Source organism: Candidatus Salinivivens marinus, from assembly GCF_965655845.1.
Lineage (GTDB): Bacteria > Pseudomonadota > Alphaproteobacteria > Rhodobacterales > Rhodobacteraceae > Salinivivens > Salinivivens marinus.
Window position 1 is genome coordinate 1 of the sequence record NZ_CBFHHX010000010.1, and the last position, 57671, is coordinate 57671.

The following is a 57671-nucleotide window of genomic DNA, read 5'->3' on the forward strand; positions in this document are numbered from 1 at the left end:
GCCCGTCAAAGACAAGTACAATGGGCATCATCAGTACGGTGCTCCCAACCAACATACCAAGTGCATTCATTAAGGGCGGTTGTCCAGTTAAGGCAGTCTTCCCCCATACGCCGGCAAATGAATAGGAAAGGGTCGCACCAAGAATGGCTAGCTGAGCAAGGTTACTAGGGTTGAAGTCGGTCAGTGCACTCGGACCCATGATATAAGCTACCCCCGCAAGACCTAATGCTGCGCCAGTAATTTTCTTTGCTGTCAAAGGCTCATCAACTAGCAGTATCCCTGCAACAACAGCTGCAAACATCGCTGTAGTTCCGTTCAAAATGGAAGCTAACCCACTTTCAATCTGTGTCTGACCCCAGAAAATTAGCGAAAATGGGATGGCATTATTGAGTGCGCCCATAACCAGATAGGCACCCCAGACACTTGGGGATCGTGGAAATGCAATTCCATTAAGCAATACAATCACCGCCAAGATAGGCACTGCCCAGACTACCCTATGCAGGGTAATGGTGAGTGGAGGAACTTCGCTTAGAGCCACTTCACCAAAGAAGAACGATCCACCCCATACCGCTGCTAACAAAAGCAACATGATAGCAGATTTGAAGTCAAATTTTAGCACAGCGGCTATGCTCATATTATGTTGTACGGTTTCAGTGCTTTTGGTATTGTTTCATCTCAACTAAACTAAGCACAACGGTCTTCTCTTTGCTTATAAGGATAAAAAATTACATTGGTCAAATTATTTTGGCAGGTATCTCAATTTGGAGCTCAGTGGGTCTACAGCAAATGCTTGGTTAGTCTGCATAGCTGACCCTTAGGCATACTTTAGCTAATGACCGAAGAGGTAGGAGAGCAGCTATGGCAAGTGAGTTACCGTGGACCACTTTAACAAAACCACTTTCCCCAAAAGGTGCCTGCCGCAGTCGCTCATAATGAGCGAACTAATATTGCAGTAGACACAATAATTAGAGCACCGTTAAAGCCCCAATTGTCGCAAAGCTGCAATGAGCGCTATGCCGCAAAACATTGCTAAATTTGGTCTGTGAGTTAGAGCTGATATGACCAACACTATACTTCCTGTAATCCATTCTAAAGCTGATCCATAAATCATCATTAGGGTGACCAGCGAAACGATCAAACAACCTGGCAAAGCTTCAAGACCGCGGGCCCAAGCCCCATGTTTAGGGAGGTGCGATGCTAGAATGAAACCTGATATTCTTATTAAAAAGCTTATGAAGCCAAGGCCAAGTACCGTTATCCAAATCTCGTTAGTCATTTTTCAAACCTGCTGCCATCGCACCAAAAATGGCACCGACGATTAACCCCCAACTTGCATATTCTGACAGCCACACCCCAAAAAAGATGACAGTACCCAACGCTATAAACCACGGAAATACGTCAACATACCCACGCCACATACCTGGTAAGATAGCCACAAAGATCGCAATGATGGCGAAATCTAATCCAATCAATTCAGGATCAGGTACTCCACTAGACAGAAACGTACCAATTGTTGTTACCACTATCCAGACCAAGTATAGAGATGCACCTCCACCAAAAAAATACCAATAACTATCCGTCATTAACCGGGATTTTGCTGTTTGCATTAGGGCTACAGACGCATCGGTTGCCAAAAAAGTTCCAAGGCCAATATGCCACCAAGAACGATCGCGCATAACACTTTCCATCGAGGCAGTAATGAGCAGTATCCTCATATTCAATGCAGCACCAGCAATAATAGCTGCAGCTGGACCAACTCCGAGTACCAATTGGTCCATAGCAACAAGCTGAGACGAACCTCCAAATACTAATACGCTCATACTAATTGTCTGGAAATTATTAAATCCAGACTGACTTGCTAAAAGTCCGAACGCTAATCCATATGTCGCTGCTGCAAGCGACATAGGCAACATATCACGCATCCCATATAAGATTTCTATTCTTACAGTTCTAGAAGCGCGCATATTTATAAACTTTGTGAAGAAGATGTTTGTTGTTTTTTACGGCTAAGATAAATTTCACCCCTCGTAAAGAATAAAAACCTTTTAATTCCAGACATTTTCATTGAAATTGATCAGGTACGTACGTTGCTTGAACAAAAAGGGCTTTAATGAGTAAAAGAATTCGTACTTTGGCTATAGTTGGGGCCGGTGGAATGGGTGGGCTGTTTGGCGCAATCCTTTCTGAAGGCGGTCTTGAGGTAACTCTGATCGACACTAATCGTGAGCAGATAGAAGCTATCCGTGCCAACGGTCTACGTATTTCTGGATTTGGTGGGGAGAGGGCCCATATGCTGCGGACAGAGCATGACGTGACCATGGTTAAGCAGGCCGATATCGTACTAGTGCAATGTAAAGGAACAGCTACGCGTGAGGCTGCCCGCTCAATGACACATCTAGCCGATAGTGGTTCAATTTTTATCAGTTTCCAGAATGGACTGGGTAATGAGGATATTCTCACTGAAATACTGGGATCAGAGAATGTGTTTGGTGGATTGACAACAATGGCTGGGGCCTGCATCGGTCCAGGGCATTATCAAGATTTTGGCAGAGCGCCTTGCTTTATTGGTGAGTGGGCAGGAGGTATAACAGTGCGTGCAGATGAGATAGCGGCCGTTTTTACTAAAGCCGGGTTAGAGACATCTGCAAGCGCCGACATAAAGGTCGACATCTGGAGAAAATTACTTGGAAATATGGCAATGAGTGCTGCTGCTGGAGTGACAAATTTAACCAGTGCCGAAGTACTAATGATTGATCCACTTCGAGATGTTTGTTTTTCTGCTCTAGATGAAGCGATTTCTATCGCCCATTCTCAGAAAATTGAATTGGATCGTAGTGAAGTTTTGAAAGGTCTTGAAATTATGACTGCCACTGGTGGCAGTGGTGAAAACAAGCCTTCTCTTTGTCTTGATATTTTAGCGCGTCGCCCGAGCGAAGTTGAGTTTATTTATGGCACAGCGTTGAAGCTTGCAGATGCTGCCGGTCTTGCTGTCCCGACATTGAGGAGCTTTTATGCACTAGTTAAAGGGATCGAGACCCATTATGTCGGTTCTGCTGATAACACCATAAAGGCATAAATATTATCTCAACAGAAGCAAAATTTTTCTTTGAAAGTAAAGAAATCGTAACATTGAAACTGTGGACTATAACTGAGTAGTTGGTGAACTGCTTACTATCCGCAAAAGAAGATAAAATGGAGAAAAAATTGAAATTAGGGGTTATTTGTGACGGCATAAGCCGTGATCTAGAGCATTCTATCAACGTAATGAATGAATTTGATCTTGAGTACGCAGAACTCCAGTATGTAAACGATAAAGAAGTAGGTGACCATTCAAAAGCTGAAATTGGCGACATTTATCGATTGCTTAGGGATAATGGAAAACCGGTTTCATGTTTATCGAGACATATCTTTGCAGGCATGACAATTGCTAACAAGCCAGGCGATGACTTGCATACGAGGCACATGGATGCTTTGCGACGGGTTATTGATATGGCAAAGGTTGTAGAAAGCCCTCTTGTTCGTATTATGACAAATAAAAAAGAGCAAATTTTGTGGGGTAAAAATGGTGCCGAAAAGTGGAATGTCGCGCACGGGGCTTGGGACAAAACCCTTGAATTAATACATCCAGCGTGTGAAGTCGCAAGGGATGCAGATGTGACGCTTGTTGTCGAAACTGGAAATGGCACGATGGTTAATTCTAATTGGACAGCTCGCAAATTGATCGATGATCTTGATGCTAAAGATATACTAAAAATTTTATGGGATCCCGCGAATAATTGTTGGTGCCATGAAGAAGCCTATCCAAGTGGTTATGAAATTGCCTCGGATGGATATCTCGGTCATATTCATATAAAAGATGTCCAGGTAGATACCCCATCAGCAATGCTTGAAGTTAGGCCTCTTGGAAAAGGTCAGCTGGCTGATCAATTTGAGCCGATTGCAAGAGCTTTGAATGAGGATGGATATGATGGCGTGGTAAGCTTTGAAAGCGTCTTCCATCCTGGCAATGGAAATTTTGAAGAAGGTTTTCGAGTGTGTGTAAACGAATTTAAGAGACTTTTTGAATAAGTATTTATACGAACTGGATAAAAGTTTTATCTGCTTTAGCCAAAGTGCTCTTAAACTATTACAGATGAGTAAAAGATTGGACTGCGTTAGTGACCACTTAGCCAGTTTTTGAGATAAAGTTTAAGAATCAACTCCTTTTTCAATCTTCACAAATGCGCTTTCGGGAATTAATTTTACCGTCACTGATACATGGAGGATACACATGGCGCGTCGGGCAGGCTCATCAAGATCAAGAGACATGGCACAAAAAGGCGTACCACCATCGCCTTATATTCGTCGCACAATTCCCCATTTTGACGTGCTTGATGAGGAGCAGATTCTTCGGCTGGAAGGCCAGGTCGATTGGATATTGCAGGACGTCGGTATAGCCTTTCGTGATGACTCAACCGCGCTCGAATTGTGGAGACGTGAAGGCGCTACAATTGAAGACGACACCGTGCGCGCGCCCGCCGACTGGATTCGGGCGTTGTGCGCCAAGGCGCCCCACGAATTCACCCAGCTCGCCCGCAACCGCGAACGTTCGGTTGTAATTGGTGGTAACAACCAGGTTTTTGCGCCGATTTATGGCGCACCCTTCGTACGCGACATGGAAGGTGGGCGGCGCTATGGCGATATTGAGGCCTTCGAGGACCTGGTGCGCCTGAGTTACTTGCACCCAAATCTACATCATGGCGGGTTTGTCACCTGCGAACCCTGTGACGTCCCAGTCAGCAAACGTCATCTCGACATGCTCTTTGCTCACATGACACTCTCGGACAAACCTCACCTTGGGGCCATAACTGAGATGAGCAGGGCTCAAGACAGTGTCGATATGGCCGAGATCATCTTTGGCGCCGATGTTATGGACGAGAACTGTGTTATCATGGGCAATGTGAACACCAACTCACCCTTGCTCGTAGACAAGGTGGTAACTGAATCTGCACGCGTTTACTCATCGCGCGGGCAGGGTCTGATTGTTGTGCCGTTTATACTGAGCGGAGCGATGGGGCCGGTCTCGACTGCTGCTTCAGTTGCACAGGCCATGGCTGAAGCGATGATGGTTTGCGCCTATGTGCAGCTTTTGCGTCCTGGGGCTCCTTTCGTGTTGGGCAATTTCCTGTCGTCGATGTCGCTCAAATCCGGCGCGCCGACCTTCGGGATGCCAGAGCCTGTGATCTCAAATTACGCCATCGGTCAGCTCGCACGGCGTGCGGGCCTGCCGCTTCGCTGTGGTGGCTCGCTTACAGCGTCCAAGGTTGAAGATGCGCAAGCAGCCTATGAAAGCGCCGATTCAATGCACTCGACCATGTTGGCAGGTGCAAATTTCGTTTTGCATTCGGCGGGGTGGCTCGAAGGTGGCCTGTGCACCGGCTTCGAAAAGCTGATCATGGATGCAGATCGTCTGGGTAGTTATCAGAAGTTGCTAAGCTTAGGGCTTGATATCTCCGATGATGCGTTGGCGCGAGATGCCTACCAGGAAGTCGGGGCAGGTGGCCATTTCCTTGGCTGTGGTCACACGATGCGCAACTATCAGAGTGCCTTCTACGAAACCGCGCTGAGCGACAGCGAGAATGTTGAAAGCTGGGAAGAGGCCGGATCGCAGGACATGCGTCGACGCGCGAATGTCCGCGTGAAAAAGATGCTATCTGATTATGAGGCCCCGCCTATCGATGACGGCCTGAAGGCCGAACTCGAAGCCTTTGTTGCTAGGCGCAAAGAGGCGTTGCCAGATGCCTGGTATTAAGATCACTGGTCTTAAGGTGACACCGTTCAATTGTGTGACATTTGCTCCAATGCATTTCCTGCAGCCTCAATTGAGGCGTCAATATCAGCCTGGGTGTGCTCAGTACAGCTTAAATTATGAAGGATTTTATTGCCTGAAAAGAAGATCCCTTGATCTCTCATTTTTTGCGAAAACTCCGCATACTTTGCCAAATCAACAGTCTCACAAAAGTCCCGATAGTTTGTAATTTCATCAAGATTAGTAAAGACTGGGTGAAACATTGAGCCAACATTTTGAACTCTCATGTTCTGTCCTGTATCTGCTGCAGCTTGGTTTAAACGCTTGGTTATTTGATCTCCAATTTCAGATATCTTTTTAAATCCAGCGTAATTATCACGGCTCATTTCCTCAAGCATGGTTTTTGTAGCAAACAGACCTAAACGCGGAGCATTGTGACTTCCATAATGCAGTACTTTACCATATTCGATACTTTCCATGATATGATTGGGACCCGCGATTGCTGCGATCGGAAATCCTTGACCCAATGCTTTTCCATAGGTGACAATATCAGGCTGTAATCCATATAGTTCGGCCACACCGCCAGCGGCTACTCGAAAACCCGTGACTGTTTCATCTAGGTAGAACAAGACATCAAACTCTCTGCAAAGAAATTGTACCGCCTCTAGATAGCCCGGTTTAGGTGGAATAACGCCCATATTTGACATCACACCCTCCATAACAACACAGGCAATTTCATTTCCATGGGAGCGCAATACTCTTTCCAAAGCTTCCACATCGTTCCAGACGCATACCAGAGTATCTTCCCAGGAGCCTGGTGTTAATCCAGAGCTGTCAGGAATACGCACGGGATCATTTGGGTGCCCAAGCGAAGTGACGTACTGCGGGTTAGAACTTACCAGTAGGCCATCATACCATCCGTGGTAATGGCCCTCAAACTTGAGAATTTTCCGCTTCCCAGTGATGCCTCGTGCCATTCTAACTCCGGTCATGCAAGCTTCTGTGCCAGTATTTGCGAAGCGAACTTTATCAACATGGGGCAACATGCTTACCATCAGTTCAGCGGTTTCTACTTCGACCTCCAGGGCTGTTGCGAAATGGGTGCCCCCGGCTACCTCTCGCTGAATTACTTCTACAATTTTTGGATGTGCATGGCCCATTGGAAGACACCCGAATGACAGTTGCCAATCGATGTATTCATTTCCATCGACATCCCAGACTCTAGCCCCCTTTCCTTCGCGAATGTAGGGCGGAAAAGGTTTATAGTTCATAGGCCCCCGTGAAGCAGAACTACAACCTTCTACTAAGACGTTCATTGCGCGCTCAAATAAAACCTTGGATTGTTTGTGTTGCATATTATGTCCCATCAAATTTGCGCTTATCTCAAAGCATACAGAAGATTGTTCGCCTGATCTTGTGCTGTTTCCGTCGAAAGGGTCTCAATGTTTTTACCAAGAAGCTTGCGAAGTGCTTTCTGTGTTTCAACTGTAAAAACAACAGTCCCATCTTTTGTCATCTCGTCAATGCCATCCCACTTTAAAGATGCTTCGTTAACCGCAATGGCTTGTTCCAAAGACCATTCATCCGGAAGATCGATTGTAATGTGCGATTTATTCACCCGCACGGGATACCCCCCCACAAGTGCACCGATACCCGGCAAATGGATTAATCTTTCTGTTTCCCCAGCGAGCGCATGCAGTGCAGCAAGACCAGATGATGCTGTTACACGGTTAAAATGTAAGTCATAAGGAAAGGGGAAAACCTCGCGGAGGACATCTTCGGCGATCTGCGTAACATCTTTGCCTGCTAAAGTCGCTTTAAGTAAATAAGGTGGTAACTTATCTGGCTTTTCATCATTTAAAACATAATACTCAAATGCATGCTGTGCTACCAGTTTAACTTCAACATCCTTTGGTGAACAATTCAGTTCCCGACCAACTCCCATTTGAATTTTAGCAATTGGTTCCTGAACATTCCCAATTCCACAATCTGGGCCAAATCCAGTACGATTTAGCATTGCGTTTATCACATCTGGAAAAGAAGCCCCAATCCAAATGGCGTTGATACCAGATTCTGCAATTCGGTTTCTGAATTTTTGCATAAGTGATAAGTGCAGTGCTGTGTAACCGGCAAATGGTACATCAATTTCATCTGGTGCTAATTTCCACCATGGTAATAGTGAAGGTGCCGAAAAAATAAAATCTGGCTTTATCTCCCGCAGTCGCATAGCAAAATCATTGCTGTGAACATCTAGTTTTTCTGCAATTATACGTGGGAAAAAACCTTCGATCCCAGCACCCAGCACAGCGTTGTTGGCTCTTTTTTTTGCTTTTTCAAAGTCTCTGCTTGCAACCACAATAGTGTCGAAAATGTCAGTCCTTGCGACTGCTTCTAACAGATGGGTTGCGAGTTCGCCCATCGATATTAAAAGCAAGGCTGGTTTATTCATAATGTGCACCTAAAAAACTACGTGATTGTGTTGTAGAAATTTATACATAGCGCCTTCTGTGCTGTATACTTGTTTAGTGATTGAACCGGTTTGAATAATTCATTTGCTGAAGTTATGCGGCAACTTTATAGGCCAACTGTCAAGTACTCTCTACCAAGCAATATCAGATTGTTTGGATTGGCAACACTACTGCCCTAAACATTTGCAAGCATTCAGTTTCGAAGAGGTATCGTTGAAGATTTGGATATAAAAGTAGAAGTTAAACAACGTTTATATGAATATTAGTCGTGCCAAAAATAAACTGACTAAATAGCGCTATGCTACTCCGAAATTGATTGTAGTATAGTTGAGCAACCCACAAGTTCTTTCTTTTCTGGCCAGGAGTAAGCCCCAATCTTAGAGGTGTGTTTACCATAGGTGACGAGACCCTCTACTATTTTTACGGCAGAAACGGTTCCATCAAAAACTGGAACCCCTACAGCGTCTTGCACCCGCAAATCGAGCGGACCCATTCCAGCACACCCAAGGCAAATTGCCTCTGCACCGTCATTTTTTACAGCCAGTTTTGCCTCATCAATCATCTCTGTAACGGCTCTCTCTGGATCCTGTTCTATTTCTAAGACCGAAAGATTAGTCGCTCGTATTGATGCACATTTTGAAGTTAGGCCAAGTTGTTTTACCAAGTCTTCCAAAAGTGGTTTAATTCTTGGAATTACAGTAACTACAGAGAATTTGTGACCGACAAAACATGCCATATGCATAGATGCTTCACCGATTCCAACCACGGGTTTTTCGGTGACTTCTCTACATGCTGAAACACCTGGATCTCCATAGCAGGCGATGACAAATGCATCATAATCTTCTTTAAATTTTGCAACCGTTTCTACGGTTGCCATAGCCGATAAATATTCCTCGAAATGTCCCTCAATAGAACGTGGACCCCAGTCAGGACTTATTGCTGTAATCTCTGTGCCTCGCGCACAGTATTTTTCAGCCATTTCTCCTATGCTTTTTGTCATTTCTAAAGTTGTGTTTGGGTTTATAACAAGTATTTTCATTGGATCCTCACATACGGTCTCATAGACCGTTCTATTTTGTTGTTTTTGTTAAAAGTTTGTAATCCTCAGGCTGTCGGTGCAAATCAAAATTAAAAATATTTTCTTTTATCAACCGGCATTCATCAAGATTGATTTCAGCAAGCACAAGTTCATCTTTTGTCGTTTTCGCTTCTGCAACAATTTCTCCGCGTGGAGATATAATGCAGCTCCCACCAATTAATTCACAGTTATCTTCTAAACCAGCCTTAGCCGAGGCTATAACCCAAAGACCATTGGCATAAGCGCCCGCTTGCATACAAAGATGATTGTGAAATTCTTGGAGATGATCATGCTCAGGAGCCAATGGATAATGCTTGGGGGTGTTATAACCCAATGTCACAACCTCACATCCCTGAAGGGCTAGTAACCTATACGTTTCTGGCCAGCGTCGATCATTACAAATGCACATTCCGAGCTTGCCGAGACTAGTATCGAAAGTTGGGAATCCTAGGTTTCCCTTTTTAAAATATCGTTTTTCGAGGTGTTGGAATGGACGCTGTGGTTCATACTCTCTATGGCCCGGTAAATGGATCTTTCTATATTTTCCAATTATTTTTTTAGAGGGTTCTACATAGACGGAAGTGTTGAAAGGTGTTCCATTATCATTTTCTGCAAATCCAAAAGATATTATAATGTTGTCTTCTTTGATTAACTCAAATATTTCAGCCATAAGTGAGAATGGAACTTCCGTTTCATAGAATTCATCCAGCTTAGCTTGATCAGTTATATAGTACCTTGGAAAGAAAGTTGTTAAGCAGAGCTCTGGAAATACTACTAGCTTGGCTTCGTTTGCTTTTGCTGCGACTAAAAGATTAAGCATTCTGGAAATAACAGACTCTTTACTGTCTTCTGGATTGATAGGGCCAAGTTGAGCCGCAGCGGCTATGTATTTAGATCTATTTTTCATGTTTCTGAAAGTAGTTCATTTGTCACAATTTTGTTGTAGATATCTCTATCGGTAACACCCTCGCTACCTATAATCAAAATTTGTGAGTCTTTGTTTATTTTCAATTGCTGCTTCAATCTAGAGGTATTTGAGGTTAAAATGAGGCCAGCCAATCCGGCAGTTGCTGACTCTCCAGCCTCTATTGCATAGTGCGATCTTTTACAAAATTTTAAACAACGCATTGCTCTCGCGGCATCTAAATCAGATATGCTCATTGAGGCTTCTATGGTTTTGCTAAGGATCTCCCAAGCTATTACTGAAACGGTTCCACAAGCCAATCCTGCCATATAAGTATCAAGGCTACCCTCACATGCGACAGGTTCTTGATGCTTAATTGATTGCACCCAACAATCTGCATTTTCTGGATCTACCAAAATTATCCTGGGCGAATAATAGAGGTTACGGAAAAGGCTTGCAGTTACTCCCGCTGCCAAGCTGCCCACACCTGTTTGCAAAAATACGTGTGTTGGCCTAACACTTTGCTTAATTACAGCCTCGTAGATCATAACTTCATAGCCATTCATTACATGTTTCGGGATTGTGGAATATCCGGCGTATGATGTATCAGAAATTACGTGCCAGTCATTTTCCTTTGCTTTCTCCTGAGCTATTTTCACACTTTCGTCATAATTTTTCCCAGCCCTTACGACTTGGGCCCCGTATTTCTTTAAGGCGTTTTCTCTATTTTTGCTCACTTTCTCATGAATAAATATTACGCATTTACAGCCAAACATCTTAGCTCCCCAGGCTACAGATTTTCCATGGTTTCCATCTGTTGCCGAAGTGACCGTTATACCGGCTATCATCTTTTTGATTTTTGGACTTTTATTATCACTAATATGATTTTTTCCAACTAGCATTTCTAAGCATTTATGTACCGCATAGGCTCCACCCAAAGCCTTGAAGCTCTTTAGGCCAAACCGCTCTGCCTCGTTTTTGTAAAAAACAGATTTGACCCCCAATGCATCTGCTACATTAACAAGATTAATTAGCGATGTTGGCTGATAACCTGGCCACTTAGAAATAGTTTCGTAAGCAGAAGTAAATCCTGAGTCAGGTAGAATTTTTTTTATAAGTGCCTGAGCCTCGTTAAACGGCACTCGCTGAGAATTAAAGTATATTGGTCTTTTGCTAGTCTGATTTTTGAAATAATGGCAATTCATTTTATTTTGATTAAAATTTTTCCTGATATTTTACGGCTGTCGAGTGATTGATAAGCTAAGTCAAAGTCTTCGATTGCAAAAATATGTTCAATAAATAACTTTAGTTTTTTATTCTTAATCATTTCTTGGATAGTAATCTGAGACTGAAGCCACTCGTCTGATCGATGATCGATATGGCCGATATGCAGCCTTGAGAAAGTTAAAGACCTACGAACTAGTTGGGACCAAAGGTTATCATAAGGTTTACCACTGGCTTCTCCATAACTTACAACGTGACCTAAGTTTTGCATTAAATCGAAGCTGTCATTTAAAATATCTGCACCGGTGGAGTCGATTAACAGTCTTATAGGGGATTTTCCAAATTTTTGCTGAATTTCTTCCGTAAATTGCTGCTTGGTCCGGTCCAAAACAAGGTCAGCTCCACACTCTAATGGTCTTTTCTCCTTTCCAGTTGTTCCGACAGTGCCAACTACCGTTGCTCCGGAGAGCTTTGCAAGCTGGGTTAAGTTCAAGCCAACGCCGCCACCTATGGCATGAATGAGTAAAATATCATTGGCCTCTACCTTGCCAATAGTATGCAATAAGTGAAATGCCGTTGTTGTTTGGACGTAATACGCAGCACCGTCTTCAAGAGAAACTTCGTCAATCAATTTTGTGACGCTAGTCTCTGGTATACTTAAAAACTCTGAAAAGGCACCAGCGTTTTCGGAGAAGCCTGCCACTCTGTCGCCAACTGAAAAATTTTGAACTTCTGAGCCACATTTTGCAACAATGCCTGAAAACTCTATTCCTGCTTGAAGTGGGTAACCTTTGGGGTGGGGATAAGAGCCATTGCACATCATCAGATCAGCATAATTCAACCCTCCATAATGTACTTCAACTAAAATTTCATGGTTGTTTAAATCAGGCTTGGGTAAATTAATTTCCAAACTTCTGTGGAAATCATCATCAATTTTATTTATTTGAATTCCTTTCATCCGAGCGACCCCTTCTGTCTATTGACTCATAGTCAAAATCTGCTCCACATTATGGTAACACTATACTTTTATTAAAAGGAAGAAGAAGTTGTATTCAATTGGTATTGATGTCGGTGGTACGTTTACTGATTTTTTCTGTTTCGATAATTCTAATCAAAAAACTTTTGTCTATAAAACAGCATCAACGCCGGATGATCCATCCAAAGCGGTCTGTTCCGGTCTGGAGGCGCTCTTAGCAAAGTACTCGATCAAAGCAAAAGACGTGTCCACCATTTTTCATGGAACCACCGTTGGAACTAATTCCATACTTGAGGGCAAAGGCGCAAAAGTTGGTTTAATAACTAACTCTGGTTTTAGAGATATTTTGCACATTGGCAGACATCAAAGGCCGCAACATTATTCGATTGGACAGGAAATCCCTTGGCAAGACAGAGCCTTGATAGAGCGTAAGTTTAGAAAGACCGTAAACTGCCGTCTAGATAGCTCTGGTAATGAAATTACACCGTTAGATGAAAAAAGTATTTTGGCTCATTTAGAGTTTTTTAAGGATAATAATGTAAATTCTATTCTCATAGCTTTTTTGTTTTCTTATCGAAATAATGCACATGAAAATCGTGTTTTAGAAATTGTTCGAGACCAAATTCCAAGTGCTTTTGTTACGACTTCATCCAGTGTCTCTCCGCAATTTCGTGAGTTTGAACGTTTTACTACTGGTGCCGTTGCAGCTTTCATTGGGCCAAAAGTTACGCAATATATTGATAATTTATCATTTAATTTAAAGAATATTTGCCAGAACGCTGAGTTGAGAATTATGACTTCCAGTGGCGGACTGGCTACACCAGAAATGATAATGAGGCACCCAGAACTTACCTTGCTTTCGGGATTAGTTGCTGGGGCAAATGCTGGCTTATGGCTCGCATCTAAGAAAAAAATGAAAAACCTAATCACTTTAGATATAGGCGGGACTAGTGCTGACATTTCAATTATTAATGATGGCCAATTGAATGAGGTCAGCTCACGTAATGCAAGTATCTCAGGTTACCCTGTACAGCTACCAATGATTGATATTCACACGATTGGCGCAGGGGGAGGTTCGATTGCTAGAGTAGATGCTGGTGGTGGTTTTAAGGTTGGTCCTGAGAGTGCTGGAGCTTTTCCTGGTCCGGCATGCTATAATTTAGGTGGATCAAAACCAACAGTAACAGATGCAAATTTAGTGTTGGGTAGGCTGCTAGGTGACAGAATTCTTGATGGAAGAATGACGCTGGATTCACAAATGGCAGAAACGAGCCTGAAAGAAGTTTCCTCAAACCTTGGAAGTACTATAAATCAAACGGCACTTGGCACAATTTCAGTTCTCAATAATAACATGGCTTCAGCCATAAGATCGAGAACCATACAAAAAGGTATCGATCCAAGAGATTTTAGCTTATGCGCGTTCGGTGGAGGAGGGCCTTTACAAGCAGTCGGTGTGGCTGAAATTTTGGGTATAAATGAAGTTATTGTACCGCAGAATCCCGGAATAATGTGTGCTTTTGGATTGTTAATTTCCCAGGTTGAATACCATTCTGTCAAAACGTTGCTTATGACAAAGACACAATTTAATTTATCCACCCTTAATGAAACCTTATCTGAAATGAAAAGTGATCTGACTTCAATTTTTGAACGGGATAAGGCTGATACAAAATTAATACAATTTGAGGCGTTTACTGACCTAAGATATGTGGGTCAGGGGTATGAGCTAAAAGTACCCCTTAATTCTGATGTGCTTAAGCCAGAAAACTTGGAGCAGGTATGGGATGCCTTCCACAAACAGCATAAGCAAGAATATGGTCACAATTTCTTATCTGCAGATATAGAAATGGTATCGGTAAAGTTGAAGGCACAAATTAAAAAGGAAAATTCGAGCAATAAATTTTCTTTTGAAAATAGCAGTGATGAAACTGTTAGTCGTTTGAATTTACCTAATACTAAAGTAGAATTTAGCATTGATGGTAAACCCCAAAGTTTTGAAACTGAAATTATAGACAGGAAGACTTTGACAGGCGGTGCCCAAAAAGCTGGTCCAAACGTTATTTATCAAGAGGACAGTACAACAGTTGTACCCCCTGGATGGACAATGTCTGTTGATGATGACCTAACTCTAAGATTAAGAAAATTGGATAATAACAATGATTGATAAAAATATAGATCCTTTTTTAGCATCTGTGATCCATGGGGCGCTTGAAGACATAGCGTTGGAAATGGGCCAGAAGCTTATGCGTATGAGCTACTCAAGTATCATTAGAGAAAGCGAAGACTTTGGGACTGCATTAACGGACCAAACTGGGCGTCAGCTTTGTGAGTGTACCATGAGTACTCCGCTACAATCTGGCCCAATTCCAGGATATGTGATGGGTGTGCTCGAGGAATTAAAAGGACGTGGTGATGAAATTAAGCCAGGGGACATTTTTATGCACAACGACCCTTACAATGGTGCTTCACACGGTCCAGATGTTGGGTTTCTTGTTCCCGTATTCGCTAATAATGACCTTGTTGGTTTTTCGGTCACGACTGCCCACCATCTCGACGTTGGGGCTTTGACACCTGGAAGTTGTGGAATTGTCGATGCTGTCGATGCATATGCTGAAGGCCTCCAGTTCAAAGCAGTCAGAGTCTATGAAAATAACAAAAAAGTTGAGCCAGTGTGGCAAATTTTAAGGTCAAACATAAGGATGCCGGACCTAGTAGTTGGAGATATGGAGGCACAAGTTTCCGCAGCAAGAATTGGCGCGGAGAGATTTAATGAACTTATTCAAAAATATGGGCTTGAGACCATAACTGCTGCGTATGAGAACCTTCTAGATTATTCAGAGACGCTGATGCGCAAAGCGATCGAAGAGGTTCCCGATGGGACTTATTATGCAGAAACATTCATAGATGGATTTCTAGATAGTGAGGATGCAAATTTAAAAGACATTAAAATAGCCGCGTCAATTAATGTAAAAGGGTCGAACTTGAAAGTTGACTTGGCAGGCACTTCCAAGCAGATTGATAATAAGCCTATAAATATGCCCTTTGTTGGCACAGTAGATTGTGCAATATGGTTGACGCTTCGTTCTATTCTGCTTGATAGTAACGAGTTCGGCGCAATACCTCAAAATAGTGGTCTTACGAGACCCATTGAAATAACAGCGCCGCTCGGCAGTCTTGCAAATCCAATTTTTCCTGCACCAGTAATAGCAAGATTTTGCCCCGGTAATGCTGTGGCTGACACAGTAATGAAGGCGATGTCAAAAGCCGTTCCAGAAAAAGTCAGCGCGGGTATTGGAAATTTAAGGGTGGTTGCCTTTTCCGGTGGAAGCGCAGGCTCCCAATGGGTTCACATGGAAATAATGGAGGGGTCTTACGGTGGGCGATATGGGCAAGATGGTATGGATGCAGTAGACACGCTATATGCGAATACAAGAAATAACCCAATCGAGGATATTGAAAGTCATTTGCCATTGAGAGTCTTAAAATATGAGTTGCGAGAAGCTGATGCAGGTCATGGTAAGTGGCGTGGTGGTTTAGGCACAGTAAGACTTTTTGAATTTCTGGATGATGGAGCAATTTCCATTGAGGGAGATGGACACAAGTACAAGCCTTGGGGCTTTGATGGTGGCGCCAGTGGGTCTACTGCAGAAATAAATTTAGTAGAACAATCAAATAATAAGTCGAGCTTGCCATCTAAAATTCCGTATAAGCTAATTCCTGTCGGAACAAAAATAGAGGTTCTGGGGCCAAACGGCGGAGGATATGGATCTAAATCAGAAAGAGATCCAGAAATGGTAAAATCAGATTTAGAAAACGAAATAATTACAGAAAAGATAGCCAAAGATGAATATAACATGATGTTCTAGAAGGATTTTAAGCTTTCTTTAAATTTTTTTCGAAGATTCTTCCTTTGATAACTTGTAAATTTCTGCCTCTAGATTGAGTAAAAAATGCAAATAAACAGCATTTCTCGGAGATAAAAAAATGTGCAATCGTATAGATTTGTGCTTCTTTTTTAATCAATTTGTTTGATTTTTACCTCCAATTGCGACCTAATAAGCAGACATTCGGCCGAGTCGCTGACAGCTTTCAGTCCAACACATGAGAAAGAATATATGTCGCAGTTAGAGTTAGTAGGTGTTTCAAAATTTTACGGTACCGCCGTAGCAGTAGACAACATCAGCATTAAGTTTAATGATAAAGGGTATATTTGTCTGCTTGGTCCCTCTGGATGCGGCAAAACCTCGACGTTGAGGATGGTCGCTGGACACGAAGAAGTTTCTGAAGGTGCAGTAGTTTTGGATGGACGTGATATATCTAAGCTTCCTCCTGCGCAGCGTGGTACTGCCATGATGTTTCAAAATTATGCATTGTTTCCCCACATGACTGTTGAGAAAAACGTTGCATTTAGTTTGAAAATCAAAGGAGTTTCTGCGTCGGAACAAAAAGAAAGGGTTCAGAAAATGCTAGGGACAGTTGGTTTGTCTCAGTATTCAGAACGCTTGCCAAGCCAGTTATCTGGTGGCCAGCAGCAGCGCGCGGCTTTGGCTCGAGCTTTGATCACAGATCCGCAAATTTTATTACTTGATGAACCCCTGTCAGCCCTTGACCCATTCCTTCGAGTAAAGATGCGTGCTGAGCTGAAGCGTCTGCAATCAGAACTCGGAATTACTTTTTTACACGTTACTCATAGTCAGGATGAAGCAATGGCTCTCTCTGACCAAATTGTTGTAATGAATGATGCTAAAATCCAACAAAGCGGTTCTCCCAGAGACATTTACAATAACCCTGAAACAGAATTTGTCGCAAAATTTCTTGGTGGGCACAACGTCATTCAGTGGAAAGAAACCCTTATTTCCGTCCGGTCGGATCTCTTTGGTCTCAAGCGCTCGAAAGGAAATTTTAAATGCGAAGTAAACGCGATTGAATATTTTGGTGATAACGTGACTGTGTCGGTAGAAGATGATGCAGGTGGTGAGTACTTGGCAAAAATGCCAGAAGCAACTTTTTTCGATAAACCTTTTAGTATCGGAGAAACAGTTTTTGCAGTTTGGAACGACATCGATGCAAAAACTTTAAAAACTCAATGATGTCATAAATCAAGTTGGAGATTAATATGAAAGCAAATAGCAAAAGTAAAATTTCCCGCAGATCGCTACTTAAAAGTGGCGTAGCCGCTACCACAGCTGCCGCTGCAGGAACACTTGGAGCCCCTATGATTTGGGCACAAAGTAACATTGTTTTGCGGCAATCAGGTACAGGCGTTTCTGCCTTTAATGAAATTGCAGCAAAGGCTAAAGAAGATCTTGGCATTACAATGGAGATGACTGCACTTGACAGTGACTCAGTTGTTCAAAAGGTTGCAACACAGCCCAAGTCATTCGATATCGCAGATATTGAGTATTGGATGTGTAAAAAAGTTTGGCCAATTGGTAACTTACAAGCGATGGATACAAGCAAGATTGCTAACTATGACAAAATTGTTGGTATCTTTAAAAATGGTAAGCTGACCCCAACAAGCACAATTGCCCAAGGCACTGCACCTCATACAGTGAGCTTTGTGGAAGGCGCTAATGGTAAAAGTTTTTCATCAGAAGAAACTGGTTGGATGACAATGATTCCAACGATTTATAACGCCGATACACTGGGAATAAGACCAGATCTTATTAACAGACCAATCAATACATGGGCGGAATTGCTAAACCCTGAGTTTAAAGGCAAAGCCTCAATTCTGGATATTTCATCTATCGGTATCATGGATATGGCAATGGTTTGCGAAGCTATGGGTGAAATCCAGTACGGTGATAAGGGTAATATGACCAAAGAGGAAATCGATAAGACTATCGGTATCTTCACTGAGGCCAAAAAGGCGGGCCAATTTAGAGCATTCTGGAAAAGCTTCGATGAATCTGTCAATTTAATGGCTTCTGGTGAGGTCGTAATTCAATCAATGTGGTCTCCTGCGATTACTGCAGTGAGATCAAAAGGGATCCCATGTGTTTATCAGCCACTAAAAGAAGGCTACCGTAGCTGGGGCGGCGGATTAGGAATTGCTGCACACCTGAGCGGGAAAGAGTTGGACGCGGCGTATGAGTATATCAATTGGTACTTGTCCGGCTGGGTTGGTGGCTTCCTGATGCGTCAAGGCTATTATTCTGCAGCGGTTGAAACTTCAAAAGAATATATGTCCGCTGATGAGTGGAGTTATTGGTTTGAAGGTAAAGCAGCCAAAGGTGATATCGTTAATCCGCAAGGGGTAAAAATGGAAAGCGCTGGAGCAGTGCGTGATGGCGGTTCTTTCTATGACCGTATGGGCAGTGTAGCCTGTTGGAATGCTGTTATGGATGAAAACCAGTATATGGTTAGGAAGTGGAACGAATTCATCGCTTCTTAAAAAAAAAGGTCGACGCAAATCTTTGCGTCGACCAAAGACTCAAGGGCATCTTTACTAGCCTTAATAAATTGTTAACGGATTACGGACACTAATATTGGCTGTATTACAAAAAAATATCTCTAGTATATTATTGGCTAGTCCAGTGATTTTGGTTTTGTCGGCATTTATTATTGTGCCGATAATCCTAATTACAGCAGTAAGTTTTTGGGGTTCCACAGAGTTCTCGATTTACCCTGCTTTTCTATTTGATAACTACGAATTTCTGTTAACTTCCGATGTCACTTATCGGGTGTTTTTTAGAACTTTATATTTTGCGGTTCTAGTGTGGGCAATAACACTTGTTTTAGGATTTACAGTCGCATACTATCTGGCTTTTTTCGTACACTCTCTGACCTGGCAAATCATTTGTTTTCTCCTCTGCACTATCCCATTTTGGACGTCAAACATCATCAGAATGATTAGTTGGATTCCATTTCTAGGTAGGAATGGATTGGCAAATCAGTCATTGATCGAGATGGGCATAGTCGATGAGCCAGTCGAGTGGCTACTGTATTCTGAGTTTTCAGTCTGTTTGGCTTTTGTGCATTTATACACTCTATTCATGGTGGTCCCGATCTTCAACACTATGATGAGAATTGATAAATCGCTTATAGAGGCAGCTAGAGACGCTGGGGCATCAAGTACGCAGATTTTAGTAAATGTTATAATTCCTCTCTGTAAGCCTGGAATAATGATTGGTTCAATATTTGTTGTGGCGCTGGTGATGGGTGATTTTATTACCGTAAGATTTATGTCAGGTTCTCAAATAGCAAATATGGGACGACTAATTTCTAATGATATAAGTTTACTTCAATATCCCTCTGCTTGTGCGACTGCGGTCGTTTTATTAGCAACCGTGGTCATTATGATTTCAATCATGCTCCGTTTTGTGGATATTCGTAAGGAGTTATAACTTTGGGTGAAAAGCGATCTACAGGTTTTTATGTACTAACTGCAATATTTATTGCGTTTTTAGTATTTCTTTACGGCCCGGTCATAACAATAGGTATTCTTAGTTTTCAGGGCCCAACTGGGGGTTTAACGTTCCCGATGCAAGGCACATCTTTGCATTGGTTTCAGGAATTATTTAGAACTCAAATGGTCGGTGATATCTGGGGATCTTTCCAACGAAGTATTATCCTAGGTTTGACGGTCATGGTGATAACCGTTGTATTTTCGGTTGGGGCTGGGATGGCATATAGAAAAAAATTCTTTGGCTCAACACCACTTTTTTACCTTATCATTGCAAGCTTGGTCATTCCATCAATTCTAGTGTCATTAGGCGTTGGCCTGATATTTTCTCAATTAGGGTGGGAAGTTCATTGGTCTACTTCAGGATTGGGTGCTCAATTAACCTGGACGCTTCCCTTTGGAATTCTGATAATGTTTGCGGTTTTCAACCGTTTCGACAAAGCGTATGAGGAAGCTGGCAGAGATTTAGGGGCAGGTCCAATTCAAGTTTTTCGTTTGATTGTGCTGCCGATAATTGCTCCTTCTTTAATAGGTGTGGCTTTGTTTGGTTTCACACTGAGTTATGATGAATTTGCCAGAACATTGTTGACATCAGGCAGTCGCAACACCTTGCCGTTAGAAATTTTTGGGATGACAACCAATGTGACAACCCCAGTTATATATGCACTTGGCACTCTTACGACATTATTTTCTCTGTTAATCATCGTTTTCTTTCTCACGTTTTTTGTATTATCGCAGAGAAGACGTGACAAGAAAGGGTCTGATGCTGGAAAGGGTCTTGTTTGACGCAGAGCACCGATATTGTTTTTGTAAACCCAAATTCAACACAGTCTATGACTGATAAAATTGTTTCGTCAGCTAACTCTGCTTTAAATAACCGTCGAAATGTAACCGGGGTAACATGCTTTGGCGCTCCAAGTGCTATACAGGGTCCAATTGATGCAGAAAAAGCAAAGCCGATTTTGTTTTCAAATTTGAAAGAAGCAGAAAAAGCGAAGTCAAAATTAGCTGTTATAGCGTGCTTTGACGATCCATTTCTTCTTGAAGCAAGGAGAACTATATCAATTCCTACTATTGGGATAGGCTGGGCAGCTTTTACAATGTGTTCACTTTATGCTGATAAATTCGGAGTTATAACGACTGTCTCAGAAGCCATTCCAGTAATTGAAGATAATCTTAGAAATTATGGTCTGCTTGATAAATGTAGCTTCGTACACGCTAGTAACATCCCTGTTTTGGATTTTGAAAACAAACCAAAAGAAACCAAAGTGAAGATGCGAGAAATTATCCATTCTTTACTGCGCGAATATTCGATTGGAAGCATAGCTTTAGGATGTGCAGGAATGGCACATTTAGCCAAGCCATTTAGTAAAGAGTTTAATATGCCAGTTGTTGATGGGGTATATGCAGCTGCTTTACTTGGAGAAGGGATGCTTGCAGTGCCAAATGGGTGATGGATATTTTCTGTTATCGCGAATAGTTTAATGTACAGAGACTCGATTAAGTATGCAGTGCTTGCTAGTGGAAGGGTGTAAGATGTCTAAAGTTATTAAAGGTGGAACGGTACTCACAGCGGATAGAAGTTATACCGCCGATGTAAAAATAGATGGCGCTATTATTTCTGAGATTGGTGACAATTTATCTGGTGATGAAATAATTGATGCCGCTTCCTGCTACGTTATGCCAGGAGGCATTGATCCCCACACTCACTTAGAAATGCCTTTCATGGGTACGACGACAGCAGAAACGTGGGAAAGTGGTACATTCGCTGCGCTCTCTGGCGGGACAACAACCATAATAGATATGATCGTCCCAGATGAAAGAGGTTTGTTGGTTGCATTAGATGAATGGTTAGAGCGAGCAACTAGGCAAGCATCATGTGACTTTGGCTTTCACATGTCGATAACAAATTGGTCTGAGAAAATATTTAATGAAATGTCAGATGTTGTTAGTAAAGGTGTCAATACTTTCAAGCATTTCATGGCGTATAAGGGGGCATTAATGGTCAATGATGATCAAATGTATGCCTCTTTCACAAGATGCGGAGAGTTAGGAGCCTTTCCTTTAGTTCACGCTGAAAACGGAGATCTAATAGCAAGTTTGCAGCAAAAGTTTTTGGAGGAGGGAAATAGTGGTCCAGAAGCGCATGCATATTCAAGGCCTCCTTCCGTGGAGGGTGAGGCGACAAACCGAGCAATAACAATTGCTGATGCTACGGGTGTTCCTTTATACGTTGTTCATACCTCGAGTGAGGATGCGCATGAGGCTATACGACGAGCAAGGCAAAAAGGACAGCGTGTTTGGGGAGAACCGTTAGTACAGCATCTGCTACTCGACGAAAACGAATATTTCAATGAGGATTGGGATTATGCTGCACAACGGGTAATGTCGCCACCGTTTCGTGATAAGTATCATCAAGATGGACTGTGGGCTGGATTATCTGCAGGATCTTTGCATGTTGTAGCTACAGACCATTGTGCTTTCACAACAGAGCAGAAAAGAATGGGCGTTGGAGATTTTACCAAAATTCCAAATGGAACGGGTGGTCTAGAGGATCGGTTATCATTGCTATGGACATATGGAGTGGGAAGTGGCCGAATAACTCCAAATGAGTTTGTTGCAATAACTTCTACCAATATTGCAAAGATTTTAAATATTTACCCGAGGAAAGGCTCCGTTATGAAGGGAGCTGATGCAGATTTGGTAATATGGGACCCCTCCGCTGAGAAAACCATCAGCGCAAAATCTCAAAAATCAATTATCGATTACAACGTATTTGAAGGTTTCGAAGTTTCAGGTTTACCTCGATATACGATGTCACGTGGAGATGTCGTGTGGGATTCAAGTACTAATTCTGTTGCGCAACCTGGTCGCGGTCAGCATATTGAACGGCCGTCTTTTCCAGCTGCAAATACTGCATTATCAACTTGGAAAGAACTTATAGCTCCAAGATCTATCAAACGAGATTCAAAGCTTATGCCTATTGGCGTCTAATAATGATAGCTTTTTACTAATGTTCATATCCTAGTTGTAGGAATAAAAATATATTTTGAACTTTTTAATAACTGGTGCATAAATTTATTTAGGGATTGAAAAAAAAATCGGCTGTAGCTGAAAACTGTTAGAAAGGTTTAGCAATGAAAGAGATAAAATGTTCCTTTGGTATAGATATAGATTCTGTTGCAGGGTGGATTGGCTCGTACGGGGGGCAGGATAGTCCCTCCGATATACAACGGGGAGTTTTCGCTACTGAGGTTGGTGTGCCCAGGCTTCTCAGGCTCTTTGAAAAATATGACATGAAATCAACCTTTTTCATCCCAGGTCATACAATGGATTCATTTCCAAAAGAAATGGAGATGATTAAAAAAGCTGAGCATGAAATTGGAGCTCATGGATATATGCATGAAAACCCTGTTGCGATGACATTGCAACAAGAAGAAGATATTTTAGCTTATTCAGTGGAGGTGATCAAAGCTTTGACTGGTGACAAACCCCGTGGCTACGTGGCGCCGTGGTGGGAAATGTCTGAGAATACTGCAGCGCTACTGCAGAAATACGGCTTCACATATGATCACAGCCAGATGTATCGAGATTTCCTACCGTTCTATGCTAGAGTTGGCGATGAGTGGTCAAAGATTGATTACTCAAAAGACGCTAGTACTTGGATGCGTCCCATGAAGCATGGGAAAGAAATTGACTTAGTGGATATAGCTGCGAACTGGTACGTTGATGATCTACCTCCAATGATGTTCATGAAGGCTGCGCCAAATAGCCATGGTTTCGTGAGTCCCAGAGATATTGAAATTCTTTGGCGAGATCAATTTGACTGGGTTTATCGTGAAATGGATTATGCTACTTTTTGTTTTACCATTCACCCTGATGTAGCAGGGCGTCCGCAAGTGCTTCTTATGTTAGAACGTTTGATAGAATACATTAACAAACAGTCTGGTGTGGAGTGGACTACTTTCCAGGATATAACAGACGATTTCCGCGTCCGATATCCATTCAATAGTGATAAACGTCCTGAAACAATATGATTGCTGATATTACGTGTTACGACTGTTTCTTTTAGGAAGGACTGGCTAATGTGTTCTGCATGTGGTTTTCCGCCAGCAGTTGGTCATTGGACGGACGCTGGTGGGGCGACACCTCATGAAAGGCTCAAAATACGTTTCGCTCGTGCTAATTTAATCAATAGATTACTTAAGCCGCTTGGTATTACTGCGACCGACGCTGGTACTTTGCCAGGCATTCAGTTATCAAATGGAATGGGCAAAACGGTTATTTGCCCAACTATCGAGGACGTGTGGAGGCAAGTAGAAATATTTACTGGAAACCCCTACGATCCTCTGAGGGTAAACTGATATACTATGAGCGATAGTGAAAACCGGCTGAAGCTGATAATACTTTCCGGTTTTCTTGGCGCTGGCAAAAGTACCTGGCTTCGGCATCAGCTTTATGCTGGAACGTTTTATAAACCGCACATAATTGTAAATGAAGTAGCATCACACGCAGTTGATGATACACTATTGAGTTCAGCGTTGGCGTTAGATGTTTTGCAAGGCGGATGTGTGTGTTGTGAGCTGCAATCTCAAATGATTGAACTGTTCCACAGCATTTGTAATCAGCGTACAGTTAAATCAAACGAAGAAAGCAGTAGATTCCTCATTTTTGAGATGAGTGGGGTTGCCGATCCATCGAATGTTATGTCCGCGATAAATGATGATCCGGTTCTCGCTCGCCATATTGTTCTGGAAAAAATAATTGTAATCGTAGATGCCTTGCATGGGATTGAGCAAATTAAGAGTGAACCATTAGCACGTTCCCAAATCGAGGCTGCAGATCAAATAATTGTATCTAAGGCTGAAAGTTGTTCTGAAGGTGAGTTATCAAAACTTGTGGCAACCCTTAATTTCATGAACCCCATAGATAACATCAGTCAATCTTTATTTGGTGTGGAAAGTCCTATGCCAGAATTAACACCTACAGATCCGATTATCTTAAGCACAAAAGAAACAGTTGAGAACTTATCACCTATTACGTCTATTCAACTTAATCTTGATGATTTAACCTTTCGTGATGATACCTGGGTGGGCTTCTCAGTCTGGCTATCGGCACTGTTGAATCGACATGGTAATCAAATTGTCCGAATTAAAGGGATAGTTCGAACACCAAATGGTAGATTATTATTGCAGTCGGTACGAAAAATTATGCAAAATCCAGAACGTATTCCTGATGAGTTTGATGGATCAACCGACATAAAGGAAAACAATGTAGTCCTTATTGGGCGTAATCTTGATGAAATTGAAATTTCTGGCTCATTAAAAAAAGTTCTCAATGACATTTGAGTTTTTTACGGCACAACTTGGAGAATATATTGGAACTTAGTATCGGGCTTATGCTTGTGCCCATGCTCACAAGGGTAATAGTGGCCGCGTTTATTGTGATACTTGTAGCTAAACTAGTAGTTACTCTTGGCCCCTCTATGGCGGGACTTATTGCAGGGCTTCCAGTTGGGCTCGGTCCAGGGTTTTATTTTCTTATGCTAGAAAGTGATACGAGCTTTTTGTATGAAACTGCTCTTTACTCACTAGTAGCTTTGAGCGCTACGCAGGTTTTTTTACTCGCATATCTTATTTTAGCAAAGTTTTTTAAACCTTTGAGCTGCGCGTTGGTTTCTGTGGTAATATGGATCTTGCTGGCCAGTAGCCTCTACCAAGTTAATTTTAATTTGTTACAGGCTGTATTTTTCTTTGGCTTTTCAACGATAGTCACACGTTTTGTAGGAAGTTTTTTCGTTGGTAAGGAGCTTGTCGATAAGAAATCAGAAAATGATTTGATACTTTTTTTACGAGCTGTAGTTGGTGGGATTATAATTTCTGTTGTTACTGTTTTTGCCTCAAGACTAGGCGCACACTTATCTGGCGTTCTTCTAGCATTCCCGATCGCGTATATTTTAATATCATTCAATATTCATAAGGTGTTTGGAAAGAGCATTGTAACTGGAGTTGTTTATTCTGCTATATTTGGTACTATAAGCTTGGCAGTTTTTTGTGTTGCATTTGCCATTTTGTTGCAAATGGTTCCGCTTTTATACGTCTTAATTTTGAGCTTATTTGGATCAGTTTTTGTAACTGCATTAATGTTAATCTTGGATACAAAAGTCAAAAGACAGCATTGACTCTTAGTTTACCAGCAGAGGGGTTATAAGAGCAAATAACTCTGCTTGAGACGATATACTGCATTTTCGATATAACTGCTTTCGGAATACTTTAACGGTCTGTGGAGAGATGCCTAACCGTAATCCTATTGATGCGGACGAGTGCCCTCTGAGGACCAATAGTGCCACTTCTGCCTGCCGTTTGGTCAAATTGATACCGTGGGTTTCAGCGACTAATCGCACCATCCTTTGTAGTGTATCCTCTCCTGGATCTGCACTACTAAATCGCAAATTCCCCCAATGTTCGCATATAAGTGTTTCAACTATTGGAACTACTTGTTTTGCTAAAGATAATTCTCGTATTGAAAATCGTCTCTTGGATTTAATATCACGCCCCAAGCAGACATGTACACTAATCTTAGGTGATGGCCAGATTAGGAAAGCCAGTTCATCAATTATTGTAGTTCGTTGATAATATTCCAAAAAATATTGGTTTCGACTGAATTGATCTGGTGCAATATCCGACAACCGATAAAGGTCGGTATCAGCATTAGAATTGTGCAGCTCATAAAATGGATCTAGCAAGTAAGCGCCACTAAGATATACTTGAGTCATGTTTTGGTGCACAGCTTCAGTTTCCGAATCTGTTAATAGAATTTGAGGTGTTTCATCGCGAAAGTAAGCCAAAATTGTAGTGTTGTCGTGGTTTGCCAAAGTGCGAAGCCACCTATTTAAACTTTCTGAAAAGGTCTTTTTTTTCAATGACTTGATTGTTTTTGCCAATAGTATCTCGGAGTTTTTGACATGCATTATTTTACCTCTTTGGGGGTATATACCCCTCAAATTGCCAAAGATAATATATTATATTAAGTTTTAGGGGTATAGCCGCATCTAATTTTTGGGATCGAATGTCTAAAGACAAAGAAATTTCAGTTGATATTCAAAATGTAACTAAGAGTTTTGGTGCATTCACCGCTTTAAATGGCGTCAGCTTAGATATTCGTGATAATGAATTTTTTACCTTACTGGGGCCATCTGGCTGTGGAAAGACAACCTTGCTGAGGTTGATCGCAGGTTTCGAAGAGGTCACTAATGGTGCAATTCACCTTTATGGTCAGAATATTGCCGATCTATTGCCTAATGAGCGCCCAATAAACACCGTGTTCCAGCAGTATGCTTTATTTCCCCATATGAATGTTACAGATAATGTTATGTTTGGCTTGCTGCGGTTAGGCCACGATACTTCTAAAGCTAAAGCCCGAGTTGGGGAGGTGCTTGAACTTGTCAGACTATCTGATTTTGCAGACAGAATGCCTAGCCAATTATCTGGTGGTCAACAACAACGAGTAGCTCTCGCAAGGGCTCTTGCCCCAAGCCCTAAGGTATTACTACTTGATGAACCTTTGTCTGCGCTTGATCTCAAGCTTCGGCAAGCTGTTCGCCTCGAATTAAAACAAATTCAAGTCCAAACTGGGATAACATTTATTTTCGTCACCCACGATCAGGAGGAAGCGCTGACGATGTCTGATCGCATTGCTGTTCTTGAGGGTGGGCGGGTTCAACAAGTTGGATCTGCTCGAGAAATTTATGAGGCACCTGAGAACAAATTTGTTGCTGATTTCATAGGTGAAACAAACTTAATCGATGTAACCGTTTCGAACGTTGAAAAGAGAAAAGGTTCTTGCGTCCTCCCTGGTGGAGCACAAATCATATGCTCTGCTGCGGAAGGTGCGCTTGTTGGTTCAGGACATCTATCCATACGTCCTGAGCGCATTAAAATTACTGCTTCAGGCAAAGGTATGCTGGAGGGCAAGACAGTCCGACACATTTATCTTGGAACCGACCTTCATATTGAGGTCAGTCTAACGAGCGGTTCGCGTGTAACGGTAAGAATGCAAAACTCCACTCAAATTAAAATTCCTAATGTGGGTCAGTCCGTAGGGCTTGATTTTGAAGCAAGCTCCGCCCGGTTACTGGTAGACTGATGGCTGAGCTACCAAAAGTAAACCCCGAAGGCTCAGCCAAAACCTATAGCGGTTTTGGTATACCATTAATCTTTCCTGCGTGGATCATTATTGGTTTTTTCCTGGTTATACCAGTCGCTATGATGTTGGTTTATTCTTTCTTAACGAAAGAGTTTCGCGGTGGCGTTATTTGGGAATTTTCGATTTCTGCTTATGACCAATTTTTTCTTTATCGAGGACTTTTCGGAGATAGCCCGCCAGTAATAGAATGGACCTACATAAGTATTTTCTGGCGGTCAATTTGGCAGGCTGGGCTTGCTACTTTTTGTTGCTTAATAATTGGTTTTCCTACTGCGTGGTTTATTGCCACGAGGACAGGAAGGAACAAAACGATTTGGCTTTTCTTAATTACAATTCCTTATTGGGTGAACTTATTAATACGTACAATTTCAATGAAGTTTCTTATTCGGGATAATGGCCCTTTGAATGAATTTTTTCTATCTATTGGACTGATCTCGGAGCCCTTTCACATCATTAACACAAATTTTGCAGTACAACTGGGGCTGTTCTATTCGTATCTACCATTCATGGTTCTTCCTATTTACGCCGCCGTCGAACGCTATAATTTTGCTCTAAGTGAGGCGGCGGCTGACCTCTACGCCTCGCGAACTGTGACGCTGTTTAAAGTTATTTTGCCAACTGTAAGGCCCGGCATAGTCGCGGGATGTATTCTTGTCTTTGTTCCTAGTTTAGGTGCCTTTCTGGCGCCCGATTTACTTGGGGGAGCTAAGAATTTTATGATAGGTTCATTAATTGAGGAGCAATTTAAAGGTGCCGCAGGAAATTGGCCGTTTGGTGCTGCCGCGTCGATGATATTGTTATCTCTTGTGTTAATTGTTCTTACATTTTATGCGCGCAACCAAACAAAGGGTCAGATCTGATGGCTACGAAGAATGTCGATCTGCGCCATTTTACGGGCTTCAAATCCCTAACACTTCTGTGTCTATTTTTATTATATGCACCCTTAATCATTGTTATGGTTTATTCCTTTAATGACAGTAACTCTATCACGCGATGGAATACGGTCTCGTTGCGATGGTACTACGATTTATTCTATGGAGTAGATGCTCCAAAATTCAAAACCGCGGCGATAAATTCAGTATCAATTGCTGTTATGGCTGCAATATCGGCAACCGTAATCGCAACAATGGCAGCTACCGCAATGCTGCGTGCAGGAAGTTTTAGAGGCAAATCTGTGAGTTTTGCACTGATTAATTTACCTTTGATGGTACCTGAAATTGTTACTGCAGTTGCCACATTGATCTTCTTTTCTGCAATCGGATTTACAACCGGTTACCTTACAATCCTAATCGCGCACATAGTCTTTTGCATTCCGTTTGCTTATCTGCCAATTGCGGCCCGCATGCAGGGTATTGAGGATGTGTACGAGCAAGCGGCACAGGATCTTTACGCCACAAGATTTCAGGCATTCCGCCTAATTCTTTTACCTTTGATGGCTCCTGGAATTATATCAGGATTTTTATTAGCATTTATTATTTCGCTAGATGACTTTATCATTACAAACTTTGTCAAAGGGGCCGGTGTAGAAACATTGCCCACTGTAATATTTGGCGCTGTTAAACAAGGAATTAAACCCAATATAATGGCAATTTCCACACTACTGCTAGCAGTGTCCGTGGGATTTGTCGCCCTGTCCTATTTTGTCGGGCGGATGGGGGAAAAGGCAAACCCGACTACAACCAAACAAGGAGATTAGAATGAAAAAACTAATAAAACTTGGCGTTGCGGCGCTAACTCTTTCTATGGCAGCAAATATCGCTACTGCTGAAGGAAAACTATCTATTTATCACTGGTTTGAATACATTCCGCAAGAGCTTTTAGATAAATTTTCGGCAGAATACGATGTCGAAGTTACCATGGATACCTTTGACTCCAATGAAGCAATGCTAGCATCTCTTAAGGCTGGGAAAATGGGAACTTATGATGTGGCTGTTCCTGGTGATTATATGGTGGAAATCATGGCGGGTGATGGCATGCTGGATACCTTCACAAAAGCTGAAATGCCAAATCATGGTAATATTATGGATCAATGGGTTAATGTTGGGTTTGACATGGGGCGTAAATCTTCGATCCCGTATCAATGGGGTTCAACTAGCTTTTCTGTAAATCGTGATGACTATAAAGGTGACATCAACACTCTGGGTATAGTTTTTGACCCACCTGCAGAATTGCAAGGGAAAATAAATGTGTTGGACAGCCAAGGTGAGCTACTTGCTCTTGCTTCCATGTATCTAGGCATCCCACAATGTACATCTGATCGCGATCAACTTAAGGCACTCAATGAGCTTTTACAGAATGCTAAACCGCATTGGGCAAGTTTTGGTTCTGATATAGCAAAAGATGTACTTGTATCTGGTGACGCATCAGTTGGAATGATCTGGTCTGGTTTCAGTGCCAAGGCTCGCGAGGAAGGCGCGAATGTTGAATATGCATTTCCCAAAGAAGGATACGTGGTTTGGATGGACAATGTTGTTCTGCTAAAAGATGCACCAAATCGTGACAACGCACTAAAGTTCATGAATTTTCTATTAGAGCCAGAGAATGCAGCAGCTGTTACGAACTATGCAGCTTATACCGCAGGTGTCAAAGGTACAGAACCTCACCTGTCAGATGCAGTAGCAAACTCGCCTGAATCAAACCCACCGGCGTCGCCTGTAGGTGAATTTGTGCAAGCATGCTCTCAAGAAGTTCAAACGGTCTATGATACTATCTGGACCAATTTGAAGAAGTAAATTATCCAACGTTTTCTCAAATAGGAGGGGTCATGATTGTTGCAGCATACCAAGGCTTCTCACCTGAGGGGAATATAGAAAGTGCTTTGGCCAAAGTTGATAAAACACTGGCCAAAGCAGCTGACAAGAACGTAGAAATGGTTGTATTTCCAGAGCTATATTTCCCGGGCTACAATCAAATGAAAAGTCATCACTCTGTGGCCCAAAAGCAAGGTGAAAGTTGGGAAATTCAACTTTCCTTACTGGCGAAAAAGCATGGGTGTGGTCTCACACTAGGCTGGGCTGAGCGGGAAGGGGACAGCATTTATAACAGTGCGTCTACATTTGACAGGACAGGCAAAAAATTAGCCCATTTTCGTAAAATTCAGCTTTGGGGTGCAATAGAGCAATCGATATTTAACTTTGGAGACAGCTATGTGACCTTCGAATTAGCAGGGATAAAGACAGGACTTCTAATATGTTATGATGTTGAATTTCCTCAGCACGTTCTTGCGCTTGCCAAAATGGGAGTGCAGCTTATTCTTGTGCCAACAGCCAATCCTGAGAAGTTTAGCGTAGTATGTGATACTCTGGTACCTGCTCGTGCATCAGAAAATGCTTTGACTATCGTTTATGCGAATTACTGTGGCAGTGAAAACGGCCTATCATTTTGTGGAAAATCGACGATTGTGGGTCCCGATGCAAAGCCTCTTGCCTCTGCCGGTAGTAACGAGGAAAATCTTCTTATCGCCAACCTAAATTCTCTTAATAAAATTGAAAAAACTTTATTATCAACTCAACTTGCTGATTTCAGAAAGGTTATTACCAAATGACACTCGATATCCCAACAACCACAGATGACATTCTTACCTCTGATACTCATTTGATCCAATCCTTTGCAGATCTTAATGCTCTAAAGCAGAACGATGCGCGTACTGTGATTGTTGGTGCAGAAGGTGCATATGTCACTGACAGTGATGGCAATAAATTGATTGATGGCATTGGTGGACTTTGGTGCGTTAACGTAGGACATCGCCGAACGGAGATTATCAATGCTATTGCTGATCAACTAAATACACTGGATTATTATTCTACTTTTTACAATTTTACACATCCAACAGCAGCTACACTTGCTGCAAAAGTTGCTTCGCTCGCACCTGGTCATTTGAATTCTGTACATTTTGGGAACTCTGGTTCAGTTGCAAACGATAGTGCAATTCGAATGCTTCATCATTACTATAATCGGTTAGGCAAAAAAAATAAAAAACTCGTGCTTAGTCGTGAGGGTGCCTACCATGGTTCTACCCACCTTGCGATGGCCATGACAACCCCGGCTTATGCCGAAGGGTGGGATAAGGCTGATGGCCTCGTCCATCATTTAAAGTGTCCACACTTCTGGCGGCATGGCAACGGTATGACAGAGGCTCAGTACATGGATTATCTGCTTGAAGATGCTAAGTCCCATATTGAGACGCTAGGCAGTGAAAATATTGCTTGTTTTATTGCTGAACCTATTCAAGGAGCCGGCGGCCTAATTGTACCGCCAGAAGGCTATCATGTGAAAATGGGTGAGCTATGTAAGGAGTATGATATCAAATATATTACGGATGAAGTAGTGACTGCTTTTGGTCGCTTGGGACATTTTTTTGCCTCTAAGGATATCTTCGGGGTGCAACCTGATATTATCACTACGGCCAAAGGTTTGACTTCAGGCTATCAGCCGTTATCTGCAACAATTATCAGTGATGAGATCCATGAAGTTATCTCTGGTGAAGGTTCTATGTTTCTACATGGCATGACTTATTCGGGTCACCCCGCAGCATCAGCTGCAGCTTTAGCTAATATTGCACTCATGGAGAAAGAGCGTATTCCACAGCGGGTGCAAAAAACTGGTAAGCTTTTTGAAAACAATCTGCATAAGTTGGCAGATTTGGACCTAGTCGGTGAGGTCCGTGGTAGTCACTTCATGATGGGAATTGAGTTTGTTAAAGAGAAAACCAGTAAGACACCGTTCGAACCGGAAGATAAGATTGGTCTGAAAATTGCGCGTGCAGCGCAGCGGCGTGGTTTGATTGTGAGACCCTTAGGAAATATTGCAATCTTATCGCCAACATTAATTATGGACGAAGAAATGATTGATGAGGTTGTAGATATAATGAGTAATAGTATCAAGGAAGTTCAAAGTGCGCTTTGAAAGGTAAAAGGTCCTTCTGAATAATGGTGGAAAAAACAGATGTTGTTGTTGTTGGTGGAGGGCAAGCTGGCATTGCCGCAAGCGAGCACTTAACAAAAGCTAATATAAATCATATCGTTTTAGAACGAGCGCGAACTGCAGAACATTGGAGGACAATGAGATGGGACTCGCTTGTTGCGAACGGTCCCGCATGGCACGATCGGTTTCCGAACATGGAGTTCAAGGGCCAACATCCAGACGCCTTTGTTCCAAAGGAGGAAGTTGCTGATTATCTTGTTGATTATGCCAAAATGTTCAATGCACCAATCCGTGAAGGTGTTGATGTAAGATCTGTAAAGCGTAAGGATAAAGGTGCTGGTTTCGTTGTTGATACCACTGATGGAGTAATTGAAGCTTCTTATGTAATTTCAGCTACTGGAGCGTTTCAGCGGCCAATGGTGCCAGCAATCATTCCAGAAATTGAAGGGATAAAACAAATACATTCTACTGCCTATCGTAATCCAAAAGAATTACCAAAAGGTAATGTGTTAGTAGTTGGTGCAGGCTCATCTGGCTCTCAGATTACAGCGGAATTGATGAAGACTGAGCGTAAAATTTTTCTTTCTGTGGGAGCCCATGATAGACCGCCACGCCGTTATCGTAATCGAGACTTTTGTTGGTGGCTAGGCGTCCTCAATCTATGGGATGCAGAGGCAAATCCGTCATCAACTCATACAACAATTGCTGTATCAGGAGCCGATGGTGGTGCAACCGTTGATTTTCGCAATCTTGCAACTCAAGGATTGACGCTTTTGGGTCTGACAGAGACGTATGAAAATGGCATTCTTACCTTCGCAGACAATTTGGGTGAAAATATTCGGGAAGGAGACGAAAGTTATCTTTCAATACTTGATCTTGCCGATGCCTATGCAGACAGAAATGGATTAAATTTACCCCCAGATCCCAAAGCACGAGAAATTGGTTCTGACCCGGAATGTATTACGCGACCCATTCGCAGCATTGATGTTTTTGCTGAAAATATAACAACAATTCTCTGGGCAACCGGGTTTTCCAATGATTACAGTTGGCTTCAAGTTGACGCTTTTGAGGCTGATAATGTACCCTCGCATAAGCGTGGTATTTCGAGTGAGCCGGGTGTTTATTTCCTAGGTCTCCCCTGGCAATCACGCCGAGGATCCTCATTTATTTGGGGAGTTTGGCATGATGCTAAATTTATCGTTGATCATATTCAAAAACAACAAGGTTATCTTGCCTACCAAGGCAGTGCTGAGTGCATTCAACTTTAGCGGAGCTTGCTTCTATGACGCATAAAAGAATTCGTAAATTTAATACCGCCGATACCTATCCTGAACAGAATCTAGATAATGACCTGTGCCAGGCTGTTGTTGCCCGTGGTGCAACTGTTTTCCTTCGTGGCCAATGCCCTCAGGATCTGGATACAGCAGAAAATATCGATAGCCATGATCCAGTACAGCAGACCCATAAGGTAATGCAAAATATCCAGCAGTTAATAAGCGAAGCTGGCGGTAAAATGGAGGATATGTGCAAAGTGGTTGTTTACATTACCGACACCCGCCATCGCGAGGCAGTATATAGAACTATGGGTGAGTACCTGAAAGGTATTTATCCAGTTTCTACAGGGCTTTGCGTGACAGCTTTGGCGCGCCCAGAGTGGCTCGTAGAAATAGATGCAACTTTCGTAATTCCAGACTGAGAAGGGTTTAGGGTGACTTTTTCTATTGTGGCGAAATGTGCCGATACTGGGCAGTTCGGATTGGCGATTTCCTCATCCTCACCTGCAGTTGCGGCACGTTGTGCCTTTGCTAAAGCGGGTGTAGGTGCAGTCGCGACGCAAAATATTACCAACCCTGCTCTAGGGCCTATGGTGCTTGAATACCTTGAGTCAGGGTTTTCGGCTTCAGATGCAGTCGCTACTTCGATTGCTGACGAAACTTTCCCCAATTATCGTCAGTTATTGGTGATTGATAAAAATGGTAATACTTGCATACATTCGGGAGAAATGTCTCTGGGTATTTGGACTGCGATACAGGGTCTTTGCTGTGCTGCTGGCGGAAACCTTTTGGCTGATGTTGGTGTGCCACAGGCTATGGTTGAGGGCTTTGAAAATACAGAAGGAGCTTTAGGCGACCGTTTAATTGCAGCCATGCAGAGTGGATTAAATGCTGGCGGTGAAGCTGGGCCTTTGCATTCGGCAGGTTTGCTCATAGTTGACACACACGGGTGGCCATATGCAGAACTAAGGTGTGATTGGACTGAGGATTGTCCAATTTTGATGATTGCACAGGCGTGGAAGGTTTATAAACCTCAAGCCAATGATTATGTAACGCGCGCGCTCAATCCAACTGATGCACCTTCGTATGGTGTGCCAGGTGATGAATAAACTTTGAGGAAAGGTATCTACAATGCAAAGTTTAGAAGAGTATACCTCAAAAGCAAAGAATATAGATTTTTGCACTGAGTGCTGGATAGACGGGCGTTTTGTTCCTTCTAGAAGTGGTGAGACGTTTTCTAATATCAATCCCGCTACCGGCAAAAAACTATGTGATGTTGCTAAAGGTAACAGTAGTGATATTAACGCGGCAGTAAAAGCGGCGCGCACTGCTTTCGAGGATGGCCGTTGGTCTGGAAAAACTCCCAGCGAGCGCAAAGAAGTTATTCTTAATCTAGCAAAACTTATTCGCGAAAACGTTACAGAAATGGCCCTTTTAGATACTTTGGACATGGGAAAGCCTATTTCAGAGACTGTCAACGTTGACGTGCCTGGTTCTGCTTTCTTTTTCCAATGGCATGCTGAAGCTGCTGATAAAATATATGATGAAATTGCTCCAACAGGTGGGCGAGACATCGCCATGATCCGTCGTTCTCCGCTGGGTGTGGTCGGTGCTGTAGTGCCTTGGAACTTCCCATTAGATATGGCTACCTGGAAATTAGCACCGGCTTTGGTCACGGGAAACTCTGTAGTACTTAAGCCAGCAGAACAATCGCCGCTTTCTGCGCTACGCCTTGCAGTCCTGGCCAAGGAAGCTGGGCTACCAGATGGTGTTCTCAATGTTGTGCCCGGATTTGGGGAAGATGCCGGTCAAGCTTTAGGCCGTCATATGGATGTGGACTGTCTAGTATTTACAGGCTCAACAGCTGTAGGCAAACTCTTCCAGAAATATGCCGGTGAGAGCAATATGAAACAAGTATGGCTGGAAACAGGTGGAAAAAGCCCAAATATTATTTTTCCTGATGCGGATTTAGAAAAAGCTGCTGACATGGCGGCATTTGGAATCTTCTTTAACCAAGGGGAAGTCTGTTCAGCCAATTCACGCCTCTTGGTACATTCAAGTATTAAAGATGAGATGGTTGGTAAGCTTAGAGAAAGAGCAGAAAAGATTAAGCAAGGTAATCCACTTGACCCAGCAACGACCATGGGAGCAATGGTCGACGTGAACCATGCCAAAAAAGTTGAAGAGTTCTTAAATGTTGGCAAAGCAGAGGCTAAGCTAATCACCGGTGGTGATCGATTTTCAATAAACGACAGTGATGCTTTTATTCAACCCACTATTTTTGCAGATGTTCCAGAAGGTGCCACAATAGCACGCTATGAGATCTTCGGCCCAGTTCTTGCGATCCAAACATTTGATACTGAAGATGAAGCTATCGAAATGGCAAATAAAAGTGTCTATGGTTTAGCGGCATCCGTTTGGACGTCTGATTTGGCGCGCGCAATGGATTTGTCAGATAAGTTGCATGTAGGCACTGTTTCCGTCAATACAGTGGATGCTCTGTCTGCCATGACTCCATTTGGTGGTATGAAGCAGTCTGGCTTTGGCCGAGATTTGTCTATTCACTCTTTTGATAAATACACTGCGCTTAAGACTATTTGGGTTAAATATTAACTTTAAGGGGCCAGCCGTGGATGACATCAATGATATCATCGAAATACTCAAAACGCTTGTCGGTTTCAAAACAGTCGCAAACGAACCCAATCTTGATCTTATTGATTGGGTTGAAAATTTTCTAGCTGCAGCTTGTTTCCGAATTAAACGTATTCCCTCGCCATGCGGCCGCAAGGCTGGCTTGCTTGCAAAATTTGGTAATGGTGACGGGGGAATTTTATACTCAGCGCATAGTGATGTGGTCTCAACTGAGGGACAAGACTGGACTTCTGACCCGTTTGTACTTCAGCGCATTGGTGAAAGGGTAATTGGGCGTGGCACCACTGATATGAAGGGTTTTCTGGCTTGTGTGCTCGCGCAGGCCAGAATGTGTCGGGATATGCCGCCCGCAAAACCTTTTATGATTGCCTTATCCTGGGATGAAGAGATTGGATGTAGAGGTATTCCCTATATGGTCGACCAAGTTGTTCCATTTCTTGGCTGTCCTGACCTTGTAATCGTGGGAGAACCCACGGAGATGCAGCTTTGTTTGGGACATAAAGGAAAAGTGTCTTACAAGGCTATTTGTTATGGAGAGGCAGGGCATTCAGCTCTTGCTCCAAATTTTAAAAATGCACTTCACGTTGCAGCGAAATTTATTCTAGAGACCTTAGATTTGCAATTAAAGCTTGCTAAAAGTGGTGCGAGAGATGATGCTTATACTATTCCATACTCTACTGTTCATGCGGGGATTGTTCGCGGTGGTGTTGCTCTTAATATTGTACCAGAAAGGGCAGAGGTTAGTTTTGAAATCCGGCACCTCACCAAAGAAGACCCGGCTAATATTTTGAACGAACTGGATACTAATTCTGAAAGCATGGAAATTTCTACTGTCTATCAATATCCTGGCCTGAGTACCAATGAGACTGATCCTGTTTGGAAGTCTCTCAAGGCCCTGACTAACGTGCCTGGGCCGATCAAAGTAGCTTTTGGCACTGAGGCTGGCTTCTTTGCCAATATTGGTTTGAGAACTGCAGTCATTGGTCCTGGTTCAATGGATGGCGACGGTCATCAGCCTGATGAAGGGATAGATATAGATCAACTGCGCAAGTGCAGTGATTTCTGCAGAACATTGCAACACGGTTTGCACAGTGTCTTGAGGGTAGACTGAAGTTCGATAACACTAAGTGAAAGCAAAACGATAACTAAGCAAAGAATTATGGCAAACAAAATTACAGGGTGTGTTTTTGATTTGGATGGGACGCTGGCAGATACCGCGCCAGATATTGCTCTAGCCCTTAACAAATCGCTTAACGAGGCAGGGTTAAATCAGGTTCCTTTAGAGTCTGTAAAAGGGATGATCGGCAATGGAATTCCTGTTTTGGTTTGCAGGGCCCTTTTTCATGTTGAAGCGCCAGAGGATCTTGCGGCTAATGTGATTACTTCAATGCTTGCCTACTCACGTAAGTATTACTGTGAAAAGTCAACACTTATGCATGGGGTTAAAGATTGTCTGGAGGGCTTGAAAAAACGTGGGATCCCAATGTCTATTTGCACTAATAAGGATGAAACTGTAGCTCAGATGGTGGTCTCAGCACTTGGCCTCAGTAGTTATTTTAATGCTATCGTGGGAAGTCGGCCAGAGCTTGCGAAGAAACCCGATCCATCGATGTTACAAATAGCTGCTGGTGCAATAAGTAGCCCTATGAAGACAACTATGATGATTGGTGACTCCGAAGTTGATGCTGCAACCGGTATCGCCGCTAGTTCTATTTCTGTTATTGTTCGTGGTGGTTATTGTCATAAGCCATATGACGAGCTTAATGTTACTCATCTTCTTGATAGTATGGAGGAGTTGCTGGACATTATAGATAATCAATATTTGATTTCTGGTTAGGCGCATAAATTTTGTAATGAGAGTAGATTTTTGAAACCTAATATTCTGATATTTATGGTAGATCAGTTGAGTGGAACTCTTTTCCCCGATGGTCCTGCCGAATGGCTGCATACTCCAAACTTAAAAAAGCTTGCTGCTCGCTCAATTCGCTTCAAGAATTGTTATACAGCATCACCCTTATGCGCTCCTGGTCGTGCTTCATTTATGTCGGGACAACTACCCTCGGTTACCGGAGTTTATGATAATGCGGCAGAATTCCCCTCAAGTCTCCCAACTTATGCGCACCACCTGCGACGGGTAGGTTATCAAACTGCTCTTTCTGGTAAAATGCATTTTGTTGGGCCCGACCAATTACATGGATTTGAGGAGCGTCTCACAACAGATATTTATCCTCCCGATTTTGGTTGGACACCTGACTATCGTAAGCCTGGAGAACGCATAGACTGGTGGTATCACAATATGGGTTCAGTCACTAATTCGGGTACTGCAGAAATCACAAATCAGTTGGAATATGATGACGAGGTAGCATACGAGGCTAATCGAAAGATTTACGACCTATCGCGTGGACATGATGAAAGACCTTGGTGTCTTACCGTTAGTTTTACGCATCCGCATGATCCTTATTTGGCAAGAAAAAAATATTGGGATCTTTATGAAAATTGTAATTATCTTTTGCCTGAAGTTTCGGCACTGTCTTACCCGGAACATGATCCTCATTCTAAGCGAATTTTGGATGCGAGCGATTGGAAGAATTTTAATATTTCTGAAAAAGATATAAAGAGTTCCCGTCGCGCCTACTTTGCAAATATTTCATATCTTGATGATAAGATTGGCGAAATTCTGGATACCCTACAAAAAACAAATCAGGAAGCAGTTATCATTTTTGTTTCTGATCATGGTGATATGCTTGGGGAACGCGGCCTATGGTTTAAGATGAGTTTTTTCGAAAACTCATCGCGTGTCCCGCTTATGATTAGCTCCACTGTCTTAGAACCTAAATTAGTTGCAGAGCCTGTAAGCACAATTGATGTTTGTCCGACACTTTGCGACTTGTCAGGTTGCGATATGGACGAGTTAGCAAGGTGGACGGAGGGTGAAAGCCTTTTACCATTTGCCAATGGCTCAATTAGGTCCAACCCTGTTCTGATGGAGTACGCTGCAGAGGCAAGTTACGCCCCGCTAATTTCTATACGAAAGGGTCCTTTTAAATACAATCGATGTGACTTGGATCCTGAACAATTATTTGATGTGGAAAGTGATCCTAATGAGCTGCATAATTTGGCAAGTTCACAAAAATTTTCAAAAGAGTTGGCGGAATTTAGAAAAATTTCCGATACGAATTGGGACTTAGCCAGTTTTGATAAAGAGGTGCGAAAGTCTCAGGCACAACGCTGGATCGTCTATGAGTCACTTCGGAGTGGAGAATACTATCCTTGGGATTTTCAGCCACTAAAAAAGGCCTCTGAGCGATTTATGCGTAATCATATGGATCTAAATGAAGTTGAGGAACGACAGAGATTTCCACGTGAATAACTATGTTCGCAAAGATACCATTTAAATACCCAAAACGTTTATTTTATGAAATTGATATCTCGAAATAAGTCTTGTTACTCTGTGTCTTAAAATGCGATGTCTTTATTATGAAAGATTAGAATTTTACTGTCCTAAACAAGAGTTGCCTATCCATGAAGCCCCATGATGTAATATTAGAGTCTGCAAAACCTGCTGAACTTTTATCTGCCTGCCCGAAACACAAACCGACACCATTACTTAAAAGGTCAGTTCAAAATAATTCGATCTGGATTAAAGATGAAACTGATAGAATGGGACTTGGTGCGTTCAAAGCCTTGGGCGGCGTTTACGCCGTGGGGAGTATAATCGCTAAAAAACAAGATTTGCCGATAAAAACTGATAGTTTTTTTCTTGATGAATTTAAATCATGCGCTCGAAACATAACTTTTGTTTGCGCGAGTGCTGGAAATCATGGTCTTGCAGTTGCTGCAGGTGCTCAAATTTTTGGTGCTAAAGCACGGATACATCTGTCTGATACGGTTCCAGAGGATTTCGCTCTGAGGCTTAAACAAAAAAATGCAGAAGTAGTTAGGTCAGGAGCTAACTATGAAGAAAGTATTGAGGCCGCTATTAAAGATGCTAACGATAGTGGTGCAATTCATTTAGCCGATGGATCATGGCCTGGATATATTGAGCCTCCAAGGCTGGTAATGGAAGGTTACACAATCATGGCTAAGGAGTTGCGTGAGGAATTCGAGCAGTTAAATGATTGGCCTACGCATGTATACCTCCAAGCTGGCGTGGGAGGATTCGCAGCGGCAATAGCCTTCGAGATCCGTAAAAGCTGGAGAGTTCAGCCCGAAATTCTTATTGTTGAACCGGATGCGGCGCCTTGTCTGAAAGAAAGTATCGAGTATGGTAAAATTATTACGGTTGAGGGGCCGGTTTCGGATATGGGGCGACTAGATTGTAAGACACCCTCCCTCATAGCCTTTGAAATTCTTTCATCTGCTGCAAATGATTTTTGTTTGATAACCGAAGAGCAAGCATATGATGCGGTAAGGATAGCGGGTGAAATGGGGCTTGCGACCTCTCCATCTGGTGCAGCTGGTTTGGCTGCTTTGTTGGCAAATTCAGATAAGGATGCATCATCTTTAGTATTTTTTACTGAAGGAAGTGTGAATTAATAGATGTTACCGACGAACGCCTAAACACTTATTGTGTTTATGTTAAATAAATATTTCTTGTTTTATTCTCTTTAACCGTCTAAACGGCTTCTAGCTTTACGATACTCTATCCAAATGTCGCGATATGTGGCAGGAATTTTTATTCTACTGTTTTCTTTGTTTTGAGTTTCGCCATACGTTTTTACAATTGCGTATGCTGCTAAATACACGACTAAGAAAAAGGAAAATAAATGTATTACCGAAGACTTATTTCTTGTTATGAGGTGAATGATTATGCACTTTAATGAGTTCCCCCTCCCTGAAGCAATTCAGCATAAATTAGAAGCACTCAATTTTAAAACGCCTACTGCCATCCAACAGAAAGCGATACCTGTGGCGTTAAACGGTAAAGATATTCTCGGTTCTGCGCAGACAGGCACTGGTAAAACGGCTGCTTTTTCGATTCCTTTACTTACAAAGATCATGAACAATGCAGAGGTGCGTGGGCTTATAGTTACACCAACCCGTGAATTGGCCATGCAAGTTGATGCACAAATTCGGATGCTTTTGAGTTTGAAATCAAAGATTCGGTCACTTGTATTGATTGGTGGCGCATCCATGGATCGTCAGATCCAAATGTTGTCAAAAAACCCACGAATTATAGTTGGAACACCTGGCCGAATTATCGATCACTTAGATAGGAATAGTCTTGATTTGTCTTCATTTAATTATGTGGTTTTGGATGAAACTGATCGAATGCTTGATATGGGTTTCTCCGCCCCAATTGCAAAAATTTTCGATAATGTCGCTGTTGAACGTCAAACCTTGCTGTTTTCGGCCACCTTACCAAAGGGTATTGAAAAAGCATCTGCAAAATATTTAAATAATCCTGCTCGAATTGAAATTGGGCAGGCTAACAGTGCTAGCCAAAATATAGTTCAGACAACAGAATTTGTGAACAAAGAGGGTAAATTCGAAGCGCTTGTGTATGCTCTACGTCAGCATGAAGAAAGCGTGATTGTATTTATGAATAGTAAATTTGCCACTGAGAAATTGGCAAAGCGTCTGAAGGTTTCTAACATATCAGCAAGCGCAATTCACGGCGATCTGCGTCAAAATAAGAGAGAGCGTGTTATTTTGGGGCTTCGAAACAACAAATTTAGAGTGCTGGTGGCAACAGATGTTGCTGCACGTGGAATTGATATACCTCACATACACCAGGTGATTAACTTTGATCTCCCAAGGCAAACGGAAGATTATATTCACCGAATTGGTCGAACCGGCCGTAATGGTGCGAACGGATTAGCTTTGAACCTAGTAACAACCGCAGATAAGAGTAAATTGGCAGAAATCGATGAATTACTGGGAGGAAAGTCAGGTAGCTCATCGACAAAAAGAAGTCAGAGAAAACCATCTCGTAAAAAACCTCAATCAAATAGTCGTTGGCGGCATAAGCGGAAATCACACGCCAAAGCTGCCTGAGAGTGATATCTTCTTGCGTATTTTGGTTAGTTATAACTAGATCATTAATTTAATTTGATATTATTTGGTGTGTTTATGAGGTTGAATGATAATTTCCTTGGTGCGGCCCTAATGACATGCTGCGTATTGGCTTATGTTTTGAACGACGCCATAATGAAGTTATTATTCTTGGACATTGATTTTTTCCAGGCTATTTTTTTACGGGGTCTTGTAAGCTTGCCTCCTCTATTGATTCTAGCACTTGTGACTAAGACTTTGGTGCAACAATACTCTAGAAAAAATAAACAACTTATTATTATTCGTATCTTAGCCGAAATTGGTACGACGGTTACTTTTTTATCAGCTCTAAAGTATATGCCTCTTGCAAATGTTACGGCGATATTACAGTCACTACCATTAGCAATTACAATGGCGGCTGCTCTATTTCTGAGGGAACGGGTTGGTTGGCGCCGATGGAGTGCAATTTTAATTGGATTTACCGGTGTATTAATTATCATTCGGCCAGGTCTTGCTGGTTTTAATTCATATTCACTTTTGGCTCTCGCAGCAGTGATTTTATTAACAATTCGAGAAATATCTACACGAAAGCTTGATAGTGAAATTCCTACCATCACTGTGGCTTTTTCGACTACCCTCGGTATCACAGTATTTGCGGCGTTACCACTTATTGGAAGTGAGTGGGTTGAAGTTCATATAACGTCTTGGTTATTGATTATAATTTCAGCAGCAGCCGTCACTGTTGCTACTCTATTCGGTATTGTAGCAATGAGGACAGGCGATATAAGTTTTGTTTCCCCTTTTAGATATACATCGCTTATTGGAGCACTTGGATTAGGGGTTTTGTTTTTTGGCGAATGGCCAGACGGGGTGACACTATTGGGAGCCTTTATAATTGTCTTTTCTGGCTTTTACTCTTTACATAGAGAACATATTTTGAGTGCCAGTAAGTAGTTAATAAAAAGGCCTTACTTTTTATGCGATTACATTGAAATCTGGACCGTAGGGATATTTCGTAATATTTTCGTTTCCATTTTCCGTTATGATCAGAATATCATGCTCTCGATATCCTCCAGCCCCTGGTTGGCTATTTGGTATTGTCAACATTGGTTCCATAGAAATAACCATTCCCGGTTTTAGAATTGTATCGATGTCCTCCCGCAGTTCTAAGCCAGCCTCTCTCCCGTAATAATGACTGAGGACACCAAACGAGTGCCCGTAACCAAACGTGCGATATTGTAAGAGACCTCGATCCTCAAAGAACTTATTTATCTTTTGAGTAACTTCTGCGCAGCTAATATTGGGTTTTAGCAAGCTTATTCCATACTCATGTGCAGCAATGTTTGCCTTCCAAATATCAAGTGAGACTTTATCTACCTCACCTAAAAACATAGTTCTTTCTAGTGCTGTGTAATAACCAGAAATCATCGGAAAAGTATTTAAAGATAAAATATCGCCTAACTGTAGTTTACGCGAAGTTACGGGGTTGTGAGCGCCATCGGTGTTAATCCCAGATTGAAACCAAACCCACGTATCACGGTATTCTGAATCCGGGAACCTTCTTGCAATTTCTAATTCCATTGCATCACGGCCAGCCATTGCCACATCTAGTTCGCGTGCACCACTTTTGACAGCATCTTTGATAGCGTAACCCCCTATATCCGCTACTGCAGCTCCCTGTCGGATTAGATCAAGTTCCGCATCTGATTTATTCATTCTATGAAGCATTGTATCATTGCTGATGTCTAAAAATGCCCTCGGCTCTAAAAATTCGTCTAGCAGGCTTTTCTGCGTAATTGAAAGTTGATCACCTTCAATTCCCAAGATAATATTTTTACCGGTAACACTGAGTATACTCCGAAAGAAATTATTCCGATGCCAGTCCGTATATGTGATATTATCACCATGGCATCTGCGCCAGGGTTGCGCGGCATCAATTCCCGCTGAAATTGTTATGCTGTTGTCGGTGGTTACAATAAGGCCATATGGTCTGCCAAAACTACAATATAAAAAGCCTGAGTAGTAGGCGATGTTATGCATAGACGTAAAAATGCAAGCATCTAGTCCTCTATTACTCATAACTTTACGTAAGATTGAAAGACGTGCGTCATACTCATCCGGTGAAAACGGCAGCGTTTTTTCACCTTGGTGAAAGCGATATTGTTGAGGACGTTCCATCATACACTCCTTTACATCAAATCTGCTGTAAATGGTGACTAGGAAATGACCTTCACCCACCATTAAAAGGCAGAGTAAGATCCCGGCGTTCAGGATGGTTTTTTAAGTTGTCTGATTGTTCAGAGGCGACGCCATCGCCCAACCATATAAAAATCGTTAAACTGATAATAATTTTTTGTCAAATTAATATCAGTGAACAAATGATGCATTTTTTTGTGGCCCGTCGAATAATACTTTTTGATTTTTTTGTACTTTAATTGGTAGTCCCATGGCATCCAGAGTACGAATTAGGCACAGGCTCAGTTCTGTAAAGTTTTCTTTTTGAAAGGTTCTCATAAATTTCAACTTCAAGTGGATAACAAGAAGCCTCGTTACTGGAATGTTTGCTCGAACAATCGCCACCGGGGCAAGCCGATAAACCTACAATTAAATTAATTTCAGCGAAAAACTCTAGGTAATCACCCGGTCTTACCGGACTTGCTTTCATGAAATATTGTCCTGTGTCTCTGGTAAAGCCAGTACACATAAAAACATTTAATACATCGTGCACAAATTGTTCTGCTTCGAAAATTTCCAAATTCATATATTTTGCAAGTGCGCGTGTTAAATTCGAATGACAGCAATTGTCATAATCGCTGCCGGAAAGAAGTTTGTTTGTATATGGATCACATCTGGTTCCGATTACGTCATGAACAGACCCTCCATATTTATCAATGCCGTACCAATCCAGAGTATCTGCCGTGATTGTTGCCATTGGTCTAAGTTGTGGAAAGTTGGACCAAAGCCTATCCCCAGTACTAACATGAGAACCGTGAAGTGCTCGTGTTTTACCTGAATAAAACTTCTCATTTAAATTGTTTTCAGCCCATAGGTTGAGATCACCAACCTGGGGACCCTTTGAAGATATAATACGAAAGAACTGGCCGGACTTCACAGAAAAACAGGCTCCTTCGCGAGGTTCCACGACGATCTTTTTTATGAGTGTTAGAGTTTTTTTACTTTTGTCGAGCTCACGTAGATCCGGATCTGGAAGAGTTTCATTTGGATAGCAAATTACAGGGCGTACTTCTTTTCGTTTATCTGCATCATTTGGAATAGCCATTTAAATAATTTCCATAAGTTCTTGATTTATACCTTATACTAATTTTTTATTGCCGAAATGCATCGGTTATTTAACATTGTACGAATTAAATTATTCATTTCGATATTTGTAATTAACTTCGAGGTAGGGTTTTTGAAGATTAAGTTGCAGAAATAATAGTTATGAAATCAAACGGAGGAAATAATATGGCGTCAAAATATTCTGGGGGCTGTAAGTGTGGGAATATCACTTATACCGTCCATGGAGAAGCACAATGGAGAGTCAGTTGCCATTGTAATTGGTGCCAAACTACTAGTGGGGCAGCTTTTCGGACATTTGTGTTATTTAACGAAAGTGATTTAGAGATCTCTGGTGATACCTTGAAGTCTTACGAAGACACTAACACCGATCATGGTCGTCCAATGATTAATCAATTTTGTTCCAGATGTGGGACACAGCTTGGAATAAAAGTGCCAAGTATGGATGCTCGGCATATCGCATTGGGTACATTAGATCAGAGAAAGGAAATAGAAATAAAAGATAATATCTGGTGGCAGGAAGCACTAAACTTTGTTTCTTTTCCAAATAACTCTGATGTTTACAAAACTGGTTATTGGAATGGTACTGGAGAAAAAATACTGAATTCATAAGCTTCTCTATCTAAAATCTGGAATTTTCATAATCAATTGAGAGAAAATGAGTAAAGAAAAACGAAACGTCATTATCACCTGTGCTGTTACAGGAGCTATTCATACGCCAAGTATGTCTAAATACTTACCAGTTTCGCCTGATGAAATTGCTGATGCAGCAATTTTAGCTGCTGGCGCGGGTGCCTCAATTCTTCACCTGCATGCTAGGGATCCGAGTAACGGTAAGCCAACGCAGGATCCTGCAGTTTTTGAGGGAATTTTACTGAAAATTAAAAAGGAAACCGATGCTGTTATCAATATAACTACCGGAGGTAGCCCGCATATGACAGTAGAAGAACGTATGATGCCAGCCTCAGTTTTTAAACCTGAGCTTGCATCGTTAAATATGGGGTCGATGAACTTCGGGCTGTATCCTATGCTCGATCGCTTTAGCGAGTTTGAGCATACTTGGGAAAGAGATAACCTTGAGAAGTCACGGGACTTAGTATTCAAAAATACTTTTCAAGATATAGAGACAATACTGAAGATCGGTAAGTCTAATGAAACAAGATTTGAATTTGAATGTTATGATATTTCACATCTATATAACTTGAAACATTTTGTTGACCGAAGCTTAATATCTCCACCATTTTTCATTCAATCAGTCTTTGGTTTGTTGGGGGGAATTGGCGCACACCCAGAAGATTTAATGCACATGAAGCGAACAGCTGACCGCTTGTTCGGAAGTGATTATCAATGGTCTATTCTAGGGGCGGGTAAAAATCAGATGACATTAGCATCAATGGGTGCAGCCCAAGGTGCAAATGTGCGGGTTGGACTTGAAGACTCGCTGTGGATAGAGCCTGGCAAGTTGGCTCAATCTAGCAAAGATCAAGTGACTAAGGTGCGAAATATTCTTGAGGAGCTTTCGCTTGATATCGCTACACCCAACCAGGTGCGGGATATGTTGAAACTTAAAGGCAGTAGGCATGTTGCTTTCTAAATTATGAATAGGTTTTTAAAATTTGAATAAAGTGACATTCATTGGAAAACTACGGAATGACTTTGTTTAAGCAAACGAGGGTCTAAAGATTTTATTAAAACTTTCTTACCCTGTAGTATTTCAAAGCTTCTTTCGAGGGTTTCAGTTTCCAGGCGATCCATCGCCTCTTTAGTGTAGAAGGTCAAATGAGGCATAAGGATAACGTTGGGTCTGCCGTATAATTCCTTCATTGGATGGTTTCGTGAATTCAGTGGTTCTTGGCTAAAAACATCTAATCCTAGACCCGCAATCCACTTTTCTTTAATTGCTTTAATTAATGCTTGCTCATCAATTATTGCTCCTCTGGCCGAATTAATCAGAATAGCATTTGGTTTCATCTGTCGTAATTCTTTTCCACCAATTAATTTCTCAGTTTCAGAATTTAAAACACTGTGAATACTCACGAAGTCGCTGTCTGATAGTAGTTTGCTTAAAGAGTTATATTTTGTAACGCCAAATTTTTCCATTTCATGGTCATCGGTATGAGGACTAAATGCTATAACTCTTGCACGAAAGCCGTTATGAGCCATACGCGCCATGCTTTTCCCTATCTTCCCAAAACCTACTATACCTAAAGTCTTGCCCGCGATGTCAGATCCAAGCCATTTGGGCTCTGGCCATGCCCACCCATTGTTTTCCATTTGATTTTGAATTGCTGGCAATTTCTTTGCAAGCGCGATGAGCATTGCAAATGCTCCCTCAGCCACCGTTTCTTCCGCATACTCTGGAATATTTACAACAGGTATGCCCTTGGCTGCGGCAGCTGGAATGTCGATAGCATCAATTCCAACCCCATATTTTACGATGCCTTTTAGTTTTTTGGCAGCTTCAATCACTCTGCGTGTTATCGGAGTGTAACACATAAGAATAAGTTCTGTGTCTCTGGTCTCTTCAATTAATTGATCTTCAGTAATACCGTCCGGCAACAGAACCAATTGATGACCGGCCTCTTTTATTTTAGCATCAATCATAGGAGTATGGAGCTCTCTGTCAGTTCGAACTATCTTCAAAAGGGTTCCTAGATGTTAGTTTTGTGGTGCGGTTGCTATCTTCAGAAATAATACAAGATCATTAAGATCACTGTCATTTTTAATTACTTGAATTGGCATTTTGGAGCCCGGCGTTACAACATCGGGGCCATGGTCGAAAAGATCGCTGATAGTGATCTCATCCCAAATCAAATTACTATTTTTAAGAGCCTCAGAATAAGTATACCCCTCGGCTGTTCCAGCTTTTCGGCCAAATATTCCATAAAGTGTTGGGCCTGCACGTCTTTTGTAATTAGGCTCAAGCGAGTGGCAAACACTACATTTTCGAGCAAATTGCCGGGCTCCATTGTCCATCGTTGCCAATTTTGGATGGAAACGCCTATTTGCTGGGATTTCTACCTCTATGTCATCTGCTGAAATACCGACCGGCAAAGTAGTAAAAAAATCATCCAGCCCTGCTACTGCCAGCTTTTCCGCGTTTTCAAATAAGGTTAAACCCCAAACCGGACCGTCGGTGATGTGAAAATCATTTTGTACCGAACTGCTTGCCATATCTGCAATGACAACTCTTCCACCAGCGGTGCCAAATGCAAGCTTTTGAAAAACTGGATGATATTGAATAGATAGTACTGGGTCTTTACCGCTTGCCATTGTGACTGATATATCATTCTCGTCAAGCGATTGGATTTTCATTGCGCCATCTGCGGTTCCGTAAGCGATAAACCTGAGTTTTTCGTCAACGTGCATTACGTTGACACCCCAACCATTTCTAACAAGTGAACGGGTATTTCTCTTTTCTTTTAGATCCCATAATCTGATGTGACCATCTCTGCCTGCACTTAACAGTTGGGAATTTTCATTTAAAAATTGAACTGCGTTCACAGGTCCTAGGTGTCCAGCCAACTCAGCAATTAAACTCATATCTTCCAAGGACCAAACACGTATATATCCATCCCAACTGGCACTCGCCATCAATTTCGAGTCAGTAGAAAATGTAATATTTGCAATTTTACCTTTGTGTAAAAATTTAGCTGCAGGGGATGGATCTTCCGAACCCCAAATAACGTTCATATCCCAGATGAGTGTGTAGAAATCATCTCCGCCGGTTGCTAGAAATCGTCCGTTGGGAGAGAAAGCTGCTGTTACTACAGACGCATCATGACCCAGTAACCGATGGCTCTCCTGAAATGATTGTGTGTCCCATAGAACAACGGAGTAGTCAAAGCTAACACTGGCCATAAATTGATCATTTGGAGACACAACAAGATCCTTAACTGGCCCTCCGTGGCCCAACACTCGGTCTAAAGAAACCGCTGGCAAAGTGCTTATAAAGAAAAACGATATACAAACGCTTGCATTTTTCAGAAACCTGTACGTCATATAAGATCCCAGACTCATCAATCTTTATATGCTAGCATACCCAAAGCTGACCGCTCAAATCTTTTTTAGTATGGCTTAAGCGACTTCTTGTCCTAGGCTGGCTTCATATAATCTGAACCAATCCTGGCGATTCAATTCTACTTTAGTCGCATCGGAGATCGAAGAAATTCTATCGATGTTGTTTGTTCCCAGGATGGGTAGGATTTTTGCAGGATGTGCTAATAAGAAAGCTACCGCGATTGCGGCACGGTCGACCTGATTTTTTTTGGCAATTTCATCAAGTACTTCCTGAGTTTTCCCGTTGCCAGTTAGCAGATCACCGCCTCCAAGAGGCGACCAAGCCATAATACTATGACCATGCATCTGATGAAATGCTAAATCCCCATTGGTAAATGCACCCAATTCTTTTAAACTTATTTCAATTTGGTTTGTGATTAGTTTGTTATTCATTGCAGATTGTAATAATTCCCAATCCCATGGTCTGAAATTAGATGCTCCAATTGAACCTACTTTCCCAACGGCTACTAATTCATCGAGCGCCGCGCCAGTAAGGTGGTGGTTCATGAACGGGTCGGGTCTATGTATTAAGAGTAGATCAATATATTCAATACCCATTTCTACGAGTGAGGCGTCAACACTGGCATGAATGTGCTCTCTAGAGGTGTCATAGTGTTTGACTTTGGCTCCAGAGTGTCTTCCGGCATCAATAACGATATCACATTTTGTGACAATTTCCATTTGATCACGTAGGGCTGGTTTTTTCTTTAAAGCCTGTCCCAGAACTGCTTCAGCAGTATACCCTCCGTAAATATCTGCCTGATCAAAAGTTGTTATTCCCTGTTCTAGGCATTTGTTTATTTTAGTTTCCACATGCGATACTGACGTATCGACGTCATCTGCCAGTCTCCACATCCCGTAAATTAAACGACTAAATTCAAGTTTTTCAGATAGTTTTACTCTTTCCATCAGACTCGTTCTCCTGTCCCTAGGGGTGTTTTGGGTGTTACATTAGGTACTCGCCCATATGCGTGGGGTAAGGAGCAGGTGTCCATATTGGGCATCACGAGTTTTCCAAAATATTCAGCTTCGTCTATGTGAGGATACCCTGACAGTATAAATGCTCTTATACCCATTTTTTTATAGCTCTCCAATTTTGAACAAACTTGATCGGCTGAACCTACTATTGCTGCCCCACAACCTGATCTTGCTCGTCCTACACCAGTCCAAAGGTTCTCTTCGACATATCCGTATTTGTCTGCTAGTTCTCTATTCTTTGCTTGATGAGCAACTCCAAGTGAGGTTGAATCAAGCGCTCTATCCCTAATGATTTTACCATATTCGTCATCCAGCTTTGAAACTATATAATCCGCGTATTCTCTCGCTTCTTGTTCGGTTTCACGGACAATCATATGTACTCTTAATCCATAATCTAATGTTCGTTTGTATCTCTCTGCAACGGCATGGACAGCTTTCATTCGGTTTTTAAGTTCATCAATTTTTTCTGGCCACATTAGATAAATATCACAGTGTTTCCCGCATAATTCTAAAGCATCTGGAGAATAGCCGCCGAAATATAATAGGGGACCCCCATTTTGATATGGCTTAACTGGATCTGTGCTTAATCCCTTAAAATTATAAATATCTCCTTCAAAATTTATTTCGTCTTGTGTCCACGCTTGCTTCAATATTTCCACAACTTCCCGTGATCTTTGATAACGATATGGGCTAGGTTCAGTTTGACCGGGAAAGTCTGAACTTATTATGTTTACAGTAAGTCGCCCCTCAAGCATATGATCAAGAGTTGAGAGCGTTCTACCAAGCATAATCGGTTGCATTTCTCCGCATCTCACTGCAGCTAGGAGATTGATGCTTTTAGTTATTGGTGCGCAACCTGCTACAAACGAAAGCGTGTCTTGGCCTACTTGATAAGATGACGGGCATAAGACATTTCTGAAGCCCTGAGCTTCCGCCGTTTTTACGATATTCGAACAGTGGACCCAATTTGATCTTAAACTTCCATCGGGAACACCTAAGAACTGATAGTCATCTGAGCACAACGCGGAAAACCAAGCAACTTCACTTGACTTGAGATCTTCTGAAGTAATTGGAACAATGCTCATGGGTACCTCTAATTATTGTTTGGCTTTCTATTTGCTAGCATCAGAAAAAAGGTATATCAATAGTATATCAATCTTACACTTACTGAATTTGAAAGATAATAAAATTGATTGAGCATAATTTTAATATCGGTCCAAATTCTTTGCCAAAATACGTACAAATCTCAGAGTTTTTAGCTCGTGAGATTGCATCGGGCAGACTCGTATCGGGAGAGCGCTTGGCACCTGAACGTCAAATGGCTAAAAATTTTAAAACATCAGTGATGACTTTGAGAAAAGCACTGAGCCGTCTGGATGACTTAGGACTTTTGAAGCGCGTTCATGGATCGGGTAATTATGTTAAGCAAAACAATGTGGACGGAAGCGTTTACGCCATGTTTAGGCTTGAGCTAATTGGCGGAGGCGGATTACCACGAGCCGATATATTAGCTGTAAATTTGATGAGAAAGCCCAAAGATTTAATTGCATTTGGACTTTCAGATAATGCCACCCGTGTAAGGCGTTTAAGGTATTTAAATGATTTAGTTATTGCCCTTGAGGAGATCTGGTTAGATGAAAGTGTCGGTATTGTGCAAGGGAAAAATTTATCAGACTCACTTTATAATTATTATCGTGAACATTTAGGTTTGTGGATTTCAAAAGCTGAAGACTACGTATCGTTAGAAAAGGTGCCCTCATGGTCGCCCAAAGCTTTTTTATTAGATAGAGGCACTTTAACAGGGTATGTTGAAAGACTAAGTTGGGGTCAGTTTGAGTATCCAGTAGAATATTCTCGAACATGGTTTGACACTTCGCGGTCAAGGTATGTCCAAAGGATGAAGTGAGAAATAGATGATAAATTATGGAATTATTGGATGTGGAATGATGGGTCATGAGCATCTTAATAATATTAAACTACTGGCCGGAACCAATATCTCTGTAATATTTGAGCCAAATAGGGATATGGCACAGTCGGCATTAAAAGTCGCCCCTGAGGCCTTATTTGCTGATAATCTGGAAGGGTTATTGGAGTTTTCAGATCTTGATTGTCTTGTCATAGCAAGCCCAAATCATTGTCACCTCCCACAACTGCGAAAAATTGCCGAAATGCGAAACCTTCCTATTTTGGTTGAAAAGCCACTTTTCACGGCTGTTGAGGATAAAGAGATAATTTTAAATTTTGCTCGAGATTACAAATCACCTGTTTGGGTTGCCATGGAATATAGGTATATGCCTCCAATTTCATCATTTATGGACGCAGTAGAGGCAGTGACCGGTGGTATTAAGATGTTAACTATCCGTGAACATCGTTTTCCATTTCTGTGTAAGGTTGGAGATTGGAACAGATTCAACACTAACTCAGGTGGAACTTTTGTTGAAAAATGCTGCCATTTTTTTGATCTAATGCGGTTAATAACAAAGTCAGAACCAAAGCGGATAATGGCAAGTGCGGGTCAGAATGTTAATCATTTAGATGAAATATATGATGGCAAAAAACCTGATATTTTGGATAATGGTTATGTCCTTGTAGATTTTGAGAATGGTATAAGAGCAATGCTGGAACTTTGTATGTTTGCAGAGGGCTCCAAGTATCAAGAAGAGATAATTGCTGTAGGTCCTCAGGGGAAGCTCGAAACAAAAATACCTGGTCCTTCGCGGTTTTGGCCAAAAAAACTAGGAGACCCTCCAGTGCCGTTAGTAATTCAAAGCCCTCGATATCCTATGGACCCTAAGGTTACTGAGGTTACTGTAGATCCAGTTTTACTTGAGGCCGGTGACCACAATGGTTCTACTTATTATCAGCATAAAAGGTTTCTAGATCTTGTGCTTGGAAAAATTCAAAAGCCAGATGTTACCCTGGAGGATGGCTATAAAGCTGTGATTATGGGTATGGCAGCACAGGAAAGCGCTAAAGAGGGCCGTGCTGTTGAGTTTGATTAGCCGAAACGCTATTGGCCTACACAATGGCCGCTGCTTGGCACATTATTTTTAATTTTTCCTCGGCTAGGTTGGGTGGTAGCAGGCCCAGTCCACAATCTGGTGCAACTATTAATCGTTCTCTATCTATATGACTAAGCGCTTGTTTGAGGCGATTAACTACTTCGTCTAAAGTTTCGATCTTACTCGACGCAATGGCAATACTTCCAAAAATCACTGCCTTCTTTTTAAATCTTTCGAGAAGGTCAAGATCATTGCAGCAGTGTTTGTCTTCAATTGAAATTTGATCAAACTCAGCATCATCTATCATCGAACTAAGATCAATATAGCTCTGAGGGTCGGCCTTCTTGTATTCTGAATCGTCTAAATGATCAGGATATCCACAACACATATGCACTATGCGTTTTACTGAATTTGGAACTTTATGAAAACATCTATCGATCCCTTCAAAACCAAATGATAAAGCGTCATTTACCTGTCTTGCAAAAAGTGGTTCGTCTACCTGAATATGCTTGCAACCTGCGTCTACTAGAGCAAGAATTTCCTTATTGATCGTCTCTGCCAAAACTTTATTGAGCCTTGGTCTGTCGTCATAAAAACAATCTGCAGTTGTATCCATAATCGTCAGCGGACCAGGCAATGTGAACTTTAGGGGCTTTGATGATAGCTTTTGAGCTGTTGTAAAGTCACTCACTGAATAGGCAGCTCCACTATGTGATATATCGTTTCTTATGGCAGGCAGGTCCGTCTCATAAGCGCCATCTCGCAAAATTCGATGTTCAAGTTTACCGAAATCAAATCCTGACAAGTTTCTACAATGATAGTGAATGTAGTTTTCTCTTCGGACTTCTCCATCGGTCGGAATATCAATACCGGCTCTTATTTGGATATCGATCACTTCTTTTGCGGCTTTTACAAATAATTCTTCGTTTTCTTCCTTATTTTTTGAAAGGTCTGCTACATAATTTCGTGTTGTTTCTGCGCAATTCATACCACCTTTTTCCCGTGAGATATCAAACCAATCTCTTATGGGTGTGTATTTGGGCTTGGGAAATGAACCAATTGTTGTCGTTAGGAGCGGGAGTGGCATTGTAATTCCGTCTAGGTTGTAAATCCTTTTTTATTACAAATTTCAAAAAAGGCTATTCAAAATTTGTATCCAGTTTAAAATTTTAATTGATTTTTATGCCTATTAGTAACAAGATTTAGAAGGACTACTCGACTAACTAAACCTGGAGGTAAATTTATGACTAAGAACAAAAACTCTTCGCTATCCACTGGGATGGCCGCTAAAGAGTTCAATCGTAGAACTCTAATAAAGCGAGGTGCTGCGCTAGCTGCTTTCGCACCTGTGGCTCCTATGTTCGTCAAAAACGCTTTTGCTGCTACCAGCGGTGAGGTGAATGTTTTGATGTGGGGGGAGTATCTACCTGACTCAGTACTTGCAGATTTCAAAGCAAAAACTGGTATTACAGTAAATCACACAAAAATTGGTGATAATGGTGAAATTATTGCTAAAATGAAAGCAGGTGGAGGCGCTGGTTTTGATTTGGCAAGTCCTACAAATATGAGAGCGCTGCAGTGGGAAAATCTTGGTGTTTTAGCTCCATTCGATATGAACAAAATTACCAATATCGGAAATGTGAACCCAGGAATGGTCGCTGTTGGTGAAAGAGATTGGAACTTTGGTGGTAAGGGCTCTCACTGGGTTCCTCAGTTATGGGGCACAGAGTCAATTTCATGGCGTACCGACAAATGGACTCCTGATGGACTTCCTAGTTTTGGAGATCTTTGGGAACCAAACCCAGGTATTGATGGCGCATTTATGATGGGTCGAACATACTCAATGATGACAGGCTGCGGTATTTGGATGCATCATCAGGGTAAAATGGATTTTTGGTCTTCCTACAAAGACGAAGACACAATGCGCAAGAACTGGGAAATAATTACAGAATACTGTATTGCTAAAAAAGGTAACTTGGTAAAATTCTGGTCAGGTGCTGATCCTCAGAAACAAGGCTTTACATCTGATGGTGTAGTTGTTGGACAAACATGGGATGGACCAATTGTTTCAATGATGAAAGCTGGTGAGCCTGTCGCTTATCAAACAACGGAAGAGGGTGCTTTAGCCTGGGTTGACGGAATTACGCTTTCAGCCAAGGCGGAAAATATTGATGAGGCTTATGAGCTAATTAATTATAGCTTTACCCCAGAAGTTGGTGGGCAAACTATTAATGAGATAGGCTATAATTCAGCTGTTATCGGAGCTTCAGATTTCTATTCTGATGAAACTAAAGCGATTTCTCAGGCCGTTTATCCTGGTGATACAGCGTCTAAACTGAACGCGTGGCCACCTGAGCCACCTTGGTTTGCAGATGCGCGCGCCGAGTATGCTAACAAATTTGAAACGGCATAAGTTGTAAACATAAAAATAAGCGGGCGCCAAGTTTATGCTTGGCGCTCGTTTAGTTTATCGGTATCCAAAATATACTGAGGAATAGAATTAATGAGTGCAGACGTTGAACTCCAGGGCGTATCAATCGCATTTGGCGATTTTTATGCCGCAAAAAACGTAAATGTTAAAATAGAGGCAGGTGAGTTTTTTAGTTTCCTTGGGCCTTCTGGTTGTGGCAAAACTACTCTTCTAAGGGCAGTTTCAGGTTTTCTTGAACCGTCTGAAGGTAAAGTTCTTATCGGTGGGCAAAATATGTCAGGCATTGGGCCAAATAAACGCCCAACATCTTTAATTTTCCAAAATTTAGCATTGTTTCCATTAATGTCTGTTGCTGATAATATTGCTTTTTCTTTAGAGGTTAGAGGCGTAAGCAAGCAGGCAAGACGCAAACGAGCGGATGAATTGCTTGATTTGGTAGCGTTAAATGGACAGGGCGATAAAAAAGTTCATGAATTATCTGGAGGCCAGAAGCAAAGAGTAGCAATAGCGAGAGCTCTGGCAGTAGAGCCTGAAGTTCTTTTGCTTGATGAACCACTATCTGCACTCGATCTTAAATTGCGTCAAAAAATGAGAACTGAACTCAGAGCAATACAGCAGAGAGTTGGAATTACGTTCATCTACATAACCCATGATCAAGGCGAGGCTCTGACCATGTCTGACAGAGTTGGCGTTATGAATGATGGTCAACTTGAGCAAGTGGGTTCGTGTTATGAAGTATATCAAGCTCCGAGTACTCCGTTTGTTGCAACTTTTGTTGGAGAAAATAATGCCTTTTCAGGAAAGGTAGAAAAGGTTTCCAAAGGCATCGCCAAGGTGAATGTTGAAGGCACCTCCTTTAGTGGATCTATTGGTAAGACAACTGTAGGTGATCCACACCCAGTCGGCGTTGGAGACGATGTATTTATTTTTGTCAGGCCAGAATCTCTGAGTTTGGCAAAAGGTACCAAGGCTCCAAAAAATAAGTTTTCTGCAGATATTGAAACTATCGAATTTGA

Annotated in this window: 54 protein-coding genes (1 of these 54 running past the window's edge); 37 read left to right on the top strand and 17 right to left on the bottom strand. The window is 42.0% G+C overall.

Annotated elements, in window-relative coordinates:
• The 3 genes from ACTF5Q_RS09590 to ACTF5Q_RS09600 all read right to left on the bottom strand — a co-directional run.
• Positions 1-619, bottom strand: a 619-nt coding sequence (locus ACTF5Q_RS09590; protein WP_438954395.1) for a DMT family transporter, incomplete at its 3' end; no start/stop codon positions are given.
• Between the two features lie 357 nt (positions 620-976).
• Entirely contained in the window at positions 977-1276 is a 300-nt protein-coding gene (locus tag ACTF5Q_RS09595) for an AzlD family protein (RefSeq protein ID WP_438954396.1), read from the bottom strand.
• Positions 1269-1964, bottom strand: coding sequence for an AzlC family ABC transporter permease (locus tag ACTF5Q_RS09600; RefSeq protein WP_438954397.1), 696 nt, complete (start codon positions 1962-1964; stop codon positions 1269-1271). Before ACTF5Q_RS09600 ends, ACTF5Q_RS09595 begins: the two co-directional genes overlap by 8 nt.
• A 146-nt stretch (positions 1965-2110) precedes the next feature.
• On the opposite strand from ACTF5Q_RS09600, the gene ACTF5Q_RS09605 reads away from it, so the two are divergent.
• The 3 genes from ACTF5Q_RS09605 (at position 2111) to ACTF5Q_RS09615 (ending at position 5791) form a co-directional block, all read left to right on the top strand.
• On the top strand, positions 2111-3076 hold the full coding sequence (locus ACTF5Q_RS09605; RefSeq protein WP_438954398.1) for a ketopantoate reductase family protein: 966 nt from the start codon (positions 2111-2113) through the stop codon (positions 3074-3076).
• 116 nt (positions 3077-3192) lie between these two features.
• The gene (locus ACTF5Q_RS09610) at positions 3193-4068 is read left to right on the top strand and encodes a sugar phosphate isomerase/epimerase family protein (RefSeq protein WP_438954399.1); all 876 of its coding nucleotides are present in this window, start codon (positions 3193-3195) and stop codon (positions 4066-4068) included.
• Between the two features lie 202 nt (positions 4069-4270).
• Positions 4271-5791 (top strand): trimethylamine methyltransferase family protein, encoded by a 1521-nt coding sequence (locus ACTF5Q_RS09615; RefSeq protein ID WP_438954400.1) that lies wholly within the window; start codon positions 4271-4273, stop codon positions 5789-5791.
• A gap of 26 nt (positions 5792-5817) precedes the next feature.
• Here the strand turns inward: ACTF5Q_RS09615 and ACTF5Q_RS09620 are convergent, their stop codons facing one another.
• The 6 genes from ACTF5Q_RS09620 to ACTF5Q_RS09645 all read right to left on the bottom strand — a co-directional run bounded on the left by ACTF5Q_RS09620 (position 5818) and on the right by ACTF5Q_RS09645 (position 12420).
• Positions 5818-7143 (bottom strand): aspartate aminotransferase family protein, encoded by a 1326-nt coding sequence (locus tag ACTF5Q_RS09620; RefSeq protein ID WP_438954401.1) that lies wholly within the window; start codon positions 7141-7143, stop codon positions 5818-5820.
• 23 nt (positions 7144-7166) lie between these two features.
• Positions 7167-8237 (bottom strand): hypothetical protein, encoded by a 1071-nt coding sequence (locus tag ACTF5Q_RS09625; protein ID WP_438954402.1) that lies wholly within the window; start codon positions 8235-8237, stop codon positions 7167-7169.
• Between the two features lie 320 nt (positions 8238-8557).
• Entirely contained in the window at positions 8558-9295 is a 738-nt protein-coding gene (locus tag ACTF5Q_RS09630; RefSeq protein ID WP_438954403.1) for an aspartate/glutamate racemase family protein, read from the bottom strand.
• Between the two features lie 31 nt (positions 9296-9326).
• Entirely contained in the window at positions 9327-10241 is a 915-nt protein-coding gene (locus tag ACTF5Q_RS09635; protein ID WP_438954404.1) for an N-carbamoyl-D-amino-acid hydrolase, read from the bottom strand.
• Entirely contained in the window at positions 10238-11443 is a 1206-nt protein-coding gene (locus ACTF5Q_RS09640; RefSeq protein ID WP_438954405.1) for a diaminopropionate ammonia-lyase, read from the bottom strand. The genes ACTF5Q_RS09635 and ACTF5Q_RS09640 overlap by 4 nt, the downstream gene beginning before the upstream one ends.
• Complete coding sequence (locus ACTF5Q_RS09645) at positions 11440-12420, bottom strand: quinone oxidoreductase family protein (protein ID WP_438954406.1); 981 nt, start codon at positions 12418-12420, stop codon at positions 11440-11442. The genes ACTF5Q_RS09640 and ACTF5Q_RS09645 overlap by 4 nt, the downstream gene beginning before the upstream one ends.
• 88 nt (positions 12421-12508) lie before the next feature.
• On the opposite strand from ACTF5Q_RS09645, the gene ACTF5Q_RS09650 reads away from it, so the two are divergent.
• The 12 genes from ACTF5Q_RS09650 (at position 12509) to ACTF5Q_RS09705 (ending at position 26021) form a co-directional block, all read left to right on the top strand.
• Positions 12509-14599, top strand: a complete 2091-nt coding sequence (locus ACTF5Q_RS09650; RefSeq protein ID WP_438954407.1) for a hydantoinase/oxoprolinase family protein — start codon at positions 12509-12511, stop codon at positions 14597-14599.
• Positions 14592-16301, top strand: a complete 1710-nt coding sequence (locus ACTF5Q_RS09655) for a hydantoinase B/oxoprolinase family protein (protein ID WP_438954408.1) — start codon at positions 14592-14594, stop codon at positions 16299-16301. The genes ACTF5Q_RS09650 and ACTF5Q_RS09655 overlap by 8 nt, the downstream gene beginning before the upstream one ends.
• Positions 16302-16550: 249 nt before the next feature.
• Positions 16551-17525, top strand: coding sequence for an ABC transporter ATP-binding protein (locus ACTF5Q_RS09660; protein ID WP_438954409.1), 975 nt, complete (start codon positions 16551-16553; stop codon positions 17523-17525).
• A 26-nt stretch (positions 17526-17551) separates the two neighbouring features.
• Positions 17552-18829: an ABC transporter substrate-binding protein gene (locus ACTF5Q_RS09665; RefSeq protein ID WP_438954410.1), complete on the top strand. Its 1278-nt coding sequence runs from the start codon at positions 17552-17554 to the stop codon at positions 18827-18829.
• A 94-nt stretch (positions 18830-18923) separates the two neighbouring features.
• Positions 18924-19781 carry an ABC transporter permease gene (locus ACTF5Q_RS09670; RefSeq protein WP_438954411.1) on the top strand — a complete coding sequence of 286 codons (858 nt, stop codon included), beginning with the start codon at positions 18924-18926 and terminating at the stop codon, positions 19779-19781.
• Positions 19782-19783: 2 nt separating this feature from the next.
• On the top strand, positions 19784-20626 hold the full coding sequence (locus ACTF5Q_RS09675; protein ID WP_153967437.1) for an ABC transporter permease: 843 nt from the start codon (positions 19784-19786) through the stop codon (positions 20624-20626).
• Positions 20623-21294 carry an aspartate/glutamate racemase family protein gene (locus ACTF5Q_RS09680; RefSeq protein ID WP_438954412.1) on the top strand — a complete coding sequence of 224 codons (672 nt, stop codon included), beginning with the start codon at positions 20623-20625 and terminating at the stop codon, positions 21292-21294. Before ACTF5Q_RS09675 ends, ACTF5Q_RS09680 begins: the two co-directional genes overlap by 4 nt.
• 82 nt (positions 21295-21376) lie before the next feature.
• A complete protein-coding gene (hydA, locus tag ACTF5Q_RS09685) occupies positions 21377-22834 on the top strand; it encodes a dihydropyrimidinase (RefSeq protein WP_438954413.1) in 1458 nt (485 codons plus the stop codon).
• 143 nt (positions 22835-22977) lie between these two features.
• Positions 22978-23877: a polysaccharide deacetylase family protein gene (locus tag ACTF5Q_RS09690; RefSeq protein ID WP_438954414.1), complete on the top strand. Its 900-nt coding sequence runs from the start codon at positions 22978-22980 to the stop codon at positions 23875-23877.
• A 48-nt stretch (positions 23878-23925) separates the two neighbouring features.
• Complete coding sequence (locus ACTF5Q_RS09695; protein ID WP_438954415.1) at positions 23926-24204, top strand: hypothetical protein; 279 nt, start codon at positions 23926-23928, stop codon at positions 24202-24204.
• Positions 24205-24210: 6 nt separating this feature from the next.
• A complete protein-coding gene (locus ACTF5Q_RS09700) occupies positions 24211-25188 on the top strand; it encodes a CobW family GTP-binding protein (RefSeq protein ID WP_438954416.1) in 978 nt (325 codons plus the stop codon).
• A 29-nt stretch (positions 25189-25217) separates the two neighbouring features.
• Positions 25218-26021, top strand: a complete 804-nt coding sequence (locus ACTF5Q_RS09705) for a hypothetical protein (RefSeq protein WP_438954417.1) — start codon at positions 25218-25220, stop codon at positions 26019-26021.
• Positions 26022-26024: 3 nt separating this feature from the next.
• Here ACTF5Q_RS09705 and ACTF5Q_RS09710 read toward each other — a convergent pair whose 3' ends face one another.
• Positions 26025-26810 (bottom strand): helix-turn-helix transcriptional regulator, encoded by a 786-nt coding sequence (locus tag ACTF5Q_RS09710; protein WP_438954418.1) that lies wholly within the window; start codon positions 26808-26810, stop codon positions 26025-26027.
• A gap of 98 nt (positions 26811-26908) precedes the next feature.
• Between ACTF5Q_RS09710 and ACTF5Q_RS09715 the strand changes: the two genes are divergently transcribed.
• The 16 genes from ACTF5Q_RS09715 (at position 26909) to ACTF5Q_RS09790 (ending at position 43842) form a co-directional block, all read left to right on the top strand.
• On the top strand, positions 26909-27985 hold the full coding sequence (locus ACTF5Q_RS09715) for an ABC transporter ATP-binding protein (protein ID WP_438954419.1): 1077 nt from the start codon (positions 26909-26911) through the stop codon (positions 27983-27985).
• Positions 27985-28905 (top strand): ABC transporter permease, encoded by a 921-nt coding sequence (locus ACTF5Q_RS09720; RefSeq protein WP_438954420.1) that lies wholly within the window; start codon positions 27985-27987, stop codon positions 28903-28905. Before ACTF5Q_RS09715 ends, ACTF5Q_RS09720 begins: the two co-directional genes overlap by 1 nt.
• Positions 28905-29741 (top strand): ABC transporter permease, encoded by an 837-nt coding sequence (locus ACTF5Q_RS09725; protein ID WP_438954421.1) that lies wholly within the window; start codon positions 28905-28907, stop codon positions 29739-29741. Before ACTF5Q_RS09720 ends, ACTF5Q_RS09725 begins: the two co-directional genes overlap by 1 nt.
• A 1-nt stretch (position 29742) precedes the next feature.
• Complete coding sequence (locus ACTF5Q_RS09730) at positions 29743-30777, top strand: extracellular solute-binding protein (RefSeq protein ID WP_438954422.1); 1035 nt, start codon at positions 29743-29745, stop codon at positions 30775-30777.
• Between the two features lie 32 nt (positions 30778-30809).
• The gene (locus tag ACTF5Q_RS09735; protein WP_438954423.1) at positions 30810-31589 is read left to right on the top strand and encodes a carbon-nitrogen hydrolase family protein; all 780 of its coding nucleotides are present in this window, start codon (positions 30810-30812) and stop codon (positions 31587-31589) included.
• Entirely contained in the window at positions 31586-32950 is a 1365-nt protein-coding gene (locus tag ACTF5Q_RS09740; protein WP_438954424.1) for an aminotransferase class III-fold pyridoxal phosphate-dependent enzyme, read from the top strand. The genes ACTF5Q_RS09735 and ACTF5Q_RS09740 overlap by 4 nt, the downstream gene beginning before the upstream one ends.
• Positions 32951-32973: 23 nt before the next feature.
• A complete protein-coding gene (locus ACTF5Q_RS09745; RefSeq protein ID WP_438954425.1) occupies positions 32974-34236 on the top strand; it encodes a flavin-containing monooxygenase in 1263 nt (420 codons plus the stop codon).
• A 14-nt stretch (positions 34237-34250) separates the two neighbouring features.
• A complete protein-coding gene (locus tag ACTF5Q_RS09750) occupies positions 34251-34664 on the top strand; it encodes a RidA family protein (protein WP_438954426.1) in 414 nt (137 codons plus the stop codon).
• A 12-nt stretch (positions 34665-34676) separates the two neighbouring features.
• On the top strand, positions 34677-35351 hold the full coding sequence (locus tag ACTF5Q_RS09755) for a DUF1028 domain-containing protein (protein ID WP_438954427.1): 675 nt from the start codon (positions 34677-34679) through the stop codon (positions 35349-35351).
• 22 nt (positions 35352-35373) lie between these two features.
• Positions 35374-36855: an aldehyde dehydrogenase gene (locus ACTF5Q_RS09760; protein ID WP_438954428.1), complete on the top strand. Its 1482-nt coding sequence runs from the start codon at positions 35374-35376 to the stop codon at positions 36853-36855.
• Between the two features lie 16 nt (positions 36856-36871).
• Complete coding sequence (locus ACTF5Q_RS09765) at positions 36872-38005, top strand: M20/M25/M40 family metallo-hydrolase (protein ID WP_438954429.1); 1134 nt, start codon at positions 36872-36874, stop codon at positions 38003-38005.
• Positions 38006-38053: 48 nt separating this feature from the next.
• Complete coding sequence (locus ACTF5Q_RS09770; RefSeq protein ID WP_438954430.1) at positions 38054-38731, top strand: HAD family hydrolase; 678 nt, start codon at positions 38054-38056, stop codon at positions 38729-38731.
• A 30-nt stretch (positions 38732-38761) separates the two neighbouring features.
• Complete coding sequence (gene betC / locus ACTF5Q_RS09775; RefSeq protein WP_438954431.1) at positions 38762-40264, top strand: choline-sulfatase; 1503 nt, start codon at positions 38762-38764, stop codon at positions 40262-40264.
• A 152-nt stretch (positions 40265-40416) separates the two neighbouring features.
• Complete coding sequence (locus ACTF5Q_RS09780; RefSeq protein WP_438954432.1) at positions 40417-41430, top strand: pyridoxal-phosphate dependent enzyme; 1014 nt, start codon at positions 40417-40419, stop codon at positions 41428-41430.
• 273 nt (positions 41431-41703) lie between these two features.
• Positions 41704-42891, top strand: a complete 1188-nt coding sequence (locus ACTF5Q_RS09785; RefSeq protein WP_438954433.1) for a DEAD/DEAH box helicase — start codon at positions 41704-41706, stop codon at positions 42889-42891.
• A 75-nt stretch (positions 42892-42966) separates the two neighbouring features.
• Positions 42967-43842, top strand: a complete 876-nt coding sequence (locus ACTF5Q_RS09790; protein ID WP_438954434.1) for a DMT family transporter — start codon at positions 42967-42969, stop codon at positions 43840-43842.
• 21 nt (positions 43843-43863) lie between these two features.
• Here the strand turns inward: ACTF5Q_RS09790 and ACTF5Q_RS09795 are convergent, their stop codons facing one another.
• Both ACTF5Q_RS09795 and ACTF5Q_RS09800 read right to left on the bottom strand, forming a co-directional pair.
• On the bottom strand, positions 43864-45066 hold the full coding sequence (locus ACTF5Q_RS09795; protein ID WP_438954435.1) for a M24 family metallopeptidase: 1203 nt from the start codon (positions 45064-45066) through the stop codon (positions 43864-43866).
• Positions 45067-45319: 253 nt separating this feature from the next.
• Positions 45320-46168, bottom strand: a complete 849-nt coding sequence (locus ACTF5Q_RS09800; protein ID WP_438954436.1) for an urea carboxylase-associated family protein — start codon at positions 46166-46168, stop codon at positions 45320-45322.
• A gap of 185 nt (positions 46169-46353) precedes the next feature.
• Between ACTF5Q_RS09800 and ACTF5Q_RS09805 the strand changes: the two genes are divergently transcribed.
• Positions 46354-46797, top strand: coding sequence for a GFA family protein (locus tag ACTF5Q_RS09805; protein WP_438954437.1), 444 nt, complete (start codon positions 46354-46356; stop codon positions 46795-46797).
• Positions 46798-46843: 46 nt separating this feature from the next.
• Entirely contained in the window at positions 46844-47779 is a 936-nt protein-coding gene (locus ACTF5Q_RS09810) for a 3-keto-5-aminohexanoate cleavage protein (RefSeq protein WP_438954438.1), read from the top strand.
• A 38-nt stretch (positions 47780-47817) separates the two neighbouring features.
• Here the strand turns inward: ACTF5Q_RS09810 and ACTF5Q_RS09815 are convergent, their stop codons facing one another.
• The 4 genes from ACTF5Q_RS09815 to ACTF5Q_RS09830 all read right to left on the bottom strand — a co-directional run bounded on the left by ACTF5Q_RS09815 (position 47818) and on the right by ACTF5Q_RS09830 (position 52307).
• On the bottom strand, positions 47818-48828 hold the full coding sequence (locus tag ACTF5Q_RS09815) for a 2-hydroxyacid dehydrogenase (RefSeq protein ID WP_438954439.1): 1011 nt from the start codon (positions 48826-48828) through the stop codon (positions 47818-47820).
• A gap of 15 nt (positions 48829-48843) precedes the next feature.
• A complete protein-coding gene (locus ACTF5Q_RS09820; protein WP_438954440.1) occupies positions 48844-50187 on the bottom strand; it encodes a c-type cytochrome in 1344 nt (447 codons plus the stop codon).
• A gap of 75 nt (positions 50188-50262) precedes the next feature.
• A complete protein-coding gene (locus ACTF5Q_RS09825) occupies positions 50263-51153 on the bottom strand; it encodes an aldo/keto reductase (RefSeq protein WP_438954441.1) in 891 nt (296 codons plus the stop codon).
• Positions 51153-52307: an LLM class flavin-dependent oxidoreductase gene (locus ACTF5Q_RS09830; RefSeq protein WP_438954442.1), complete on the bottom strand. Its 1155-nt coding sequence runs from the start codon at positions 52305-52307 to the stop codon at positions 51153-51155. The genes ACTF5Q_RS09825 and ACTF5Q_RS09830 overlap by 1 nt, the downstream gene beginning before the upstream one ends.
• 104 nt (positions 52308-52411) lie before the next feature.
• On the opposite strand from ACTF5Q_RS09830, the gene ACTF5Q_RS09835 reads away from it, so the two are divergent.
• Both ACTF5Q_RS09835 and ACTF5Q_RS09840 read left to right on the top strand, forming a co-directional pair.
• On the top strand, positions 52412-53128 hold the full coding sequence (locus ACTF5Q_RS09835) for a GntR family transcriptional regulator (RefSeq protein ID WP_438954443.1): 717 nt from the start codon (positions 52412-52414) through the stop codon (positions 53126-53128).
• A 7-nt stretch (positions 53129-53135) separates the two neighbouring features.
• Positions 53136-54224 (top strand): Gfo/Idh/MocA family protein, encoded by a 1089-nt coding sequence (locus tag ACTF5Q_RS09840; RefSeq protein ID WP_438954444.1) that lies wholly within the window; start codon positions 53136-53138, stop codon positions 54222-54224.
• A 16-nt stretch (positions 54225-54240) separates the two neighbouring features.
• Here ACTF5Q_RS09840 and ACTF5Q_RS09845 read toward each other — a convergent pair whose 3' ends face one another.
• A complete protein-coding gene (locus tag ACTF5Q_RS09845) occupies positions 54241-55311 on the bottom strand; it encodes a cobalamin-independent methionine synthase II family protein (RefSeq protein ID WP_438954445.1) in 1071 nt (356 codons plus the stop codon).
• 156 nt (positions 55312-55467) lie between these two features.
• On the opposite strand from ACTF5Q_RS09845, the gene ACTF5Q_RS09850 reads away from it, so the two are divergent.
• Both ACTF5Q_RS09850 and ACTF5Q_RS09855 read left to right on the top strand, forming a co-directional pair.
• On the top strand, positions 55468-56637 hold the full coding sequence (locus tag ACTF5Q_RS09850; protein ID WP_438954446.1) for an extracellular solute-binding protein: 1170 nt from the start codon (positions 55468-55470) through the stop codon (positions 56635-56637).
• A gap of 90 nt (positions 56638-56727) precedes the next feature.
• Positions 56728-57671, top strand: partial view of an ABC transporter ATP-binding protein gene (locus tag ACTF5Q_RS09855; protein ID WP_438954447.1) — the 5' portion only. Its footprint extends 169 nt past the window's final position; the window shows 944 of its 1113 coding nt (coding positions 1-944); it begins with the start codon at positions 56728-56730; its stop codon lies off the right edge, out of view.

Coding starts and splice junctions, on each gene's coding strand:
- ACTF5Q_RS09595 (WP_438954396.1), bottom strand. CDS start 1,276: ATGACTAACGAGATTTGGATAACGGTACTTGGCCTTGGCTTCATAAGC.
- ACTF5Q_RS09600 (WP_438954397.1), bottom strand. CDS start 1,964: ATGCGCGCTTCTAGAACTGTAAGAATAGAAATCTTATATGGGATGCGT.
- ACTF5Q_RS09605 (WP_438954398.1), top strand. CDS start 2,111: ATGAGTAAAAGAATTCGTACTTTGGCTATAGTTGGGGCCGGTGGAATG.
- ACTF5Q_RS09610 (WP_438954399.1), top strand. CDS start 3,193: ATGGAGAAAAAATTGAAATTAGGGGTTATTTGTGACGGCATAAGCCGT.
- ACTF5Q_RS09615 (WP_438954400.1), top strand. CDS start 4,271: ATGGCGCGTCGGGCAGGCTCATCAAGATCAAGAGACATGGCACAAAAA.
- ACTF5Q_RS09620 (WP_438954401.1), bottom strand. CDS start 7,143: ATGCAACACAAACAATCCAAGGTTTTATTTGAGCGCGCAATGAACGTC.
- ACTF5Q_RS09625 (WP_438954402.1), bottom strand. CDS start 8,237: ATGAATAAACCAGCCTTGCTTTTAATATCGATGGGCGAACTCGCAACC.
- ACTF5Q_RS09630 (WP_438954403.1), bottom strand. CDS start 9,295: ATGAAAATACTTGTTATAAACCCAAACACAACTTTAGAAATGACAAAA.
- ACTF5Q_RS09635 (WP_438954404.1), bottom strand. CDS start 10,241: ATGAAAAATAGATCTAAATACATAGCCGCTGCGGCTCAACTTGGCCCT.
- ACTF5Q_RS09640 (WP_438954405.1), bottom strand. CDS start 11,443: ATGAATTGCCATTATTTCAAAAATCAGACTAGCAAAAGACCAATATAC.
- ACTF5Q_RS09645 (WP_438954406.1), bottom strand. CDS start 12,420: ATGAAAGGAATTCAAATAAATAAAATTGATGATGATTTCCACAGAAGT.
- ACTF5Q_RS09655 (WP_438954408.1), top strand. CDS start 14,592: ATGATTGATAAAAATATAGATCCTTTTTTAGCATCTGTGATCCATGGG.
- ACTF5Q_RS09660 (WP_438954409.1), top strand. CDS start 16,551: ATGTCGCAGTTAGAGTTAGTAGGTGTTTCAAAATTTTACGGTACCGCC.
- ACTF5Q_RS09665 (WP_438954410.1), top strand. CDS start 17,552: ATGAAAGCAAATAGCAAAAGTAAAATTTCCCGCAGATCGCTACTTAAA.
- hydA (WP_438954413.1), top strand. CDS start 21,377: ATGTCTAAAGTTATTAAAGGTGGAACGGTACTCACAGCGGATAGAAGT.
- ACTF5Q_RS09690 (WP_438954414.1), top strand. CDS start 22,978: ATGAAAGAGATAAAATGTTCCTTTGGTATAGATATAGATTCTGTTGCA.
- ACTF5Q_RS09695 (WP_438954415.1), top strand. CDS start 23,926: ATGTGTTCTGCATGTGGTTTTCCGCCAGCAGTTGGTCATTGGACGGAC.
- ACTF5Q_RS09700 (WP_438954416.1), top strand. CDS start 24,211: ATGAGCGATAGTGAAAACCGGCTGAAGCTGATAATACTTTCCGGTTTT.
- ACTF5Q_RS09710 (WP_438954418.1), bottom strand. CDS start 26,810: ATGCATGTCAAAAACTCCGAGATACTATTGGCAAAAACAATCAAGTCA.
- ACTF5Q_RS09715 (WP_438954419.1), top strand. CDS start 26,909: ATGTCTAAAGACAAAGAAATTTCAGTTGATATTCAAAATGTAACTAAG.
- ACTF5Q_RS09720 (WP_438954420.1), top strand. CDS start 27,985: ATGGCTGAGCTACCAAAAGTAAACCCCGAAGGCTCAGCCAAAACCTAT.
- ACTF5Q_RS09725 (WP_438954421.1), top strand. CDS start 28,905: ATGGCTACGAAGAATGTCGATCTGCGCCATTTTACGGGCTTCAAATCC.
- ACTF5Q_RS09730 (WP_438954422.1), top strand. CDS start 29,743: ATGAAAAAACTAATAAAACTTGGCGTTGCGGCGCTAACTCTTTCTATG.
- ACTF5Q_RS09735 (WP_438954423.1), top strand. CDS start 30,810: ATGATTGTTGCAGCATACCAAGGCTTCTCACCTGAGGGGAATATAGAA.
- ACTF5Q_RS09740 (WP_438954424.1), top strand. CDS start 31,586: ATGACACTCGATATCCCAACAACCACAGATGACATTCTTACCTCTGAT.
- ACTF5Q_RS09745 (WP_438954425.1), top strand. CDS start 32,974: ATGGTGGAAAAAACAGATGTTGTTGTTGTTGGTGGAGGGCAAGCTGGC.
- ACTF5Q_RS09750 (WP_438954426.1), top strand. CDS start 34,251: ATGACGCATAAAAGAATTCGTAAATTTAATACCGCCGATACCTATCCT.
- ACTF5Q_RS09760 (WP_438954428.1), top strand. CDS start 35,374: ATGCAAAGTTTAGAAGAGTATACCTCAAAAGCAAAGAATATAGATTTT.
- ACTF5Q_RS09770 (WP_438954430.1), top strand. CDS start 38,054: ATGGCAAACAAAATTACAGGGTGTGTTTTTGATTTGGATGGGACGCTG.
- ACTF5Q_RS09780 (WP_438954432.1), top strand. CDS start 40,417: ATGAAGCCCCATGATGTAATATTAGAGTCTGCAAAACCTGCTGAACTT.
- ACTF5Q_RS09785 (WP_438954433.1), top strand. CDS start 41,704: ATGCACTTTAATGAGTTCCCCCTCCCTGAAGCAATTCAGCATAAATTA.
- ACTF5Q_RS09790 (WP_438954434.1), top strand. CDS start 42,967: ATGAGGTTGAATGATAATTTCCTTGGTGCGGCCCTAATGACATGCTGC.
- ACTF5Q_RS09795 (WP_438954435.1), bottom strand. CDS start 45,066: ATGGAACGTCCTCAACAATATCGCTTTCACCAAGGTGAAAAAACGCTG.
- ACTF5Q_RS09800 (WP_438954436.1), bottom strand. CDS start 46,168: ATGGCTATTCCAAATGATGCAGATAAACGAAAAGAAGTACGCCCTGTA.
- ACTF5Q_RS09805 (WP_438954437.1), top strand. CDS start 46,354: ATGGCGTCAAAATATTCTGGGGGCTGTAAGTGTGGGAATATCACTTAT.
- ACTF5Q_RS09810 (WP_438954438.1), top strand. CDS start 46,844: ATGAGTAAAGAAAAACGAAACGTCATTATCACCTGTGCTGTTACAGGA.
- ACTF5Q_RS09820 (WP_438954440.1), bottom strand. CDS start 50,187: ATGACGTACAGGTTTCTGAAAAATGCAAGCGTTTGTATATCGTTTTTC.
- ACTF5Q_RS09825 (WP_438954441.1), bottom strand. CDS start 51,153: ATGGAAAGAGTAAAACTATCTGAAAAACTTGAATTTAGTCGTTTAATT.
- ACTF5Q_RS09830 (WP_438954442.1), bottom strand. CDS start 52,307: ATGAGCATTGTTCCAATTACTTCAGAAGATCTCAAGTCAAGTGAAGTT.
- ACTF5Q_RS09840 (WP_438954444.1), top strand. CDS start 53,136: ATGATAAATTATGGAATTATTGGATGTGGAATGATGGGTCATGAGCAT.
- ACTF5Q_RS09845 (WP_438954445.1), bottom strand. CDS start 55,311: ATGCCACTCCCGCTCCTAACGACAACAATTGGTTCATTTCCCAAGCCC.
- ACTF5Q_RS09850 (WP_438954446.1), top strand. CDS start 55,468: ATGACTAAGAACAAAAACTCTTCGCTATCCACTGGGATGGCCGCTAAA.